This window comes from uncultured Bacteroides sp. (genome assembly GCF_902491285.1).
GTDB lineage: Bacteria > Bacteroidota > Bacteroidia > Bacteroidales > Bacteroidaceae > Bacteroides.
This window is the reverse complement of sequence record NZ_CABUHK010000048.1, coordinates 1-45,211: the sequence shown is the minus strand read 5'-3', so window position 1 is coordinate 45,211 and position 45,211 is coordinate 1. Positions and strand designations below refer to the sequence as shown.

Genomic DNA, 45,211 nt, shown 5'->3' with positions numbered 1-45,211 from the left:
CGAAAGACAGCAGATTTACAGTCTGCCCCATTTGGCCACTCTGGTATTTGCCCTTGAATTCATTAAATAAAAGAACCAAAATCAAACAATATGACAAGAATCGATGTTCTATCTTTGTTCTTCTTCTTTTGAGCCTCTTGTCGGATTCGAACCAACGACCCCGAGATTACAAATCACGTGCTCTGGCCAACTGAGCTAAAGAGGCATTCTTGCTTAAAAAATGCAACCGTCACGTTCCAATGCGAGCGAAACGGCTGCAAATTTAGTCATTTATTTCTTTTCCGCAAAATATTTGCGCTTTTTTTATTTGTTACGTTGTTTTTCCTTGTATTTAACCAACTGTTTGCCTAATGCTTCCACATCCAAATCAATTGCTTCTTCAAATGTATCACACACCTTGCTTGCATAAAACTCTCCATTTGGAATAAGAATCTTAATACCCGCTTCTTTATTTTCAGCAACTTCCGGTTTAACTACCTTTAATGACACCTCTACTTTCTTTATATCTTCGTAATATTTTTCCAACTTAGACACTTTCTTTTGAATAAATGCCTGCAATTGCTCTGACGCATCAAAGTGAATTGATTGAATTCTAATATCCATACTTACCTCCTTGTTTTTAAGCTCTTGGATGAGCTTGTTTATACACTTTTTTAAGTTCTTCAAATGTAGCGTGCATATAGACCTCGGTAGTTGTTATACTCTCATGTCCCAAAAGTTCTTTTACCGCACCCAACTCCGCTTCATTATTCAGCATTGTGGTAGCAAAAGTATGCCTCAACACGTGAGGGCTCTTTTTTTTCAGCGTCGCCACCTTTGACAGGTTCCGTTTCACTAAATTATAGACTAGATTCTTATAAAGCCGTTCACCGTTTTCTCTTACAAAAAAAGCATCCGACCTCACCGGAATCGTTTCGTTTCTTATGTCGATATACCCGAGCATCAAATCCCGCAGTTCTTCACCAAACGGTATCAATCGCTGCTTGTTTCTTTTCCCGGTCACTTTCAGAAGAGAAGCCGAAAAATCCACATCCTTATCATCCAGACCTATCAATTCCGAAAGTCTCATGCCGGTAGCATAAAACACCTCGATAATCAACCGATCCCGACAGCCTTTAAACCCTTCGCCAAAATCCGTATCATCCAACAACCGATCCATTTCGCTTTCTTTCAAAAACACAGGCAACGGCTTTTTGTTCTTAGGTCCTTTTATTCTACATAAAGGATCCACAGTCGTTTCACCCTGTTTTAAAAGATACTTATAAAACGTCCGGAGCGAACTTAGCTTACGATTTACAGAAGTGGAGGTATATCCTCTATCCATTAATGAAACAATCCATTCACGAATCAGTTCAGCCTCTACCTCTAGCGGATCAAATTTTCCATACTCTTCTTGAGCGAACTCCCGTAGTTGCTTTATATCTTCACCGTACGCAAGAACGGTTTTTTCCGAGTAATTCCGCTCGTACCGGAGATAATCAAGAAAAGCTTCTATCAACATAATATCGCTACATCTAAAATCGTGCAACGAATGTATGAAAAGAATTCAATAATTCAAAGGAAATTACGAATTATTAATCTTCTACTTGCTGAAGTTGTTGTACGTAAACTGCACGTTCTTTCTTAAGTCTTTTAGTTACAGACGGTTTATCAAACTGTTGTCTGCTTCTCAACTCTTTTACAATGCCAGTCTTTTCAAATTTTCTTTTGAACTTCTTCAGCGCTTTTTCAATGTTTTCGCCTTCTTTTACAGGTACTACAATCATTTTGTTATTATTAATATGTTATTGGTTAAAAATTTCCGCAGTCAAATTGCGCCGCAAAATTACACATACTTTCTTTATTCACAAAACTTTCGGCAAATATTTCTCAAAAACTATTCATAAACAAGCCATTAAACGTAGAAAGTTAGTACCTTTGAGTCACTTATGTACCTAAAATAATATAATAAAGTATGAAACAGAGCATAAAAGAGAGATTGCACGCGCTGCGCATGACATTCAACCCCAACTATATCAAGGCGTTTATCATCCCCAGCACCGATCCGCACCTGAGCGAATATGTAGCCCCCCACTGGATGTCCCGCGAATGGATTTCTGGATTTACCGGTTCTGCAGGAACCGTCACCGTATTAATGGATAAAGCCGGACTATGGACAGACTCCCGTTATTTTCTACAAGCTGAGAAAGAGCTGGAAGGCAGTGGCATTACCTTATATAAAGAGATGTTGCCGGAAACCCCAAGCATCACAGAATTTCTCTGCCAGAACTTAAAACCCGACGAATCTGTCAGCATAGACGGGAAAATGTTCTCCGTACAACAAGTAGAGCAGATGAAAGGAGAACTTGCAGCACATCAGTTACGGCTCGATATATTTGGCGATCCATTACAAAGTATATGGAAAGACCGTCCTTCCATTCCCGATTCCCCGGCTTTCATCTACGATATTAACTATGCAGGAAAAAGTTGTAAAGAAAAGATTTCCACTATCCGTGCAGAGTTGAAGAAAAAAGGAGTTTATGCTTTATTCTTATCCGCTTTGGACGAAATAGCATGGACACTCAATCTGCGGGGAAGTGACGTACATTGCAATCCGGTTGTAATCAGCTATTTACTAATCACTCAGGATGAAGTGACTTATTTTATTTCGCCCCAAAAAGTCACGCGAGAGGTGGAGTCTTACTTAAAAGAACAGCACGTAAACCTGCACGATTATGACAAAGTAGAAAGCTTTCTAAACAGTTTTACCGGCAAGAACATCCTCATCGACCCCAAGAAAACAAATTTCGCAATTTATTCCGCCATCAATCCTAAGTGTTTGATTGTTCGTGGAGAGTCTCCTGTGGCATTATTAAAAGCGATTCGTAATGAACAAGAAATAGCCGGTATCCATGCTGCCATGCAACGGGACGGCGTGGCACTCGTGAAGTTCCTCAAATGGTTGGAAGAAACAGTCCCTTCCGGTAAAGAAACGGAATTAAGTGTAGACAAAAAACTACATGAGTTCAGAGCTGCCCAACCTCTTTATATGGGGGAAAGTTTCGACACTATCGCAGGATACAGAGAGCACGGAGCAATCGTACATTATTCGGCAACACCAGAAAGTGATGTAACACTCCAGCCAAAAGGATTTCTACTATTAGATTCGGGAGCCCAATATTTGGACGGTACCACCGACATCACCCGAACTATTGCGTTAGGAGAGCTTACCGAGGAAGAGAAAACAGATTATACCTTAATATTAAAGGGGCATATTGCGCTAGCGATGGCAAAGTTCCCCGCCGGCACTCGAGGCGCTCAACTCGATGTATTGGCCCGTATGCCAATTTGGAATCACGGAATGAACTTCCTTCATGGCACAGGGCATGGAGTCGGTCATTTCCTCAGCGTACACGAAGGCCCGCAAAGTATCCGCATGAACGAAAACCCCGTTGTATTACAACCGGGCATGGTTACTTCTAACGAACCGGGAGTTTATAAAGCCGGAAGTCACGGAATACGCACAGAAAACCTGACGCTAGTTTGTAAAGATAAAGAAGGTATGTTCGGAGATTATCTCAAGTTTGAAACAATTACCCTATGCCCAATCTGTAAGAAAGGGATAATCAAGGAGATGCTGACAAATGAAGAAATCGGATGGCTGAACAGTTACCATCAGACTGTCTACGAGAAACTATCTCCGAATCTTTGCGAAGAAGAAAAAGTCTGGCTACAAGAGGCGACTGCTTCCATTTAAACAGACCTTGCCTGACACCCGGATGTCAGCATACCCGACACCCGGATCTCAGGCTATCCAAGACCCGGGTCTCAGACGTCCTGACACCCGGGTGTCAGGCAACATTCAATTGTATTAAATAAAAAACTTTATTAGAAACAAATAGTTTATGGCTTTAATCAAATCAGTACGGGGATTCACTCCCGAAATCGGAGAGAACTGCTTCCTCGCAGATAATGCAACTATCATAGGAGATGTAAAAATAGGAAATGATTGCAGTATCTGGTTTAATACCGTATTGCGTGGTGACGTCAACTCCATACGAATAGGAAACGGAGTAAACATACAGGACGGGAGCGTGCTACATACATTATATCAGAAATCAATTATCGAAATCGGTGACCATGTTTCCGTGGGACATAACGTTACCATTCACGGAGCAACTATCAAAGATTATGCTTTGGTTGGAATGGGGTCGACCATACTAGACCATGCTGTAGTTGGCGAAGGGGCAATTGTTGCCGCCGGTTCCTTGGTCCTAAGTAACACAGTAATCGAGCCTGGAAGTATTTGGGGCGGAGTACCTGCCAAATTTATAAAGAAAGTAGATCCTGAGCAAGCCAAAGAGCTGAATCAAAAGATTGCACACAATTATCTGATGTATTCGCAGTGGTATAAATAGAGGAGTAATTTTCCTGGGAATTATCCAAGACATGAACCGGCAGATGCAGCCCCGCCGGAAAACAATCACCCAAGAACCCAATATCTGCAAAGCACCTGAAGTAGCGGAAGAGGAGTTGCGAGATTCCCTCATTGCCCGCCACAAAGGGAAAGTACAATTTATCGATTTTTGGGCTACCTGGTGCGGCGGTTGTCGAAAGATGATTAAAGAATATGAACCAGTCAAAAAGGAACAGGGTGAAGAGGTAACGTTCGTCTACCTTACCGGCCCCAGTTCAATAGAAAAGACTTGGAAGATACTCATGACATTTCCGGCGAACACTACTGGCAAAACGAAAAACAATGGGGCTATCTCTAGAAACATTTTCAAATGTCAGGATTACCGATGTATCCGGTGATAGACAAGCAGGGAAAGATAGTAAAACGGTTCATTCACGTGACACGAAAAGAACTGGAAGAAATATTAAAGCACGAAATCAATAGATAGCAGGATAACAGCAAGATATGACAAAAAACTCCATGAGGTTTGTGTGTCAAATCACTATTAACTCTCGACACAACCTCATGGAGATAAATTCGATTACCAATGCCTCATGAAAGGCGGTCTATATTTAGAAATTTATCATATGCATAATCTTCTCCGTCGCTCCGGCATTGCTAGTCACATAATAACCGGCATTCGTTCCGGTTTCACGCAAGAACACTTCATCCGTACGGAAACGGTCCAATAAACTTTTCAGTTCATCGTAATCCTTAATGGAGTAAGCGCCTTTTGCTTCGAGCAACTGTACAGCTTCCATAAATTTCTGATACTTCGGTCCGAAAATTACAGGGATACCATATACGGCAGCTTCCAACGTGTTGTGGATGCCTACCCCAAAGCCACCACCGATATAAGCAGTCTCCCCATACCGATAAATAGAAGAAAGCAGTCCGAAGCAGTCTATAATCAAGCAGTCAGCTTTCAGTACATTCTTCTCATCGGCACGGGTATAGCGTACATACGGACGTTTCAGCTTGCTGATTATTTCCACCAGATGATTCTCATCTATCACATGCGGGGCAATAATCAACTTCATTTCCGGATGATTGTTGAAGTATTCGAGGAACAAGTCTTCATCCGGTCCCCAAGAGCTTCCGGCAACAAAAGTAAAGGCATTGTCACCTTTGAACTTTTCCACCAGCGGAAGGTCTTTAGCCTCTTCACGAATCTGCAATACCCGGTCGAAACGGGTATCTCCCACTACCGTCACACGATTGATACCAATCTTCGACAAATACCGTTTTGAAGCCTCGCTCTGCACAAACAAATGATCGAAATCTTTCAGGACACTGCGATAAGTGCCACCGTACCACTTAAAGAATATCTGTTCGCGACGGAAGATAGACGATACACTATACACCGGAATACGGCGTTTGTGAAGTTCATCCAAATAGTTCTTCCAAAATTCATACTTGATAAAGAACGCCATACAAGGATTCGCAATATCAAGGAACTTTTTCACATTCCTCGGTTTGTCAAACGGCAGATAGCAAACGATGTCCGCTCCCCGGTAGTGCTTACGCACTTCATAACCCGAAGGAGAAAAGAATGTCAGCAATATCTTATAGTCAGGATACTTCGCCCGAATCATTTCAATCAAAGGACGCCCCTGCTCAAATTCACCCAATGAGGCAGCATGGAACCAGATATACCGCTCCCCTTTCTCCACCTGTTGGCGCAGAAGTTCATACACCACCCAATGCCCCTTCATCATCTTCCGGGGCTTGCGGCTAAACGGAGCAGCCAAATGGACGATAAAGTCATAAATGACTATTGCCAGGTTGTAAAGCATAGCACTATGTCGATTACTTCAGAACCTCTACCGCCCGTTTCATACGAGCTATCGTCTCCTCTTTACCCAATACCCATGAAATATCGAACATATGCGGGCCTTTTCCTTCACCTACTAAAGTCAGACGGAAAGCGTTCATGATATTACCTGTATGATAGCCTTTTTCAGCAATCCAGTCCATCACGACTTTTTCCTGTCCTTCGATACTGAAGTCCTCGATACCGGCAATTACATCCGCCAATTCAGTCATGCACTTCGCAGAGTCTTCTTTCCAGCGTTTCTTCACTGTCTTTTCATCATATGCGGCAGGAGCCACAAAGAAGAAGCTACATACATCCCACAATTCTTTAACGAAACTAACACGGTCTTTCATCATACCGACTACAGTCACCACCTTTTCAAAAGGAACTTCCACACCGTGCTCCTTCAATACAGGCAGGAACAGTTCAGCTATTTCCTCGTTCGGTTTCTGCTGGATATATTGATGGTTGAACCATATACCTTTCTTATAGTCGAATTTAGCACCCGACTTGCTGCAACGGCGCAGGTCGAACAACTTTATCAGCTCGTCCATCGACATCACTTCCTGGTCGTTACCCGGATTCCATCCCAGCAAAGCAAGGAAATTGATTACCGCTTCGGGCAGATAGCCGGATTCACGATAACCTGAAGAAACTTCACCTGATTTCGGGTCGTGCCATTCCAATGGGAATACCGGGAATCCCAGCCGGTCACCGTCACGCTTGCTCAGTTTTCCATTACCTTCCGGTTTCAACAACAGAGGCAGGTGGGCAAACTCAGGCATCGTATCCTCCCAGCCGAAAGCACGATACAACAGTACATGCAAAGGTGCGGAAGGCAACCACTCTTCACCACGAATCACGTGAGACACTTCCATCAAATGGTCGTCTACGATATTAGCCAAATGGTAAGTAGGCAGTTCATCAGCCGATTTATATAGTACCTTATCATCAAGGATAGATGAATTGATAATCACCTCACCACGAATCAGGTCGTTCACATGCACATCCTCGTTCGGTTCAATTTTGAAACGGACCACATATTGTTTTCCTTCAGCAATCAGCGCGTCCACTTCTTCCTTCGGCATAGTCAGTGAATTGCGCATCATGCCACGGGTAGATGCGTCATATTGGAAGTTAGCAATTTCCGCACGCTTAGCATCCAGTTCCTCCGGAGTATCAAAAGCGATGTATGCCTTTCCATTTTCCAGCAAAACCTGCACATATTTCTTGTAGATTTCGCGGCGTTCGGACTGACGGTACGGGCCATGCTCACCACCGAAGCTCACTCCCTCATCAAAGTGGATACCCAACCACTTGAAAGATTCGAGTATATACTCTTCCGCTCCCGGAACGAACCGGTTAGAGTCAGTATCCTCAATACGAAATATCAGGTCTCCGTCATGTTGACGTGCAAATAGATAATTATACAAAGCTGTACGCACACCACCGATGTGCAATGCTCCAGTAGGACTCGGAGCAAAACGAACTCTTACTTTTCTTTCTGCCATAATTTGGGTTAGTATAGGTAAATCGTGGCAAAATTAAACCTTTTTTTCCACACTATTGTTTTTTTTTGTACTTTTCGCAAAAATTTAGGTGGATATGGAACATTTGAATAAGAAAAAGAGTTTTTCACGGAGAGATTTACTATATAAATCACTGCTGTTTGTGAGCACTGTGGCATTGATTGTCTATTTCCTGCCGCGTGACGGCAAGTTCAACTACCAGTTTGACATGAACAAGCCCTGGAAATACGGACAACTGATAGCTACTTTCGACTTTCCTATTTATAAGGACGACGCGGTGGTGAAGAAAGAGCAGGACAGTCTGATGTCTCTTTTCCAGCCTTATTATGAGCTTGACAAGAAAATTGAAAAGGATGCAATAGCCAAACTGAAAGAGAACTACCACACGAACCTGAAAGGAATTCTTCCTTCCATAGATTACCTGCGCTACATTGAACGCACTCTAAAAGAAATCTACCAGGCAGGCATTGTATCTACGGAGAATATCCAGCAGTTGCAGAAAGACAGTACTTCGTCTATCATGGTTATTGACGACAAACTTGCCAATTCGCACCCGACAGACGATATTTACACCGTGAAAAAAGCATATGAATACCTGCTTTCAGCAGATTCCATCCACTTCAACCGGGAGATTCTCAGACAATGTTCGCTGAATGAGTACATTACTCCCAACCTCACCTTTGACGAGCAGAGAACCCAGACAGCCAAAGAAGAGATGCTAAACAGCTATTCCTGGGCAAAAGGACTGGTAGTCAGCGGACAAAAGATTATCGACCGGGGGGAAATCATCAGTCCTGAAACTTACAACATACTGGAATCGCTGCGCAAAGAGTCCATCAAGCGCAATGAATCTATGGGACAGAGCCGCCTGATTATTGGCGGACAGATTCTGTTCGTCGGTATGCTGATGCTCTGCTTCATGCTTTATCTTGACCTGTTCAGGAAAGATTATTACCAGCGAAAAGGGAGTTTGTCATTACTATTCACATTGATTGTATTTTATAGCATTGTCACGGCCTTTATGGTGACGCATAATATATTTAACGTGTATATCATCCCTTATGCGATGCTACCTATTATTATACGCGTGTTCCTTGATTCAAGGACAGCGTTTCTTACACATGTCATTACGATATTGATCTGCTCCATATCACTGCGCTTTCCACATGAGTTTATTCTTACCCAACTGGCAGCCGGCATGGTAGCGATATTCAGTTTAAGGGAACTTTCGCAGAGATCACAGCTTTTCCGCACGGCATTGCTGATCATACTGACTTATGCCGCTGTTTATTTTGCTTTCGAGCTAATGACGGAGAACGGACTTTCGAATGACCTTTCGAAATTGAATATACGGATGTACACCTATTTCTTTATTAATGGAATCTTATTGCTATTCGCTTATCCGTTACTATTCTTACTTGAGAAGACGTTCGGATTTACCTCCAATGTGACTTTGGTAGAACTTTCAAATATAAATAATGATTTGTTGAGACAGATGTCCGAGACTGTGCCCGGAACGTTCCAACACTCCATGCAGGTGGCCAATCTGGCAGCAGAAGCAGCTATCCGCATTGGGGCAAAAAGCCAGTTGGTGCGTACAGGAGCTTTATATCACGACATAGGGAAGATGGAGAATCCGGCTTTCTTTACAGAGAATCAGTCGGGGGGAATCAATCCGCACAAGAACCTGGGTTACGAACAAAGCGCACAGGTTGTCATCAATCATGTCACGGACGGGTTAAAGTTGGCCGACAAGCATAATCTGCCCAAAGCCGTCAAGGACTTTATCAGTACCCATCACGGACGGGGAAAGACCAAATATTTCTATATTTCATGGAAGAATGAGCATCCGGACGAAGAGCCCAATGAAGAGTTGTTTACCTATCCCGGCCCTAATCCGTCCACCAAAGAGCAGGCCATCCTGATGATGGCGGATGCAGTGGAAGCCGCCTCGCGCAGTCTGCCGGAATATACAGAAGAAAGTATCAGCAACCTGGTCGACAAGATTATCGACTCCCAGGTTACTGAAGGTTATTTCAAAGAATGTCCCATCACTTTCAAGGACATTGCAACAGTGAAAGCTGTATTCAAGGAGAAATTAAAGATTGCTTATCATACCCGGATCAGCTATCCTGAGTTAAAGAAGTAAGCAAGCCGGCACAGGCATCTTCAAGTACATCAAGCACATATTCAAATCCCTCGGCTCCCCCATAGTAGGGGTCGGGGACATGATCAGCAGGAATATGAAAACAATATTCCGTCATACGATGAATCTTCTTCCACTCTTCGGGAGAAGGAGCTTTGTCTTTCAAGTCATCTATATTCCGGTCGTCCATACCGATGATTAAATCAAAATTATAAAAATCTTCCGTACGGACAGGGCGCGAACGATGCACCAGTTCATAACCACGCCGTGCTGCGTGAGCACGCATCCGGCTATCCGGCAGTTCACCCTGATGGTAAGACAGGATTCCGGCGGAATCTATTACAAATTCTTTTTCCAGCCCCGCTTCTTTTATCAAGTGAAGCATTACACCCTCTGCCGTAGAGCTACGGCAGATATTTCCTAAACAAACAAATAATATTTTCTTCATATTAAAACCTGTTTTATTTACGGTTAGACGATTTACAATACACAATTGAAGTTAGTATTACGCAATAGCCATTAGCCATGCACACATATTTTTCAGATTATAAAAGAATATCAACCGTAAATCGTCCAATCGTAAATAAGCTTCTCATTCTTAGAATGAGTTCAATATCTGATTCGCCCGGTTCACGGTGACTGCTGCCGGAATCTCCGGCATATCTCCCAGATTGAACGGAGCAAGCATTTTCTCTATCTTCTTTAATCCGGCTTTATTTCCTTTCTTCTCAAATTCCTGACGGAGAATATTTATTTTCTCATGCGCCTGTACTCCTTCTATCAAACGCTCGAAACGGATACAGCTACGTGCTCCGGGATAAACCAAATATGTATCTCCGGCCGCCCACGTACGGAAACGTGAATCGAGCAGCGGTTCCAACGGCCAACTGTTGTATGCCCAACGCAGATAACCGTCCAGATGTTTCTTTGAAGAATAGAAACTCATCCAGGCAGCTTCGGCTGGATCAGAGAAAGTAAACGTATTAGGATGCGCTTCCGTGCAACAAGTATAATAGGTAGTGCGCTTGTTTTCGGCTTTACGGCGGATACGTACATCTTCGGGGTAGTTCTGACCGATTACAATGCAATAATCATATAAATCCGGTTCAATCTCCGCATGATAATTTCCTGCCAACGAAACCTTAAAATCCGGGTCAGCCTTGCGAATCACTTTCAATGTTTTCTGCATCACGTCCATCGGACGTTCATCCATTGCAATAGTGCAAATATCGAACCAGCCTTTTTCTTTCAGATGTTTGGAGAAAGAAGTAAGCATTGCCACCCACATTTCCTCATAAGCCTGTTCGCCCGGTGCTGTTTTCACCGACTTCAGGGAGTTCGTAGCCTGGTCGTAATATTGGAAAGACAATTCCCAAGGCACCATTGAGTAACAGTTAATCTGCTTGTCAATGCCTACACTCATCATAAACTCTACCCAACGGTCGAAGATGGTATAGTCAAAAGCCCATGTACCGTCGGCACGCTTCATCCAGGTCACCATTGTATCGAAGTAATCTTCCGTCTGACCGTTCCAGGGCTTATGCATCAAAGTAGCCGTGATAATCTTCTGTCCGGCATTTGCCAGCATTTTCATCAAAGGACGCATAGCTTCGAGATGTTCCCGGCTCCACAGAGGAACCTGATAATAACGGGCTACGGCATACGGACTCTGCCACAAATCCAAGTGGAAAGCCCATTCCGAGGGCTGGGGAAGTTCTCGGGAAGAAACATTTATTTCAAGATTCAGGCGTTGTAACAAATTCGAGCCGTCATTGACCAATAACTCACCTTTATAAGTTCCGGGAGCAGCAGATTGTGGAATCCAACATTGTACCCAGATAGGTTGAACGGTACGGGCAGGCAATGCCATTGACTTTAGATTCGAGTCAATCGGATCGGCTACCAGCAACGAATCGTAATCCACAGATTTGCGGTGACCGCATGCCCCTCTCCCATCTTTGTTCAGTTCATCTGTCATCACATAACGTACAAAGCCGACAGTCAACGCCTCTTTCGAAAGAGTATTTCCTTTTTTATCCTTAAAATCGGAGAAGCTGAAGTTCAGGTCTTTCAGTTCCGTTCCTGTCCATACAACAGCTTGCGCATTCACACGTTCACCGCGCCATCCTTTCAGGGAAATACTCTTTTGAGTCCTCAACGAGGGAAGTTGATGCTTCGCATAACGAGTATCTGTTGTACCCCAAGAGACTTGCGTCGTTGTGACTGCCGCCCATTCTTTCTCGGAAGGTACTGTAGGATCAGGCAATTCCTGATAAGTTCCCAAAGGAAATTTCGGTTGTCCTGTCGGGGTTCCACACTGAGTAACTCCTTGCTGGGCAAACAGAGAACTCATACTAAATAGACTGGCTAAAGAAATAATAGTAAGTCGTTTCATGGTTAGTTAATTAAATTAATATAAGGTTATTAATAAGGGGGAATAAATTCTTTCATCACATAGGGTCTACATCATAATAGATAATCAAAGATTTATAATGTTCGTCCTCAATCATCTCACGCTGGATGCGCAACAATAGTTCCCGCGCACGTCCCATCGGCGCATTCTGTTCAATCTTCACCACTATCTTCTTAATAAACAGCGTTTGGATACGGGCAACCGGCGGTTTATCCGGACCCAGCACACGGCTGCCGAATACGGCTCGCAGCTTGTTTGCCATCACTGCTGCCATCTGGTCGAGCAAGGCTTCATTATGATTTTTAAGGTAGACATATACCAGACGGTAATAAGGCGGGTAATGAAACATCTGACGTTCCGCCAGTTGTCCGCCCACCATGTCCTCATAATCATTAGCGATGACCTGATGAATAATCGGATGCTCGATACTTTTGGTTTGCAGTACTACTCGTCCCCGCTTGTTCTTACGTCCGGCACGTCCCGCTACCTGCGCCATCAGTTGGAAAGCGCGTTCATAAGAACGGAAATCGGGATAATTCAGCATGGTATCCGCATTCAGTATTCCAACGACGCTTACATGGTCGAAGTCCAGTCCTTTGGATACCATTTGCGTTCCGATAAGTATGTCGGTCTTTCCTTGTTCGAAGTCCGCGATAATCTTCTCGTAGGCGGAACGGGTACGGGTAGTATCCAAGTCCATCCGCGCCACGGCAGCTTCCGGGAAAAGGACTTTAATATCATCTTCAATCTTTTCCGTACCAAAACCGCGGTTTACCAGTTCCGTCCCTTCACAGGCGGGACAAGCCTTCGGAAGCTGGTAGGTATAGCCGCAATAATGGCAGGTCAGTTGATTGATTCCTTTATGATAGGTAAGACTTACATCACAGTTCTTACACTTCGGCACCCAACCGCAGGTACGACATTCTATCATCGGAGCAAAACCACGGCGGTTCTGAAAAAGAATCACTTGTTCCTTCTGTTCCAGAGCTTCTTTCATATATTGTATCAGAAGTGGTGAGAACTGGCCGACCATCCGCTTCTTTCGATGCAATTCTTTTATATCGACCGGAATAATCTCCGGCAGTTGTATCTCTTTATATCGTTCTTTCAGTTGTACAAAACCGTATTTTCCATCCATCGCATTCTGCCATGACTCGATGGACGGTGTAGCTGTTCCCAACAATGTTTTGGCTCCATACATGGCTGCCAACACAATCGCCGCACTACGGGCGTGGTAACGGGGTGCCGGGTCTTGTTGTTTATAAGTATTTTCGTGCTCTTCGTCCACAATCACCAATCCCAGATTCCGGAAAGGCAGAAATACGGATGAACGGACACCTAAAATAATATCGTATCCATTCTCCCCGAGTTGTTTCCGCCATATCTCAACCCGTTCGGCATCGGGAAATTTGGAATGGTAAATACCCAGACGTGAACCGAAGACACGCTGCAAGCGTTCCGTTATCTGAGTAGTCAGCGCAATCTCCGGCAATAAGTATAATACTTGTTTGCCTTGACGGATAGCTTGTTCTATCAGATGAATATATACTTCCGTCTTGCCGCTGGACGTTACTCCATGAAGCAGGCAGACATTTTTCTCCCGGAAAGATTGTACTATCTCATCATATGCCTGCTGTTGAAACTCATTCAAAGCATTCACTTCGACAACCTCTTTCTCCTGTTTATCCAACCGACCGATTTCATGATAATAAATCTCGAAAATCTTCTTGTCCACCAAACCGTTCAATACGGCAGGAGCCACATTAGCCCGTTGCAGCAACTCTTTCTTGGAGATTTCTTTCGGAGCACCGTCTCCCAAAATGCCCGAACACTCTACATATTTCATGAGAAGCGCCAGTTGCTTCGGAGCACGAGAGAGTATATCAAACAAAATATGAAGCCGCTTCTCGTCGGCTGTTCCGGCAAGGCGTACCCGTGCTTCTGTCTTGGGTTTGTAAGTGCGTCGCAACTCTTCCTTTACGAAAATCGCTTCTTTATCGAGCAAGGATTTTATGGCCGTGAGGATATTCTTGACACCGCTATCCTTCTCCAGTTTGGTGACGCATTGCTGCGAATCGACAGCCAGCAAATCCAAAATGCGCTGTTCACGTTCCGGCAATGGCGCGTCCGCTACGAAGTCGGGATTATATTCTACAATCGTTTCACTTTCAAGTTTCAGTCCCGAAGGCAATGCCGCTTTATATACATCGCCTTGCGTACAGAGGTAGTAATCGGCTATCCATTCCCAGAATTTGAACTGATTCGGCAATAAAATAGGAGAAGCATCCAGTAATGTCGATATGTCTTTCACTTCATATTCCGTTGGAGCACAATAATGAACGTTACGGACGATAGCTGTATAAAACTTCTTTCGCCCGAAAGGAACCACCACGCGGCAGCCTATCTTCACTTCTTCCGCATACTCGTCCGGCAAAGAGTAAGTAAAGCTCTTCGGGAGCGGAAGTGGTAATATGACATCTACATATCTTTTCATTGCAGGCACAAAGATATAAAAAAAGAGGCTTCCGACAGTCGAAAGCCTCCAGTTCTACTATGTTAAAGTAAATGTTTCGTCAAAAGATATAGGCAACGGATACTTGCCAGGTCTTAGTTTTGTAAGAACCGTCTATTCCTTCAAGTTTGGCAGTGTCACCCAACGGGATGTTATAATTGGCACCAACCTGCAAATGATTGAGCAATTTCACACCTGCGCCGACGTTAATGCCGACTTCAGCTTTCTTCTTGTCGGTTTTTACGCCTTCAATCGTTTTATTTCCCGCAAAATCGAAATAAAAATCAGGTCCGGCAGCAATATAAAGTCCCAACAGACTTCCCAACCCGATGTTATACTTCAAGTTTACCGGAATATCAAGACCGTTTTGCTTAACAGTATATTCATCATTTCCTTCAGATACCTTTATACCTCTTTGGGCAAAAAGCAGAGAAGCATCCACCCCCAATCCTATGATTGGAATATTAAACTCAGCCATCGGTCCGATAAAGAAACCGGTAAAGTTATCCTTCTTAAAATTTTCGCTCACATTAGAGAAACTTGCTTTTGACAAGTTCAAACCTCCCTTTACACCAAAATGTATTTGAGCCTGAGCAGGCATTGCCATACCGATACATACAGCAATCATTAAAGCACCAAAAATCTTTTTCATAAATTTACGTGTTTATAATTCGGGACAAAGATATATAATTAGAATAAATAAACACAAATTATCGGTTTTTTGTTCGCTCAAAGTAGCTGTTGTTCACCCAATCCTGCCCCCGCACCCTTATAATGAGCTGAAAGCATATGATTATGATAAAGAAGTTTTCTGACTACTCTCTCATATAAAAAAATGAAAATCCTCTTTCAACCTATCACCCTCCTCTCCAATTCCCTTATTCATCGCACTTTCAGAGCGGTGATAGGTTGTTTGCAACCTATCACCACATCTATCACCTATCACCGCCTTATTTAAAGTAAGTCTACGGTAAACGAAATCAGCAACTAAGGGCAATTTCTGTTTCATGTAGTGAAACCAAGTGTTTCATACCGAGAAACATTTAGTTTCAAGCCTTTGAAACTAGAGTTTCAAGCGTTGGGAACTAAAGTTTCAAGCGTTAGAAACCAAAGTGTCTAGCCGTAGAAACTAAAGTTTCCTGCAATGGAACTAAAGTTTCAACCGAGGAAACTGGAGTTTCAAAGTAGGAAACAAGTAATTAGACCGTATGTTTTTCCGGTTTAGCTAACGGCATACAATTAGCCGCCTAACTATAAACGAACGAGAAAATAAGGTTGCAGATACTTTATTTTAATCAATTATGTCTTCCAATTGCTCCCAATCAATCAAGTGCCATGACTGCAATACCCGCCTCAACTCATTTCTTACTTCCATCAAAGCGAAACCTAACAGATTCTCGCCTTTCCATAAGAATGGATTATGTACCTGAGGGTCAGTTTCCTGCATACCAATCCCCCATATAGTATCGTATGGACTGGCTTCTACCAGAACTTTATCGCCAGTACCCAGTAAAAAGTCAAGCTGGTCTTGGTTTTGGATAAACTTAGCATAATTTCCATTGAGAACGATTGAATATTTGTATTTATCCCATACACTCTGCTCGAATCCCTCTACCTTTCGTCCCAATGCCTTTATCATTTTGGGGTCTATTTCATCTAATATCAGTTTTCTTGTATCCCCATCTTCAAAAAGACGTGCTTTTTCAGCCATCATATACTGCTCCATACAGCAATATTCATTAATATCTATCCGAAAAGACGTCTGCCACCATTGGCTCAAACAGGATTTACTGATTTCCGCCTTCTTATGATGTCCCCAAAAGAAGAGATAATCAAACTCTTTCCCATTCGCAACTTCCGCCCTGAGTTGCTCCAATGAAAACTCGGGAACTCCGTCCGGTTGCCGAAAGTAGATACCTTCCAGAGAATAAATATCTTTCTCATCAAACGTATCTTCATAATATCCCCGCCATGAGTAAGGGGCAGGAAACATCTCACGATACTTCGATTGTTCTTCCTGAGACAACCCAGCAAACCAATCATTAAATAACCATCTGTAATCCTCACCATATCCCATTCGCCACCCTATACTATACTGAGATATTTCAGGATATACCAGCCACAATGGCGGTAGCGGATTGTCTATTGTAAAATGGTCTGTCTTCATATATTCATAGTTGTTGTATTAAACAATTCTCCTATTTGCAGTTATTCAAATAGTACGATAATCTATATCGGCATAAAAGTACCGCTTTTCTTTTCTAAAAGTGACTATTATGAGAATAAATCATTCAACGCCTCGCTCATGCTGGGATGAGTAAAGATGAAGTCGCGCAGGAAAGTATAATCCTGCCCTGTCTTCATGGCAATGGCAACCGTATTGATAACTTCGCTGGAATCGGGTGCAAAAAGCATACAGCCTAATATTTTTCCCGTGTTCTTATCAATGACAGCTTTCAGCAGACCGTCTGTTTCTCCTAATGTTTTCGCTCTCGGTATAGCCATAACGGGCAGCTTCTTCACAATAATATCCAAATTCTGCTTGCGGGCTTCCTCTTCATTCAGTCCGATACGCGCCAATGGCGGGTCGATAAATACAGAATAGCTGACGGGATTACGGTCACTTGTCTTCCGTTCCTTATCTCCGAATAAGTCTTCACGGACAATCCGGTAATCATCCAATGAGATATAAGTGAACTGCAAACCACCTTTCACATCACCTACGGCACGTATATTGGGACTGGTTGTTTTCAGATATTCATCAACAATGATAGCACCACGCGCATCCACTTCTACTCCGGCTGCTTGCAGATTAAGACCTGCCGTGTTAGGTCTGCGACCTGTTGCCAGCAATACCGCTTCGGCTTCAAGCTCGAACGCCCCGTTAGTCTGCGCATCCGTGAAGGCAACGATTGCCTTGTCTTCAGTATGCTTCACCGACTGTACCTTTGCGTTCATCCGGAAAACAATACCTTTCTTCTCCAATGTTTCTTTTACGCTTGCCGCAATATCACGGTCTTCACGGGCAATCAGTTCGGGATAGCTTTCGAGCACAGTCACTTGCGAGCCGAACGAAGCATACATGGACACAAATTCCAACCCGATATAACCGCCGCCGACAATGACCAGGCGGCGGGGAAGGTCTGTCAATTCCATGATTGAAGTACTGGTATAGACAAAAGGATTGCCCGCCACTCCATCAATAGGTGGAATGACCGTTTCCGCTCCTGTATTGATAATGATTTGTTTGGATGTCAGCAGGATTTCGTCCGTAGCTGTGCGGACTGCGACCGTATCGAAAGAAACAAACGAGCCTGTACCTGTATAAACAGTCACATTGGGATTGTCCGCCAAGTTATGGTAATTCTTGTTTCTCAATGCACCGGTTACAGTTTCTTTCACGGCAATCGCCTGCCGGTAAAAATCACTTTTCTCCTCAAAGGCGGTCTCTTTCCTACCCCAAGCTATTTTAGCCTGATGTACTAACGTCTTTGTCGGGATACATCCTATATTAATACATGTGCCACCATACATTTTGTCGGAACGTTCGATAACAGCTACCTTCTGTCCGCGTTTTGCAAACTCTGCCGCAAGGGTCTTCCCGCCTTTGCCGAAACCAATGATTATAACATCAAATGCATTCATATTCCTATCTTTTTATAAGTTTAAAATCAGCTTATTCAGTTTGTTTCATTTCATATTGCAAAGGTCGCTTCTTTCGAGGTAACGGACAATAACGATTTTGCCGGATAAGTTAGCAATTATTCCCACAACATCATAACATTAAAGCTATTAATAAAAAAAAGATTTTCTATCTTTGCATCAGCACTCAAAAAAACGTACTACTATGTTCTTTCTGCAAAAATCACTTTGTTTTATCATCTGCCTGCTCTGGTTCAGCTTAGGATTTGCCGGAATCAACAATCCGTTAATCATCAACTTCGGCAAAACACAATATGGCGCAGCCAACAAAAACTGGTCTATCAGTGAAGACGAGCATGGAATACTCTATTTTGGCAATGACATCGGACTGCTCGAATTTGACGGTATCGAATGGAAATTGAACAAGCTCCCCAAAGCAGAAGTGGTGCGTTCTGTATATGCTGTTTCAAACAACGAGGTCTATACCGGCGGCTACGAAGAGTTCGGCAAATGGAGCCGGCAGCCCGACGGGGAACTGACTTATACTTCACTCAGCAAAGAACTGCCGGCGGACAGTTGGCAGAATGATGACATATGGAGAATCCTGCCGCAAGGAGAATCCATCTATTTTCAATCATTCAGCGGTATCTTCCGCCACCATCTGCCGACAGGAAAAACGGAGAAAATAACGAAACAGAAGAATTTTCATTTCCTGATGCGCGTCGGTAACGAGTTGTGGGTGCAGGAAACACACAAGGGTCTGCTCCGCCTGAAAGACGGTCGTTTCACCCTTATCCCACACAGCGAACTATTCCTGGGCAAAGAAGTGAAAGCCGTGCTTCCCTATGCGGAAAACCAATGGATGGTAGTCACTTCGAACAGCGGCTTATTCATATATGATGGAGATACGTTCAGATTACTGAGTGACGCACCGGAATGGATTAATTCAAACATCAATTGCGCTATTCAAAAGGAGAACGGCTACTACCTGCTCGGCACGATTCTCAACGGAGTATATATGATAGACAAACAAGGGAAGATTATCAAACATATCAACTCTGATGCCTACATGCAAAACAATACGATCCTGTTTCTTCACGAAGACAAGTATCATAACACCTGGCTGGCGCTCGACAACGGGATTACCTGTATCCAGATACTTCCCGAACTCAGTTGCTACACCGATCCCACGGGCAAGACCGGCGCTGTATATGCGGCCGCACTTTTTGCCGGCAAGCTATTCATCGGCACCAACCAAGGACTCTTCTATATCAATCAAAGCGATCTGAACAATATCAACGCATTGCCCGGCGACTTGCAAACGATAGAGAACATTAAAGAGCAAATCTGGGATTTGAAGATTATAGACGGAAAGTTATATTGCGGTTCCAACAGCGGGTTAAAAGTGATTGACGAGCAACTGAAAGTGACTACTCCCATCAATGCACAAGGGGGAGTGTTTACCATTCTTGCCAAAGAACATTATCTCCTGTTAGGCACATACGCATCCCTGAAAATCGTAGATACACGTACACAGCGAATCATTCTTGACAACATTCGCCAGCCTATCGTCAATATCCAGATAGACCATCTCGACAATGTATGGTTGGAGCACATGAACAAAGGAGTTTACCGCTGCCAGCTTTCCGAGGACATGACGAAAATAAAAACCTCGGAATACTACGGCGAAGACCGGGAACTGCCCTACAAGCTCCACCTTTTCAAAATCGGCGGAAGAGTTGTCATGCTGGGCGGAAATTCCTTTTACACCTACAATGACATAGGCGGCAAAGTAGAACTGTACGAACCGTTGAAACACTGCCTGAGCAACCTGACGGAAATAAAAAATGTATCCGACATAGATAAAAACCATTTTTATGTAATGGGGGATAATGTAATCTACCGCATTGCCCATGACGGTTCGCAAAACCATATAGAAGATAAAATAGACATCAACTATAACGGCATGTCCATGGTCAATCATTTCGAGCGGATTATCGCCCTCACGGATTCAACCAGCCTCATCTGTCTGGACAACGGCTTTCTGCTCTGCCCCAACAATCAGCAGCAAAGCGCCATTTCGCTGTCCACCCCCTATATTAAATCCTTTTCCGCCTTGTCCAAAACGGGAGAAGCGTTTCATAAGGAAAGTGAACATGAAGCAATCAAGATTCCATTTACCAATAATACGATAGAAATCAGATTCGCAACGGATGACGTACTGGCGCACAATGTATCTTTCCAATATAAACTGGAAGGAATCAGCGAATGGTCGGAACCGGAAAGAATCAACAAAGTGACCTATGAACGTCTTCCCAAAGGAACTTATACCTTTTTATTACGTTCGATAGATAATTTGGGGAACTGCTCTCCTACACTGGAATATACTTTCACTGTTCTTTCTCCCTGGTACCAGACAATTTGGGCAATCCTGGGCTATTTTATCATCACATTACTCGTGTTGCGGATAGTCTGGATACTCATCCTGCGCCGTTACCGGAACCGGCATCTGATAAAAATCCGCCTTCGCGAAGCGAAAAGATTAAGCCGGATGAACCAGCAACTGCAAAACCAAATCAAAGAGAAGGATGCCGAACTGCTTTCGCAAACTTCTTTCGTCATCCAGCGCAACGAGCTTATCACGCAGATGAAAGACGAAATAGAAGAGTTCTATCGCACACATAACAACAAAGCGCTCGCACCGCTCTTCCATAAAATCAATATGCTTTTCAACAACAACCTCGACACCGAGGAAGACTGGAAAATGTTTCTTATCAAGTTTGAAGAAAAACATACCGGATTTTTCAAACATTTAAAAACACTTTATCCGCAACTGACCGCCAATGATTTGAAATTATGTGCCTGCCTGAAGTTGAATCTGGATTCAAAAGCTATCGCAGCCCTAATGAATATTTCTGTACGTGCAGTGGAAAACAGCCGTTACCGGTTGAGAAAGAAAATCAATATCCCGCCTAATGAGAATCTCAACGATTTCTTCTTGAAGTTATAGATTCGTTATCTCACTCATTTAATGTATATTACAACTGAATGAGAGGTAATAATGAGGTCGCTTAAATGTTAAAAAACAAAGCGATGTATCCGTAGTGAGCCTGTTTTTAGCAAGTATAAATCCAGACTTTCTACATTTGCCATTGTCAAAAACGGACGAATCGGGAAGCGTACGAGCCCAACAAAGTTTTGACAGGATTTTAATGTTAAACTAAAACTAATAATAGAATGAAAGACCAACTTACCCATTCATTTTGTAAGGACATCTCTCTATTAAAGAAAGGACTTCTATTAGGATTTTTCTTATTGGCAGTCACCACTCTATCCGCACAGATACGGGAGATAAAAGGTATCGTCACATCAGAAACAAGCGAACCATTGCCCGGAGTGGCCGTGCAAATAGATGCTTCCGGCACCGGAACCGTCACCAACATAGACGGTCAGTATAGCATCTCTGCCCGGAAAGGCGATAAAATTACTTTCTCCTTTATCGGAATGACGTCACAAACTATCGTAGTAGACAATCGTACTACCATCAATGTCGTCATGAAAGAAGAAGCTTTTGCACTGGAAGAAGCTGTCGTTATCGGTTATGGTAGCGCGAAGAAAAGAGACTTGACCGGCTCTATCGAAACAGTCAAAGCGGCTGATATAGCCACCAAGCCTGCCAGCAATCCGTTGGCTTCCATCCAGGGAAAAATTGCGGGTGTTCAAATCGTCAATACCGGCAGGGCGGGTCAAGACCCGGAAATCAGAATCCGCGGAACAAACTCTATCAACGGATATACTCCCTTATATGTGGTTGACGGACTTTTCACGGATAACATCAACTACCTGAATCCTGCGGACATCGAATCTATGGAGATTCTGAAAGACCCGTCTTCACTGGCTATCTTCGGTGTACGGGGTGCCAACGGCGTAATTATCATCACGACCAAGCGCGCCAAGGAAGGACAGACTACCGTCAGCATCAACGCTTCAGTAGGTTTCAAACATATCGGTGACCGCGTGGAACTTACCAACGCCGCCCAATTCAAGGAACTATACAACGAACAACGTAATAACCAGGGATTAGACCCATTCGACTATACCAACTGGGCAGCCGACACCGACTGGCAGGACGAAATCTTCCAGACAGGCTTCCTTACCAACAACAATATCAGCATCACCGGTTCTACGGATAAAAGCAAGTTCTACATGGGACTTGGCTACACCATGGAAGAAGGCTCTATCAAGAGCGAGAAGCTGAACAAACTGACTATCAACCTGCACAGTGAATACGAAATGACTAAGTTCCTGCGTTTCGGCTTCCAGATTAACGGTGTACGTATGCTTCCGCCGGACGCCAAAGGCGTGAGTGCAGCCATCAAGGCAGCCCCCATCGCAGCAGTATCCCATGAAGAGACCGGACTTCTGCAACTCTTGCCGGACTTCCAGCAAGCGCAGGTATCGAACCCGATGATTGACGTGAAGTACAGAGGACAGCACAACAAAGCCATCAACTACCGCCTGGCAGGAAATATCTACGGGGAAGTGGACTTACTGAAAAACCTGACTTTCCGTGCCACATTCGCTATGGATTACAGTTCTGACCAGTCACGTCTCTACTCTCCTATCATCTACTTGTACAATGTAGATAAGGGGGAAAAGGAAAATGTAGGCGAACGCGAAGGCATCACACAGAAAAAATCGACAAACATGGCTGCACAGTCCGACTATGTGCTGACTTATACCGGAAAATTCGGCGGACACGGCATTACACTGACAGGTGGTATGACAACCAACTACAACGAATATTCCTCACTGGATGCCGGCAGAAGCCAGAAACTGGGCGACGGCATCAGCATTGGCGAGAATGACGACAAATGGTGGATTACCACTATCGGCGACCAGTCCACTGCGACAAACGGCGGTTCACAGTACAAGCGCTTCACCATGTCTTACCTGATTAGAGCACTGTACAACTACCAAAGCCGCTACCTGTTCAATGCTTCTTATCGCCGTGACGGTTCATCCGTATTCAAGCGTACCGGAAATACATGGGATAATTTCTACTCTTTCGGCGCCGGATGGGTAATCTCGGAAGAGAATTTTATGAAACACCAGTCTGTCATCGACTATCTGAAACTGAAAGGTTCATGGGGGGTATTAGGCAGCCAGAATACAGGCGGCTACAACTATCCGGCTTATCCTACAATCGTCAACTCCGGCTCTGCCGTATTCGGTGACAATATCGTCGAAGGAAAAGGACTCGCTTACCTGGCGTCGCAGACACTAGGCTGGGAACGCAACTATTCCTGGGAAGCCGGTTTCGAAATGAATCTTCTGAAACAACGCCTGCGCCTGTCTCCCGTTTATTATAACAAAACGACCAAGGATTTGCTGACTTCCGTTCCCGGCATTTCAGGCTCTACTCCCGGACTGGAAAATATCGGGGAAATCCAAAACAGAGGATGGGAACTGACCGCTTCCTGGAATGACCGCATCGGCGAGGACTGGAGTTATGGGGTCAGCGCCAACCTGACCACGATAGATAATAAGGTAAAATCACTGGTAAACAAGGATTATGCCATCGTATCCGGCCCGTCAAGAGTATCCCAGGGGTATCCTATCGGCTACTTCTACGGCTATCAGGTGGAAGGCGTATATCAGAATAAGACAGATATTCAGAGCTCTCCTAAAAACACATTGAGTACCGTAGCACCGGGCGACTTGAAGTTCAAGGACGTAGACGGCAACGGTGAAATTAATGACAAAGACCGTACCATGATTGGTAATCCTACCCCCGATTTCACCTATGGGCTGACTATCAGTGCCGGATACAAAGGATTCGATTTCAGCATGGATATGATGGGAGTATATGGAAATGAGATTTACCGCAACTGGGAGTCGGACGAGTTTTCTCAAAACAACTATTCGCTCCGCCGCATGAACCGCTGGAACGGTGAGGGTACTTCCAACTGGGAACCTATCCTTGACCCGTCGAGAAGCATCAACCGCCAGAATTCAAGTTACTTCATCGAAGACGGCAGTTTTTTCCGTATCCGTAATATCGAACTGGGATATACGTTTAATCCGGGCTTATTGAAAAAGATTTATCTGAAATCGCTCAGGTTATATGCCAACGTACAGAACTTGAAAACATGGTCCAAATGCAGCGGATATACTCCCGAAATCGGTGGCAGCGCTACTTCCTTCGGAGTAGACAACGGCACTTATCCGATGCCGACCATTTATACCTTCGGTTTGAATCTTACTTTCTAACTCCATTTCTAAAGTTATATGACTATGAATAAAAAAAGAATTCTATATATAATAGCTGCCTGCACTTTGTCATTCGCCCAAATGGGATGCAGCGATTTACTGGACCAGGCTCCGCAAGGGGAACTTATCGACACCGACCTCGCCGGCGGTACGTACGAGAGCGAAATATTCGGAATGTACGCTGCTATGCGCGACTATGCCCTGACATCGGGAACAACCGCGCTTGCTATCCACAGCTTCCGTTCGGAAGACGCGGAGAAAGGCAGCACATCGACAGACGGAGCAGGGGCCGCCAAAATGTATGACGAGTTCAATTACGACGCAAGCGACGGGATGATACAAGGCTACTGGAGCGCCAACTACAGTCTTATCCACAAAGTGAATACACTGCTCGAATCAATGAAAGCAGGCAATCTGACGGATGGCAACCTCGTCAATAAGGCGGAAGCCCTTTTCTTCCGGGCTTATTGTTACTTCAATCTGGTGCGTGCATTCGGCGAAGTTCCTTTGATTGACTTCAAAATAAACCAGTCGTCGGATGCCAATATCCCCAAGTCATCCGTCAACGATATATACGCACTGATTGACCGGGATTTGACAGAAGCGGAAAAGTATCTGCCCCGCACGTGGGAAAGCAAATACATCGGTCGCCTCACTTGGGGAGCCGCCCGTTCCCTGCACGCCCGGACGTATATGATGCGTAACGACTGGTCTAACCTCTGGACTGCCGCAACAGATGTCATCAACTCCGGAATATACAATCTGAATACGCCTTTCAACGAGATATTCCGCGAATCTGGTGAGAATTGCAGTGAGTCTATTTTCGAACTGCAATGTACCGCCACTTCTTCTTTGCCCGAAAGCGAAGATATAGGAAGTAAATTCGCATTGGTGCAGGGCGTCAGAGGTTCCGGCGAATGGAATATGGGATGGGGCTGGAATACACCAACCGAGACATTGGCGAATGCCTTTGAAGCCGGTGATCCCCGCAGAGATGAAACGCTTCTGTATTTCATAAAGGTAGGAGAATCTCCTTCTTTAATCCCTGCCAATCAACCTTACAATGAAAAGCCGGTTGCCACAAATGATGTGATTGCCAAGTATTTCAATAAAAAGGCTTATACGAATCCTACTTATCGCGCTAAATATACTAAGTTCGGTTTCTGGTTCAATATCCGCCTTATCCGCTATGCCGATGTAGTATTGATGGCAGCAGAAGCAGCTATCGAACAGAACAACACGAAGGCTGCCAAAGATTATCTGGAGATGGTACGCAGCCGTGCCAGAGGCAAGAATACCAATATCCTGCCCAAAGTCACGACAGACGACCAGGTGAAACTGCGGAACGCTATCCGTCAGGAACGGAGAGCGGAGCTCGCTATGGAATTCGACCGTTTCTACGACCTGGTGCGCTGGGGAATTGCAGAAGATGTATTAGGCAGCTTAGGTTATCAAAAGAAGCATGCATTATTGCCGCTCCCGCAAGAAGAAATAGACAAGTCTAACGGCGTATTGAAACAAAATCCAGATTACCTATAATATATAAAACGACTATTGATATGAAAAAACATATATATTCATCCATCGCTTTGTTTCTCCTGGCATTTATGGTTCAGTCCTGTTTCCAGGATATGGACCACCCGGGATTCGATTATCCGGAAGAACTGCCTGAAAAACCTTATAACCCGATGAAGCTGGGATTGGCTTTCGAAGATAATTTAGAGAATAACAGTATCTATAACTTCGGCATTACTTCCGGCGGTACTCCCCGCTTTGCGGAAGGTATTAACGGCAAGGCGTACCAGGGAGCAGCAGATACCTATATGGTAGTTGAAACCCCGGAAGCAATGAAAGACAGTATTGAGAATTTAGGTAGTTTCACTGTCGCTTTCTGGATGAAAGCTACCAAATGCAATAAAGCGACCGGTATCTTCGGAATATCCAACACCAAACAGTTCTGGGGTAATCTGGACATCTATCTTGAAAGTTATTCAGACAACGAAACGCAGGCATTCTTCAAAGTCCATTTACGCAACGGTAATGCTGAACGGACTGAAGAGTGCAGAATAGATGACGTATTTATCAATGACTGGGTGCATCTTTCCTTCAAGTATGATGAAACGACTTCCAAGCTGACTGTTTATAAGAATGCGGAAGAGATTCTTTCGAAGACTCTCTCGACAGGTCAAGCGCAAAATATGATTTCCGGGAAACTTAAATTCAGCGATGTGGGGAAACTGGTTATCGGAACATTGCAGTTTCAAACAGTACCTAGTTTGACGGAAGGCGCTACTGCCCAAGATTGGGGCGCACACTACCTCGGCGCACTCGACCAGTTCCACTTTTACAACAAAGCTCTCAAAAGGAGCGAGATACGAAATCTATATGTAACTAAAGACTAAGTATGCCATGAAAAAATATTTATCATTCACTCATATTCTATTTATTATCATCGCATTACTAACCTCTTGCAGTGACGATAATGAAACAATAACCACCGACTTCCGGTTAACAACTATCAGTATCGGTGAACAACAGAACTTATCGGCTTTTACGAATGTTGACCCGGAAGCTTCCATCGTACTTCAATTCTCGGATGCAGTAGATGAGTCGACCGTCGCAAAGAATATCCGTTTCATCGAATTGGACGGTGAAGATGAGTTTGAACTAAAAGTCAATTACCAGATGGATGCTGACAATAAGAAACTGACCGTCACTCCGGTAAATGTACTCAGTAACTATTCGAGTTATAAGTTTGTAGTGTATCCGGGAATAAAATCAGCAGCCGGCGAACCCATCTTTACAGGAAAAGTGTATAGTATAAAAACAGGAATGGAAGATTCCGACAAGTTTGACCGTATTGATGACGAAGAGTTGCTGACGCTGGTTCAGAGACAAACATTCAGTTATTTCTGGGATTTCGGGCATCCTGATTGCGGTATGGCGCGTGAAAGAAGCACTTCAACAAATACGGTAGCAACCGGCGGAACAGGTTTCGGAGTGATGTCAATCATCGTGGCGGCAGAAAGAAACTTTATCAGCAAGGAAGCGGCATTGGAACGTATTCAGAAAATTGTAGACTTCCTGGGCAGATGCGAGAGTTATCATGGAGCTTATTCACACTGGATATATGGAGATAGCGGTTTCATACAACCGTTTAGTGATATTGACGACGGAGTGGACTTACTAGAGACATCTCTGCTTTTTCAGGGACTATTGACCGCCAGGGCTTATTTTAAGAACGGCAATGAGGCAGAACAAAAGCTCTGTGCAGACATTACCAAATTATGGGAAGCCATAGACTGGAACTGGTTCCGCAAAGAAAGTTCGGAAAATGTATTGTACTGGCATTGGAGCCGCAATCATGGTTGGGAAATGGGCTTGAAAATCAGCGGTTGGAACGAAGGTCTGATAGCCTATGTGCTCGCAGCTTCTTCACCTACAAACGCTGTTGATAAAGTTGTCTACGACGAAGGATGGGCAAACAACGGTGGAATGAAAAACGGAAAAGTCTATTATGACTATGTCCTGCCGCTGGGTACGGACAACGGCGGCCCTCTCTTCCTTTCACAATATTCTTTCTTGGGGATTAACCCGAAAGGCCTGTCGGACGCATATGCCAATTATGAGGAACAAACCCGGAACCACGCATTAATCAACTACAATTATTGTGTTAACAATCCGAGAGACTACGCAGGTTATGGCGAGAACTGCTGGGGATTGACCGCCAGTGACGGCGATAACGGATACAGTGCCCATTCTCCGAACAATGACAATGGTGTAATCGCCCCTACCGCCGCCTTGACTTCCTTCCCTTTCACACCGGAAGAATCAATGAAAGCCCTGCATTTCTTCTATTATAAACTGGGAGATAAGATTTGGGGGAAATATGGTTTCGTTGACGCATTCAATCTGGGCAAGCAATGGTTCGACAAAGAATTTATCGCTATCAACCAAGGCCCGATTATCTGTATGATTGAAAACTACCGGAGCGGACTGTTATGGAACCTCTTCATGTCCGACCCGGATATTCAGAACGGAATGAAGAAGTTAGGATTCAACAGCCCGGACTTAAAATAAACAATTCAATAGGTAAAAAACAGATATGAACAGAATCCTCACTATTCTAGTATGCTTGACCGCTACTTGCTGCATCCACGCACAGGGCGGAAAGAATGAAAAGATGGACCGATTTATCGACCAACTCATAAGCAAAATGACATTGGAAGAGAAAATCGGGCAACTGAATCTTCCCAGTGCCGGAGACATCACTACCGGTCAGGCAACCAGCAGCAACATCGCCGACAAAATCCGTAAGGGACAAGTCGGCGGCTTGTTCAACATCAAAGGAGTGACTAAAATACGCGACGTACAACGTATTGCCGTAGAAGAAAGCCGCTTAAAGATTCCATTACTATTCGGTATGGACGTGATTCACGGATATGAGACAGCATTCCCCATTCCTTTGGGATTGGCAGCTACCTGGAATATGGAAGCTATCGAGCAGTCGGCACGCATAGCCGCCATTGAAGCAAGTGCGGACGGCATCTGCTGGACGTTCAGCCCGATGGTGGACATCAGCCAGGATGCCCGTTGGGGACGTGTCTCCGAAGGAAATGGAGAAGACCCTTTCCTGGGCGGTGAAATCGCCAAAGCAATGGTACGGGGATATCAGGGAGACAACTCCTACACCTCAAATAACCATATCATGGCTTGTGTGAAACATTATGCCCTTTATGGAGCCGGTTTTGCCGGAAGAGATTACAACACGGTAGATATGAGCCGTATCCGTATGTTCAACGAATATATGTATCCATATAAGGCAGCGATAGAAGCCGGTGTAGGAAGTGTCATGGCATCTTTCAACGAAGTGGACGGCGTTCCTGCTACTGCCAACAAGTGGCTGATGACGGACATACTACGCAAGCAATGGAAATTTGACGGTTTTGTTGTGACGGACTATACCGGTATCAGCGAAATGGTGCCGCATGGTATCGGTGACTTGCCGACAGTATCGGCACGTGCCCTCAAAGCGGGAATTGACATGGACATGGTAAGCGAAGGATTCCTGACTACGCTAGCCCAGTCACTGAAAGAGAATAAAGTCAATGTGGAAGAGATAGACCAAGCCTGCCGCCGGATACTGGAAGCTAAATATAAACTCGGTCTTTTTGATAACCCGTATAAGTTTTGTGACCCCGACCGTCCGGCTAAAGAGATTTACACCCGTGAAAGCAGAGAGATTGCCCGTAAGATTGCCGCTGAAAGTTTTGTGTTGCTGAAGAACCAGCAGGAAGTACTTCCCTTAAAGAAATCCGGGAAAATCGCCGTTATCGGTCCGCTTGCCAATACCCGTTCCAATATGCCGGGCACCTGGAGCGTAGCCGTGGATTTGAACAAACCGATGACTCTGGTGGAAGGAATCCGGGAAGTAGCCGGAAAAGACACACGCGTATTCTATGCAAAAGGCAGTAATCTGACAGCCGATCCTGAGTTGGAAAAAAGAGCTACGATGTTCGGCAGAGAATTGGGCAGAGACAACCGTACGGATAAGGAATTGCTGAATGAGGCATTGAAAGTGGCACGCCAATCAGATGTTATTGTGGCGGCTTTGGGCGAATCTTCCGAGATGAGCGGTGAATCGAGCAGCCGTACCGACCTCAACATACCTGATGTCCAGAAAGAACTATTGGCAGAACTGGCAAAGACAGGCAAGCCGGTGGTACTCGTCGTTTTCACCGGACGCCCGTTAACGCTGACTTGGGAAGAGAAGCATATTCCGGCTATTCTGAATGTATGGTTTGGTGGCACGGAAGCGGCTCCGGCTATTGCAGACGTGTTATTCGGAGATGTAAACCCAAGTGGCAAGCTGACTATGAGCTTTCCGCAAAATGTAGGACAGTCTCCTTTATTCTACAACCATAAGAATACAGGACGCCCCCTGGAAGAAGGAAAATGGTTTGAGAAATTCCGTAGCAACTATCTTGACGTAAGCAATGACCCTCTCTATCCTTTCGGCTTCGGACTCAGCTACACGCAGTTCGAATACAGTAACCTGCAACTGAGCCATTCACAGCTTCGGACAGATGGAGAATTGACAGCCACCGTTACACTCACAAACACAGGGAAACGAGACGGACAGGAAACCGTACAACTATATATCCGTGATGTAGTGGGAAGTGTCACGCGACCGGTGAAGGAACTGAAAGGTTTCCAAAAAGTATTCCTGAAAGCCGGAGAATCAAAGAATATTTCTTTCAAAATCACACCGGAGCTTTTGAAGTTCTACAACTACGACCTCGATTATGTTTATGAGCCGGGAGAATTCCATGTCATGATTGGCGGCAACAGCCGGGATACGAAAATGGCAACATTCACATTGCAGGAAGAGGAGAAAATCTCGGAAGAAGCATTGCTGGATAGCGTACAAAGACGCACTTTCGATTATTTCTGGAACGGAGCGGAGCCGATGAGCGGAATGGCAAGAGAACGGTTGAATGTGGATGGCAACTATCCGCTGAACGACCGGCATATTATTACTTCAGGCGGCAGCGGCTTCGGCATTATGGCTATTATTGCCGGAATAGAACGGAACTACGTCACCCGTGCAGAAGGATTTGCACGAATGGAAAAAATTGTCTCTTTCTTAGAACGGGCCGACAAGTTTCATGGAGCTTTCCCGCATTGGTGGGATGGAGAGACAGGAAAAATAAAACCGTTCGGTCCTAAAGACGACGGTGGGGATTTGGTAGAGACAGCTTTCCTCGTACAAGGTTTGCTCGCTGCACACCAATACTACGTAAATGGCAACAAAGAAGAACGGGAACTTGCCGCACGCATGGATAAGCTGTGGAGAAACGTGGACTGGAACTGGTACCGGAATAAGGAGAATGTACTTTTCTGGCATTGGAGCCCGGAGCATCAGTGGGATATGAATTTCCGTGTACGTGGATTCAATGAATGTTTGATTATGTATATTTTGGCTGCCGCTTCACCTACACACGGAGTTCCGGCAAAGGTTTACCACGAAGGCTGGGCGGAAAACGGCGCAATCGTTAAGCCGCATACTGCTGAGAACCTGCCGATGAACCTAAGATACCAGACCGGCAGCATCGGGCCTCTCTTCTGGGCTCATTATTCTTTCCTGGGACTTGACCCGAACGGACTGAAAGACCAATATGCCAACTACTTCGATGAAATGAAGAACTACACGCTGGCTAATCGCGCTTATTGCATCCGCAATCCCAAGAATTATAAAGGATATGGTGAAAATTGTTGGGGACTGACCGCCAGTTACTCCGTTAAGGGGTATGCTGCACATGCTCCCAACGAAAAAGAAGACCACGGAGTCATCAGCCCGACCGCCGCTCTTTCTTCCATCGTTTATACGCCGGAAGAATCAATGGACGTAATGAAATACCTGTATCAAAAGAAAAACAAGACATGGGGGGAGTACGGTTTCTACGATGCCTTCAGTGAAACGGAAAACTGGTATCCGCAGCAATATCTTGCCATCGACCAAGGACCTGTTGCCGTGATGATTGAGAACTACCGTTCACAGCTGCTTTGGAAACTGTTCATGCAGCATCCTGATGTTCGAAAAGGACTTCGCAAACTGGGATTCTCCAGTCCGCATCTTGATAAAAAGAAATAATTAAAATCGCCGGAGCAGCTATTTATCCACTCCGGCGATTTCTCTATTGATTCTATTTCCACTTACTATAACATCAATCAATTATTCGGATGAATGTCCAACTTCACCGGTTTTATCATATTCTCCGGTTTCAAGATAGTATCCAAATCTTCTTTGGAAAGGATATTATGTTCCAATACAAGTTCATAAACTCCCTTTCCCGTCTCTAACGCTTCTTTGGCAATCTTCGTAGAGTTCTTATATCCGATTACCGGATTCAAGGCTGTCACTACTCCGATGCTGTCGTGTACGTCCCGACGGCATTTTTCTTCATTCGCCGTGATACCGTCCACACACAGAGTACGCAGAGTATCGAAGCCATTCATGAACAAATCCGCAGATTCGAAACAGCATTGTGCCATCACCGGCTCCATTGCATTCAGTTCCATTTGGGCAGCTTCGCCGCTCATGGCTACACAAAGGTCATTTCCTATCACCTTATAGGCTATCTGATTCATGACTTCGGGAATCACCGGATTGACTTTTCCGGGCATGATGGAAGAACCCGGCTGCATAGCCGGCAAGTTAATCTCTCCCAATCCGCAACGGGGACCGGAAGCCAATAACCGTAAATCATTGCATATCTTATTCATCTTGACAGCCACACGTCTCATGGCAGCCGAATAGCCTACCATGCAGGAAGTATCCGAAGTGGCTCCTACCAGGTCGTCCGCCAGTTTTATATCCAGTCCGGTGATTTTACGCAAAGCGGCAATACACTTTTCGGCATATCCGGGCTCGGCGGTGATGCCGGTTCCGATGGCAGTTGCCCCCATATTGACCGTCAGAAAATCCTGTGCGGCAAAGTCGAGGTTCTTCACTTCATGTTCCAGGATGCTTGCAAATCCGTTGAATGTCTGTCCGAGGGTCATCGGCACAGCGTCTTCCAACTGAGTACGTCCCATCTTAATCACATGCGCAAACTCTTTTCCTTTCTTGCGGAAAGATGCTATCAACTCGGTGAAATGTTTCACCAGTTTCAGGTGGGTATAATATAAGCCTATGTGAATAGCGGTAGGATAAGCATCATTGGTGGATTGCGAACGGTTCACGTGGTCGTTGGGAGAACAATACTGGTATTCGCCGCGCTGGTGTCCCAGCAGTTCCAACGCACGGTTGGCAATCACTTCATTGGCGTTCATGTTCGTCGTGGTTCCGGCTCCGCCCTGAATCATGTCGACAGGAAATTGTTCGTGATGTTTCCCTTCGAGAATTTCCTTACAAGCTTTCAAAATAGCGTCTGTTTGTTCTTCGGTCAGCAAATCCAGTTCACGGTTGGCAACGGCAGCCCCCATTTTCGTGATAGCCAACGCCTGAATAAATAAAGGATACTCATTCAAATGAAACTTGCTGATGCGAAAGTTTTCAATACCACGGAGTGTCTGCACTCCATACAATGCACTTTCGGGCACTTCACGACTTCCTATCAAGTCGCTTTCTGTACGAGTTTTCTTCGATAAATTCTGTTCCATATCGGTTGTTTTATAACAATAACATTTTAGTTAGTACTTATATAACCAACCAGCGAGCTTATTGTTTTTATAAATATGCAAAAACTATTCAATAAGTTTTTTGTTGTTAATAGAAGAAAAAGAAAATACAAAGAACGGAAACACTTATCTTTGTGTTTAAACTTAAAATAAGTAACAACCTATGATATTACAATTAGCATTTGTTCTGACTGCCATTATTATTGGCGCACGCCTGGGCGGTATTGGTCTTGGCGTTATGGGAGGCGTTGGATTGGCGATACTCACGTTCGTTTTTGGTTTACAACCCACCGCTCCGCCTATCGATGTCATGCTGATGATTGCCGCCGTCATTTCGGCAGCCGCTTGTATGCAAGCCGCCGGGGGGCTCGACTACATGGTAAAGTTGGCAGAACATTTGCTACGAAAAAATCCGTCACACGTCACTCTGTTAAGTCCGCTGGTGACTTATCTGTTTACTTTCGTGGCAGGAACCGGACATGTGGCCTACTCCGTATTGCCCGTGATAGCGGAAGTTGCCACCGAAACCAAAATCCGCCCGGAACGTCCGCTCGGCATTGCGGTTATCGCTTCTCAACAGGCCATCACGGCAAGTCCTATCTCCGCCGCCACCGTTGCTTTGCTCGGACTGCTGGCGGGATTTGATATTACTCTCTTCGATATTCTTAAAATTACAATTCCCGCTACGATTGTCGGTGTTTTAGTAGGCGCTTTATTCTCAATGAAAGTGGGGAAAGACCTTGTAGACGACCCCGAATATCAGAAACGGTTGAAAGAAGGTCTTTTCAACGACAAGAAAGTAGAGATTAAAGATGTCAAGAACAAACGTTCAGCGATGATTTCCGTCATCATTTTTATATTGGCGACTGCATTTATCGTACTCTTCGGCTCTTTTGAAGGTATGCGCCCGTCTTTCCTTATTGACGGTGAAATTGTTACATTGGGAATGTCATCTATCATCGAAATTGTCATGTTATCAGCCGCAGCCATCATCTTGTTAGTGACAAAGACAGATGGAATCAAGGCAACGCAAGGTTCCGTATTCCCTGCCGGGATGCAAGCGGTTATCGCTATCTTCGGTATTGCCTGGATGGGTGATACGTTTCTTCAAGGGAATATGGCACAACTAACTTTCTCTATTGAAGGCATTGTCCGCGAGATGCCGTGGCTTTTCGGGATTGCGCTGTTCGTGATGTCTATCCTGCTTTACAGTCAGGCAGCCACCGTGCGGGCACTCGTACCACTAGGTATCGCGCTGGGCATCTCTCCGTATATGCTTATTGCCCTGTTCCCCGCCGTTAACGGATATTTCTTTATCCCGAACTACCCCACCGTGGTGGCCGCCATCAATTTCGACCGGACAGGGACAACAAAAATTGGCAGATATGTGTTGAATCATTCGTTCATGATGCCGGGACTGGTATCGACAGCCGTCGCGATTGCGTTGGGACTGCTTTTTATACAAATATTCTAATATATATTATTAACCTAAACTTCATTCAGTTATGAAACAATTCAAAAAAATTGGTCTGGTAGTAACCGCCCTGCTACTTACCGTAACGATGGCTTTTGCCGCAAAACCGAATATTCATATTCTTGCCACCGGTGGAACTATTGCTGGTACGGGAAGTTCCGCCACCGGAACCAGTTACACGGCAGGACAAGTTGCCATCGGCGCATTGCTCGATGCTGTTCCTGAGATTAAAGACATCGCTAACGTGACAGGCGAACAGATTGTAAGAATCGGTTCGCAGGACATGAACGATGAAGTATGGCTGACACTTGCCAAGAAAATCAATGAGCTGTTGAAACGCCCGGATATTGACGGCATCGTCATCACTCACGGAACGGATACGATGGAAGAAACCGCTTATTTTCTGAACCTGACCGTTAAAAGCGACAAACCGGTAGTACTGGTAGGCGCTATGCGTCCTTCCACTGCGTTAAGTGCTGACGGTCCGTTGAATCTTTATAATGCCGTCGTTACTGCCGCCGCCAAAGAATCCAAAGACAAAGGCGTATTGGTAGCCATGAACGGGCTTATCCTGGGAGCAGAAAGCACGGTAAAGATGAATACCGTCGACGTTGAGACTTTCCAGGCTCCTAACTCCGGCGCACTGGGTTATGTGCTGAACGGAAAAGTATTCTACAATCAAGTGACGCTCAAAAAACATACAACTCAGTCTGTATTCGATGTAACGCATCTTACTTCACTGCCTAAAGTCGGTATCGTATATAGCTATTCCAACATCGAAGCGGATATGATGACTCCCCTGCTCAACAACGGATACAAAGGAATCATCCATGCAGGAGTCGGCAACGGAAATATCCACAAGAACATCTTCCCGTCATTAATAGACGCCCGAAGAAAGGGAATCCTCGTTGTCCGCTCTTCCCGTGTACCGACCGGGCCTACCACCCTCGATGCAGAAGTAGACGATGCCAAGTATCAATTCGTCGCTTCACAGGAACTGAATCCACAAAAATCCCGTGTTTTGCTAATGCTCGCATTAACCAAAACCACCGACTGGCGCCAAATTCAGCAATACTTTAACGAATACTAAAAACCGGACCGACTTATGAAAAAATTAATACTTATGCTGCTCTTGGCGGGCAGCATACAGGGAGTATATGCTCAAGAAACAAAGAAAAAAGATAAATTCTCACCCAACACTCCCTTATTTGAAGAACTGACGGACGTAAAAAAGAAGACGGATAAGTTCAATCTTTATCTGAATATGCAAGGTAGCTTCGATGCTCACTTCCAGGATGGATTCCAGGAAGGTGATTTCAATATGCACCAGCTCCGCATCGAAGCGAAAGGGAATATCAACAACTGGCTCTCTTACCGTTACCGCCAACGCCTCAACCGATCGAACGACGCAAACGGCATGATTGACAATCTCCCGACTTCCATCGACTACGCTGGCATCGGCATCAAGCTGAACGACCAGTTCAATCTTTTCGCCGGAAAGCAATGTACGGCATATGGTGGTTTCGAGTTCGACCTGAACCCGATTGATGTCTACCAATACTGTGACATGATTGAGTACATGAGTAACTTCATGACCGGATTGAATGTCGGCTATAATGTCACGCCCGACCAGCAACTTAACCTGCAAGTACTGAACAGCCGCAACGGTTCTTTCGACAGCACCTACGGAATCACAGAAGATGCAGAAGGAAATGTCCCCGATTTGAAGTCCGGCAAAATGCCTTTGGTTTATACACTGAACTGGAACGGTAATTTTAATAATGTATTCAAGACCCGCTGGTCAGCTTCCGTCATGAACGAAGCCAAGAGCCATAATATGTATTATTATGCTTTGGGAAACGAACTGAACTTGGGAAAATGGAATGCTTTTGTAGATTTCATGTATTCGAAAGAAGATATCGACCGTAAAGGTATCATTACCAATATCGTAGGTCGCCCGGGCGGACATAATGCTTTTGACGCAGGTTATCTTTCTGTAGTAGCCAAATGCAACTATCGTTTTTTGCCGAAATGGAACGCCTTTGTGAAAGGTATGTATGAGACGGCTTCCGTCACCAAGGCGTCCGAAGGAGTAGAAAAAGGAAATTACCGCACTTCCTGGGGTTACCTGGCAGGGGTCGAGTTTTATCCGATGGAAACCAACCTGCACTTCTTCGTCACCTACGTAGGACGTTCGTACGATTTCACTTCCCGCGCCAAAGTATTGGGACAGGAGAATTACAGTACCAACCGTATTTCAGTAGGATTCATCTGGCAGATGCCTGTGTTCTAGAAAACAGACAGTAAGACATAAAAATACCCGGTAGCTCTTGTACAGCTACCGGGTATTTTTATATGTTCGTTCTCAATAAGAATTAATACTCTTCCTCATTAAAGAAAAAATCTTCCTTACTAGGATAATCCGGCCAAATATCTTCGATACTTTCATAGATTTCGCCCTCATCTTCCATCTCCTGGAGATTCTCAATAACTTCAAGAGGAGCACCCGAACGCATGGCATAATCAATCAATTCGTCCTTGGTTGCCGGCCAGGGAGCATCTTCAAGTTTTGATGCTAGTTCCAATGTCCAATACATAATCTTGAGTATTTAAAGTGAATACTAATCTGTCTTATTTTCTATATTTTCGGCAAAAGTATAATAAAATCTATCATTTCCAACTATTATCCCAAAATATTTCGTTGTTTTGTTCATCAAAATTAATCTTTCGGGATAAAACAAACAAATAATCTGATAATCTGTTGACAAAAGCTAACACTTTTGGGGAAATTGTACAAGTTTCGGATAGAGTCAGAATACGTCTTTCCGCTCTCCGACAAACAGTACGGCAAATATGACAAACAGATGCTCCCCGACTTCCGCCCGGAATAATAAATGCACAAAGTTCCGGCAGTTGCTCATCCAGTTTATCAATCTCATGTTCAATGCTTTCCACATCTTCTGAAGTAATGATACTGGCAGGTTTCAATTGCGTTTTCTCCTGATCGGTGGCAAGATGAGAACCGATAGCAAACAATTTATGCTGAATACCCAAGATAAAACCACGGTCTGCTTCATCCAACAGATAAGTATGTAGCCACCCCAAATGAGAGTTCAATTCGTCCACTGTCCCGTAGGCTTCCAAACGGATATGTGTTTTCGGTACACGGCTACCGCCAACCAGGCTGGTAGTCCCTTTATCACCGGTTTTTGTATATACAAGGCTCTTTTTCATAATGTTCTTTTTTTAGTCATCTATATAAGATAAACGTACAAAGGTTCTCAGAAGTTGACGATATAATGCTGTTTTATTTTTGTTTTATCAAAAAAGAGCAGGCCGAGGTCGTATAAGTCAAAAGTAATCCCTACGCGCTCATCCTCCTGCAGTCGCCGCCAAAGCGCTTTCATCTCTTTCGAATAGCAGATGCCATGTACGACAAATACACTTTTCAAAGTAGTCCGCCGCGCACAGATATTAAATACCTCTTCCAATAATTCCGGATTCCGATAATCATCCAAATAGAGGAAATCGAGCGGAACGTCTGCATCCAAAAACAATTCTGACAAGTCGGAAGCAAAAAGATACTCAGCAGAAGGTTTAGCCGATTGAAGGTAAAGTGAAGCCACCGAAGGACAACCAACTTCGACAATAGTGGCAGGTTGCACCTTATTCACCAGCCGGAACAAAAAACGATTTACCTTTTGTGTACCTTTACTGTACCCACGCTCTCTTACCAGCTTTTTCTGTTCCTTTTTCAAAGAATCGTAAGCATAGTAAGGCATTTTTTCATATATCACATCTGTTATCAGACTGAAAGCAAAAGGTGAATGTACGCCATATCCGCAACGATAACGGAAACGGGAAAGCCAGATAAAAGGTCTTTTTATACAGAGTAGAAAATTCATAAAACCATCATTCGTTTTTTATTCGTAACGCAAAGATATGTTTTTTTATTTCACAGAAGCAAACCGGGAAAGAAATGTTATAATATCCGGTAATTAAAGAAAGTGGATTTCATTAGAAAAGGGTTGGCTCCGTAAGGAGCCAACCCTCATTACTCATCTATTCCAAGTTACTACTGTAGTCTGAATACCACAGGTACAGTATATTTCACTCGTACTTTCTTGCCATTCTGTACTCCGGGAGTCCATTTCGGCATAGAGCTTATCACACGGATAGCTTCTTTGTCCAAATAGGCATCTACCCCTCGTACCACTGTCGGATTAGCAATTGAACCATCTTTGTTTACAACAAACTGGACAATTACCCGTCCTGCTGAACCCATTTCCTGTGAAATCGTCGGATACTTGATATTACTACCCAAATACTTCATCAATGCGGTCATACCTCCAGGAAACTCCGGCATGGTTTCTACATGTTCATGTATTTCAATCTCATCCACCACTTCTGTTTCCACGACAGGCGGAACCCAAATGACTTCGTAAGGTTGCCCCTGATCTTCAGAAACTGTTGTAACTGCATCCGTTACCTCTTGTTCGTTAGTTACTATTTCGATCAATTCTGACGGTTTAACTTCCGGAGGTGGAGGCGGTTCCAGTTTCTCATCAGGGAACGTAATTGGAACAAGCTCCTCTACAAAGATGGGGTCGTTAGCTAACGAATTTGCTGCTAATCTCACATCATGCTGTGTCCATTCGAACGAAACAAACATGAAAGCAAGCGCAACAATCACACCCATCAGCAACCAAGAACCACGTTGGTTCTCTATTGCAGCCTTTTTTGACTTTTTGGCTTCCATAAAAAATGTGTTTAAGTAATTAATAATAGAAAATATATAGTATATATACTACTTTTCATCTTTCCTCTTAAGCATTACTTAAAGTGCTCTCTAGCTGCAATAAATATAGTATTTTTATGGATAACTTGTCACATTAGTTCTTGTTTATTTTATTCTTTTTCCTTCTTTTGGATAAAATTTATGAATAAAAACGACTACTTACGCACCGAAAATTTATAGATACAATGACTATCATACTTCTCTCCGGGTCTTAACACTGCCGAAGGCCATTCGGGTTTGTTCGGTGTATCCGGATACTTTTGCGTTTCCAGACAAACAGCCGAACGGAAGTTATAAACAATACCTTTCTTGCCTTTTAAAGATCCGTCCAGGAAATTGCCGCAATAAACCTGAATTCCGGGGTCATTCGTGTAGACATCCAGCACAATACCTGTGACCGGAGATTCCAAAGAGGCACATACCTGATTGATTGATGTCTATGGCATTATCATCTGTCAGCGTCATAGTTACGGTACAATTCAAGTCGCCAGGGAAATACTCTTCGCCATTCTTTGACAAATAGGTCAGTGCGAGTTCTTGGGCGTTCTTTTGTACTCCCTTGAATACACACGGTACTGATATCACGCATCACACCATCCTTGTCCAGAACCATAACGGATACAATCCGTCCTCCAAAGTTGGTAACACATACTCTCATATTATTCTTGTTTTTCAATACAAATAGGTTTGTTCTTCCTCCGTCCACATCTGCCAGGAAGTCACTTCGTTTCAAACCGGAATCCGTTAATCCGTTTTTTGTTTTTGTAGTGCATGCAACCATCAAGATTGCACACACCAAAAGAATTAATTTTATTTCAGAGGCTAGCAAAACCCGAAGGGAAACAGCAAGTGGGTTTATCCGGCTGTTCCCCTTATTCTTACTACTTCCAATATACACACTAATAAAAAGGGGCTTCAGCTTTCAGCCACCTTAAAAAAGCCCCCTTTTCATCGACACTTTTGGCTGAAAGCACACCTGAAAGCAAAAATGGATATGAGTGCTGCCTCTTTTTTCAGAGCTTGTTTTTACTTACAATAGAGCCTCTATTTTCCGGAAACACAGGCTTCGTTTCATTAAAACACAGGCTCTATTTTACTAAAATGCAGGCTCTGTTTTACTCAGCCTACGTGCTAATGATGCTCAGCCCACACTACGCACTCTTTAACCCACGTGTCAGATTTGTTTTCAACTACTGATTCTCATAAGTATAACATAAACTTTTGATTCATAAGTTCCACCAGTTTCACCTTACATCTAAAACATCGATGAATAAGGAGATAGCGGGTGAAAGCATAGGGAAAAACAAGGTGAAGCCTTCCATTTTCGATTTCACCTGTTGAATTTATTTATTTGCTGGACATATAGATCCACCGTGCTGAATATATAGATACAATACGGTGAGTATATAGATGTAATCTGTTGAATATATAGATATACCAATTCAAGTATTAACAGATGAGTTCCAAGGTGTTAATACTTGACAACTAAGATGTTAATATCTGACAGCAGATTTGTTATAAGCATATTTTCATTAGCTATAATCATATCCGGATTAGCTATAATGATATTGGTTTTAGCTCAAGGGATATTTTGAAAAAAACAAGGTGAAACCGATAATGTCTGGTTTCACCTAAATTCACCCCTTGCTTTCACCCGCTATCACCTTATTCATCGGTATTTCGAGAATCAGGTGAAATTGATAAACAGCAATTATATTATAGTTGCATTTATGATACTTTATTTGGTTCTCTTCTTTCTATCTGCATTTTCCTTTTTACGCATATCCTGATACTTCTTATATTGTTCATCAGTCAGGATGCTTTTTATTTTAGCTTCCCCCTCTGTTCTCTTTTTTTGCATCTCTTCGCGTGAAGGCCTTTCACCTGAGTTACTCTTTGCAGGTCTCATTTCTTCCATTGCAGCTTTAAAATCCTTAGCCTGCTTTTCATTCAGTCCTAAGTCAGTGATCATTTGCTCCATACGCTTCTCTCTATCAACTTTCCCTTTTTGACGGTTCTGAGCCATACATACAGTTGAGCCAATCAAGAACACAACAACCAAACTTAAAATTTGCTTTCTCATAATTCTAACATATTATTAAATGAATAATGTATGTTAGACCTCACAAATGACTGAAAGTTAATTCCGGTTCAAAGAAAAGAGCACTGTTTTCACATTATTTATCTAACGAAGAATAAATCTAAAACATAAATAAGTATGTTTTATCTCCCTCCTATCCACCTGCCCTGCTTCCATTTCATGCCCGAAGACATCAAGTTGGTTACGGAATTATTTCGTTATTCTGTTTTTTCGACGACCATATTCCATCCTTTTTGAAGGTTCAAGTTGTAGATTGTGCGATTTCCCCACCAATCTTCGCCTTCCCAATACCAATGAGTTACGAGAGGTAGAAAAGAAAACCTTAGTCTGTATCTGATAGATAAGCCCCGCACCCCAGCAGAACGCCAACAGAACAAAGAAACATTGGAGCTTGCCACAAAGATACGCGCAGAGCGTGAACAGGAGTTTAAAGAAATGCTTCGGAAAGATGCTCTCTCTCCCAAAGAAATCCAAAAGTTGGCAGCTTGCCATTATGACAACGAGAACCCAAATGTCAGACGTGCTTTTATCTTCTGCTTATACTGCGGTCTGCGATTCTGTGATGTAAAAGATCTTACCTATAAGAATGTGGATTACGCTAATCGGTTATTGAAGTTTGAACAAAGCAAGACAAAGGGACATTCTGCCAGTAGTGGTGTGGTTATTCCTCTGAATGACGGTCTATTGTCTATCATTGGTGAAGCCACGGCAGATAAAAACTGTTTAATATTCGATTTGCCTACTTACGAAAGCTGTTGTAAGTCAGTAAAGCGTTGGGTAAAGAGAGCCGGAATAGACAAACATATAAGCTGGCATTGCGCCCGACATTCGTTTGCCGTGAACATTCTGAATAATGGGGCAAATATCAAAACCGTAGCCAGCCTTTTAGGTCATAGCGGATTAAAGCATACGGAGAAGTACACCCGTGCGGTGGATAAATTGAAAGAGGAAGCAATAAACAGCTTGCCCGAACTAAAGTTTTAATCATAAAAGACTTATCTTTGTAACTATGAACTTTGAAGCATTAGTAAAACATATCAGCACGATACAGAACACGTTGCAGGCACAAGCCGCACACGCTGTAAACCTTGCCCTTACTTCCCGTAACTGGCTTATGGGTTGCTATATTGTGGAATTTGAGCAGAACGGAGAAGACCGTGCCGCCTACGGTGAACAACTGTTAAAGAAGCTGGAACAACGACTGAAAACAAAAGGTCTGAATGAACGTAGATTCCGTGAATTTAGGCGGTTGTACCTTGTTTATCCACAATTAAAAGAACCTGTTACACAATACATTGCATCACAAATTCAAATTCGGCAGTCATTGACCGCCGAATTTACTGAACCAATTCGGCGGTTAGTGACCGCCGAATCTGAAAATGGCGTTTGGAAACTATCAACAGAATACCCACAAACTGAAACATGGATGATTCCGGCTGATAGATTATTCAACAGATTATCTTCCACCCATTTAAACACTATATCGGGAATTGAGAACCCGGTAAAACGTGCTTTCTATGAAATGGAAACTATTCGTAGCTGCTGGTCTGTAAAGGAGTTGGAGCGACAAATCGCATCTTTATATTACGAACGTAGCGGACTATCCAAAAACAAAGAAGCCCTCTCCGCTTTAGTCCAGCAACAAGCAACCTTATTACAACCTAAAGATGTTATCAATACCCCTGTTACTTTGGAGTTCTTAGGGTTGAATGAACGTGCATTAGTGACGGAAAACGATTTGGAACAATCCATTCTTGACAACTTGCAACGCTTCCTATTGGAAATGGGACATGGCTTCTGCTTTGAAGCCCGACAAAAACGCATCTTGATTGATGAAGATTATTTCTTTGCCGACCTTGTGTTCTATCATCGCATTTTGAAATGTCATGTTATTGTGGAGTTGAAGATAGACAAGTTCCGCCATGAGTATGCTTCGCAACTAAATATGTATCTGAACTATTTTAAAGCAGAAGTGATGCAGCCGGATGATAACCCACCTATCGGTATTTTGCTGTGTACCGAAAAAGGAGATACATTGGTAAAGTATGCCACTGCCGGGTTAGACCCAAATATCTTTGTACAGAAGTATAGGATAGAGCTTCCAACAGAAGAAGAAATAAAAGAGTTCATTTCTTCCTCAAACTATGAGAGTTACAAACTTTAAAATTGGCGAAAAGAAAAAAGATTGTTTCTTCTTTCGCCAGCATATACTTTCAGTCAATAGAAATAAGTTTAGTTCGTTTTGGATATATATACAAAAGCATAAACTAAACTCACAATAAAATGGATTTATAAAAAGGGAGGAAGATGTTTTGATAAAGTTAGGAATCTATTTTTCCTTTTTAAGAGAACAACTCACGAAGTTATTCTATATTTCAATTGTAATTAGTTTATAGTATGGAAGATTTTAACTCACAATACGCCAACCATTCGAAATTAGAACAGCTAAAGCAGTTCATTTTGGAACATGGTACTTATATCGAACTCAAAAAGGGCGAACGATTCACTATTCAAGGCAAAGTGAATCATCAGGGAGCTTATATTGAACACGGCTTATTGAGATATACTCGTGTGGATGAAAAAGGAAACATACACATAGTAGGATATACTTTCTCCGGAGAATTTGCAGGAAGTTTATGCACACTTATAGAACCCAATCAACCGTCATTAGTAACAATTGAAGCCGTTTACGATACAAAGATTTGTTATATGTCCTATTCAAAAGTGGAGGAATTCTTTGCTGCAAATGTAGAAACCATGCAACTAAAATGTACGCTTGTTGAACAATCTAGGCTCAGTTGTAATTCTTGGGGGATTAAGTTTTGTTAATTCCGTTCATGCATATACCTTTGCTAGCCTAAAAAGGAAGAAGCTCATATCCACTACTCC

General features: G+C 43.8%; 32 protein-coding genes, 1 tRNA gene and 3 pseudogenes. 17 read left to right on the top strand and 19 right to left on the bottom strand.

The genetic code is table 11. The features are described from left to right. Nucleotides 1-131: 131 nt before the first annotated feature. The 4 genes from RDN93_RS13250 to rpsU form a co-directional block, all read right to left on the bottom strand. Nucleotides 132-205, bottom strand: a tRNA-Thr gene (locus RDN93_RS13250). A gap of 98 nt (nucleotides 206-303) precedes the next feature. Beyond that, the gene (gene hpf, locus RDN93_RS13245; protein ID WP_217931251.1) at nucleotides 304-603 is read right to left on the bottom strand and encodes a ribosome hibernation-promoting factor, HPF/YfiA family; all 300 of its coding nucleotides are present in this window, start codon (nucleotides 601-603) and stop codon (nucleotides 304-306) included. Nucleotides 604-619: 16 nt separating this feature from the next. After that, nucleotides 620-1,501 carry a tyrosine recombinase XerC gene (locus tag RDN93_RS13240; RefSeq protein ID WP_308745964.1) on the bottom strand — a complete coding sequence of 294 codons (882 nt, stop codon included), beginning with the start codon at nucleotides 1,499-1,501 and terminating at the stop codon, nucleotides 620-622. A gap of 73 nt (nucleotides 1,502-1,574) precedes the next feature. After that, nucleotides 1,575-1,766, bottom strand: coding sequence for a 30S ribosomal protein S21 (gene rpsU, locus RDN93_RS13235; protein WP_002558090.1), 192 nt, complete (start codon nucleotides 1,764-1,766; stop codon nucleotides 1,575-1,577). A gap of 188 nt (nucleotides 1,767-1,954) precedes the next feature. Between rpsU and RDN93_RS13230 the strand changes: the two genes are divergently transcribed. The 3 genes from RDN93_RS13230 to RDN93_RS13220 all read left to right on the top strand — a co-directional run bounded on the left by RDN93_RS13230 (nucleotide 1,955) and on the right by RDN93_RS13220 (nucleotide 4,794). Further along, nucleotides 1,955-3,736 carry an aminopeptidase P family protein gene (locus RDN93_RS13230; protein ID WP_308745963.1) on the top strand — a complete coding sequence of 594 codons (1,782 nt, stop codon included), beginning with the start codon at nucleotides 1,955-1,957 and terminating at the stop codon, nucleotides 3,734-3,736. A gap of 148 nt (nucleotides 3,737-3,884) precedes the next feature. Next, nucleotides 3,885-4,397, top strand: coding sequence for a gamma carbonic anhydrase family protein (locus tag RDN93_RS13225; RefSeq protein ID WP_308745962.1), 513 nt, complete (start codon nucleotides 3,885-3,887; stop codon nucleotides 4,395-4,397). 31 nt (nucleotides 4,398-4,428) lie between these two features. Continuing rightward, nucleotides 4,429-4,794, top strand: coding sequence for a thioredoxin family protein (locus RDN93_RS13220; protein WP_308745961.1), 366 nt, complete (start codon nucleotides 4,429-4,431; stop codon nucleotides 4,792-4,794). 213 nt (nucleotides 4,795-5,007) lie between these two features. Here RDN93_RS13220 and RDN93_RS13215 read toward each other — a convergent pair whose 3' ends face one another. Next, nucleotides 5,008-6,231: a glycosyltransferase N-terminal domain-containing protein gene (locus RDN93_RS13215; RefSeq protein WP_308745960.1), complete on the bottom strand. Its 1,224-nt coding sequence runs from the start codon at nucleotides 6,229-6,231 to the stop codon at nucleotides 5,008-5,010. A gap of 13 nt (nucleotides 6,232-6,244) precedes the next feature. Beyond that, complete coding sequence (gene gltX / locus RDN93_RS13210; RefSeq protein WP_308745959.1) at nucleotides 6,245-7,762, bottom strand: glutamate--tRNA ligase; 1,518 nt, start codon at nucleotides 7,760-7,762, stop codon at nucleotides 6,245-6,247. Between the two features lie 94 nt (nucleotides 7,763-7,856). On the opposite strand from gltX, the gene RDN93_RS13205 reads away from it, so the two are divergent. Continuing rightward, on the top strand, nucleotides 7,857-9,929 hold the full coding sequence (locus tag RDN93_RS13205; protein WP_308745958.1) for an HDIG domain-containing metalloprotein: 2,073 nt from the start codon (nucleotides 7,857-7,859) through the stop codon (nucleotides 9,927-9,929). Here RDN93_RS13205 and RDN93_RS13200 read toward each other — a convergent pair. From RDN93_RS13200 to RDN93_RS13175, 6 genes are all read right to left on the bottom strand, one after another. After that, a complete protein-coding gene (locus RDN93_RS13200; protein ID WP_308745957.1) occupies nucleotides 9,904-10,374 on the bottom strand; it encodes a low molecular weight protein-tyrosine-phosphatase in 471 nt (156 codons plus the stop codon). The genes RDN93_RS13205 and RDN93_RS13200 overlap by 26 nt on opposite strands. Before the next feature lie 150 nt (nucleotides 10,375-10,524). After that, nucleotides 10,525-12,321 carry a glycoside hydrolase domain-containing protein gene (locus RDN93_RS13195; protein ID WP_308745956.1) on the bottom strand — a complete coding sequence of 599 codons (1,797 nt, stop codon included), beginning with the start codon at nucleotides 12,319-12,321 and terminating at the stop codon, nucleotides 10,525-10,527. Between the two features lie 55 nt (nucleotides 12,322-12,376). Continuing rightward, entirely contained in the window at nucleotides 12,377-14,833 is a 2,457-nt protein-coding gene (gene priA, locus RDN93_RS13190) for a primosomal protein N' (protein WP_308745955.1), read from the bottom strand. A gap of 79 nt (nucleotides 14,834-14,912) precedes the next feature. Beyond that, on the bottom strand, nucleotides 14,913-15,503 hold the full coding sequence (locus tag RDN93_RS13185; RefSeq protein WP_308745954.1) for a porin family protein: 591 nt from the start codon (nucleotides 15,501-15,503) through the stop codon (nucleotides 14,913-14,915). Between the two features lie 639 nt (nucleotides 15,504-16,142). Next, the gene (locus tag RDN93_RS13180) at nucleotides 16,143-17,018 is read right to left on the bottom strand and encodes an NADAR family protein (protein WP_308745953.1); all 876 of its coding nucleotides are present in this window, start codon (nucleotides 17,016-17,018) and stop codon (nucleotides 16,143-16,145) included. Between the two features lie 107 nt (nucleotides 17,019-17,125). Continuing rightward, complete coding sequence (locus RDN93_RS13175) at nucleotides 17,126-18,496, bottom strand: FAD-dependent oxidoreductase (RefSeq protein ID WP_308745952.1); 1,371 nt, start codon at nucleotides 18,494-18,496, stop codon at nucleotides 17,126-17,128. 202 nt (nucleotides 18,497-18,698) lie between these two features. Between RDN93_RS13175 and RDN93_RS13170 the strand changes: the two genes are divergently transcribed. The 7 genes and pseudogenes from RDN93_RS13170 (at nucleotide 18,699) to RDN93_RS13140 (ending at nucleotide 32,420) form a co-directional block, all read left to right on the top strand. Then, nucleotides 18,699-21,503 carry a triple tyrosine motif-containing protein gene (locus RDN93_RS13170; RefSeq protein WP_308745951.1) on the top strand — a complete coding sequence of 935 codons (2,805 nt, stop codon included), beginning with the start codon at nucleotides 18,699-18,701 and terminating at the stop codon, nucleotides 21,501-21,503. Nucleotides 21,504-21,730: 227 nt separating this feature from the next. Continuing rightward, nucleotides 21,731-24,766: a TonB-dependent receptor gene (locus RDN93_RS13165; protein WP_308745950.1), complete on the top strand. Its 3,036-nt coding sequence runs from the start codon at nucleotides 21,731-21,733 to the stop codon at nucleotides 24,764-24,766. An 18-nt stretch (nucleotides 24,767-24,784) separates the two neighbouring features. Further along, nucleotides 24,785-26,305, top strand: a complete 1,521-nt coding sequence (locus tag RDN93_RS13160; protein ID WP_308745949.1) for a RagB/SusD family nutrient uptake outer membrane protein — start codon at nucleotides 24,785-24,787, stop codon at nucleotides 26,303-26,305. Nucleotides 26,306-26,325: 20 nt separating this feature from the next. Then, the gene (locus RDN93_RS13155) at nucleotides 26,326-27,168 is read left to right on the top strand and encodes a LamG-like jellyroll fold domain-containing protein (protein WP_308745948.1); all 843 of its coding nucleotides are present in this window, start codon (nucleotides 26,326-26,328) and stop codon (nucleotides 27,166-27,168) included. Nucleotides 27,169-27,175: 7 nt separating this feature from the next. Further along, a complete protein-coding gene (locus RDN93_RS13150) occupies nucleotides 27,176-28,846 on the top strand; it encodes a glucoamylase family protein (protein WP_308745947.1) in 1,671 nt (556 codons plus the stop codon). A gap of 25 nt (nucleotides 28,847-28,871) precedes the next feature. Beyond that, nucleotides 28,872-31,157, top strand: a pseudogene (gene bglX, locus RDN93_RS13145) (beta-glucosidase BglX); the annotation flags it as partial. After that, nucleotides 31,131-32,420: a glucoamylase family protein gene (locus RDN93_RS13140; RefSeq protein ID WP_308745965.1), complete on the top strand. Its 1,290-nt coding sequence runs from the start codon at nucleotides 31,131-31,133 to the stop codon at nucleotides 32,418-32,420. The pseudogene bglX and the gene RDN93_RS13140, both read left to right, overlap by 27 nt. 77 nt (nucleotides 32,421-32,497) lie before the next feature. Here the strand turns inward: RDN93_RS13140 and RDN93_RS13135 are convergent, their stop codons facing one another. Beyond that, complete coding sequence (locus tag RDN93_RS13135; RefSeq protein ID WP_308745946.1) at nucleotides 32,498-33,931, bottom strand: aspartate ammonia-lyase; 1,434 nt, start codon at nucleotides 33,929-33,931, stop codon at nucleotides 32,498-32,500. 181 nt (nucleotides 33,932-34,112) lie between these two features. On the opposite strand from RDN93_RS13135, the gene RDN93_RS13130 reads away from it, so the two are divergent. The 3 genes from RDN93_RS13130 to RDN93_RS13120 are packed head-to-tail and all read left to right on the top strand — an operon-like array spanning nucleotide 34,113 to nucleotide 37,716. After that, nucleotides 34,113-35,423 carry an anaerobic C4-dicarboxylate transporter gene (locus RDN93_RS13130; RefSeq protein WP_308745945.1) on the top strand — a complete coding sequence of 437 codons (1,311 nt, stop codon included), beginning with the start codon at nucleotides 34,113-34,115 and terminating at the stop codon, nucleotides 35,421-35,423. 31 nt (nucleotides 35,424-35,454) lie between these two features. Next, a complete protein-coding gene (ansB, locus tag RDN93_RS13125; RefSeq protein ID WP_308745944.1) occupies nucleotides 35,455-36,513 on the top strand; it encodes an L-asparaginase 2 in 1,059 nt (352 codons plus the stop codon). A 15-nt stretch (nucleotides 36,514-36,528) separates the two neighbouring features. Further along, nucleotides 36,529-37,716, top strand: coding sequence for a porin (locus RDN93_RS13120; RefSeq protein ID WP_308745943.1), 1,188 nt, complete (start codon nucleotides 36,529-36,531; stop codon nucleotides 37,714-37,716). An 82-nt stretch (nucleotides 37,717-37,798) separates the two neighbouring features. On the opposite strand, the gene RDN93_RS13115 is transcribed toward RDN93_RS13120, so the two are convergent. From RDN93_RS13115 to RDN93_RS13090, 6 genes and pseudogenes are all read right to left on the bottom strand, one after another. Beyond that, entirely contained in the window at nucleotides 37,799-38,020 is a 222-nt protein-coding gene (locus RDN93_RS13115; protein ID WP_002558131.1) for a DUF2795 domain-containing protein, read from the bottom strand. 73 nt (nucleotides 38,021-38,093) lie between these two features. Next, nucleotides 38,094-38,657, bottom strand: a complete 564-nt coding sequence (locus tag RDN93_RS13110) for a cob(I)yrinic acid a,c-diamide adenosyltransferase (protein ID WP_308745942.1) — start codon at nucleotides 38,655-38,657, stop codon at nucleotides 38,094-38,096. A 47-nt stretch (nucleotides 38,658-38,704) separates the two neighbouring features. After that, nucleotides 38,705-39,328 (bottom strand): hypothetical protein, encoded by a 624-nt coding sequence (locus tag RDN93_RS13105; RefSeq protein ID WP_308745941.1) that lies wholly within the window; start codon nucleotides 39,326-39,328, stop codon nucleotides 38,705-38,707. A gap of 170 nt (nucleotides 39,329-39,498) precedes the next feature. Then, on the bottom strand, nucleotides 39,499-40,182 hold the full coding sequence (locus RDN93_RS13100; protein WP_308745940.1) for an energy transducer TonB: 684 nt from the start codon (nucleotides 40,180-40,182) through the stop codon (nucleotides 39,499-39,501). 194 nt (nucleotides 40,183-40,376) lie between these two features. Beyond that, nucleotides 40,377-41,002 (bottom strand): annotated as a pseudogene (locus RDN93_RS13095) (hypothetical protein). 957 nt (nucleotides 41,003-41,959) lie between these two features. Next, nucleotides 41,960-42,304, bottom strand: a complete 345-nt coding sequence (locus RDN93_RS13090) for a hypothetical protein (RefSeq protein WP_308745939.1) — start codon at nucleotides 42,302-42,304, stop codon at nucleotides 41,960-41,962. A gap of 345 nt (nucleotides 42,305-42,649) precedes the next feature. On the opposite strand from RDN93_RS13090, the gene RDN93_RS13085 reads away from it, so the two are divergent. The 3 genes and pseudogenes from RDN93_RS13085 to RDN93_RS13075 form a co-directional block, all read left to right on the top strand. Further along, nucleotides 42,650-43,306, top strand: coding sequence for a site-specific integrase (locus RDN93_RS13085; protein ID WP_374047415.1), 657 nt, complete (start codon nucleotides 42,650-42,652; stop codon nucleotides 43,304-43,306). Nucleotides 43,307-43,331: 25 nt separating this feature from the next. Then, complete coding sequence (locus RDN93_RS13080) at nucleotides 43,332-44,486, top strand: PDDEXK nuclease domain-containing protein (RefSeq protein WP_308745938.1); 1,155 nt, start codon at nucleotides 43,332-43,334, stop codon at nucleotides 44,484-44,486. A gap of 233 nt (nucleotides 44,487-44,719) precedes the next feature. Next, a pseudogene (locus RDN93_RS13075) lies at nucleotides 44,720-45,118 on the top strand (Crp/Fnr family transcriptional regulator); the annotation flags it as partial. Nucleotides 45,119-45,211 lie beyond the last annotated feature (93 nt).

Bases quoted from the DNA above. Each gene is read 5' to 3' on its own strand.
- RDN93_RS13215 (WP_308745960.1), bottom strand. From the start codon at position 6,231: ATGCTTTACAACCTGGCAATAGTCATTTATGACTTTATCGTCCATTTG.
- RDN93_RS13105 (WP_308745941.1), bottom strand. From the start codon at position 39,328: ATGAATTTTCTACTCTGTATAAAAAGACCTTTTATCTGGCTTTCCCGT.
- RDN93_RS13240 (WP_308745964.1), bottom strand. From the start codon at position 1,501: ATGTTGATAGAAGCTTTTCTTGATTATCTCCGGTACGAGCGGAATTAC.
- RDN93_RS13100 (WP_308745940.1), bottom strand. From the start codon at position 40,182: ATGGAAGCCAAAAAGTCAAAAAAGGCTGCAATAGAGAACCAACGTGGT.
- RDN93_RS13135 (WP_308745946.1), bottom strand. From the start codon at position 33,931: ATGGAACAGAATTTATCGAAGAAAACTCGTACAGAAAGCGACTTGATA.
- RDN93_RS13130 (WP_308745945.1), top strand. From the start codon at position 34,113: ATGATATTACAATTAGCATTTGTTCTGACTGCCATTATTATTGGCGCA.
- RDN93_RS13185 (WP_308745954.1), bottom strand. From the start codon at position 15,503: ATGAAAAAGATTTTTGGTGCTTTAATGATTGCTGTATGTATCGGTATG.
- RDN93_RS13150 (WP_308745947.1), top strand. From the start codon at position 27,176: ATGAAAAAATATTTATCATTCACTCATATTCTATTTATTATCATCGCA.
- RDN93_RS13080 (WP_308745938.1), top strand. From the start codon at position 43,332: ATGAACTTTGAAGCATTAGTAAAACATATCAGCACGATACAGAACACG.
- RDN93_RS13115 (WP_002558131.1), bottom strand. From the start codon at position 38,020: ATGTATTGGACATTGGAACTAGCATCAAAACTTGAAGATGCTCCCTGG.
- RDN93_RS13230 (WP_308745963.1), top strand. From the start codon at position 1,955: ATGAAACAGAGCATAAAAGAGAGATTGCACGCGCTGCGCATGACATTC.
- RDN93_RS13225 (WP_308745962.1), top strand. From the start codon at position 3,885: ATGGCTTTAATCAAATCAGTACGGGGATTCACTCCCGAAATCGGAGAG.
- RDN93_RS13140 (WP_308745965.1), top strand. From the start codon at position 31,131: ATGGCAACATTCACATTGCAGGAAGAGGAGAAAATCTCGGAAGAAGCA.
- RDN93_RS13205 (WP_308745958.1), top strand. From the start codon at position 7,857: ATGGAACATTTGAATAAGAAAAAGAGTTTTTCACGGAGAGATTTACTA.
- RDN93_RS13200 (WP_308745957.1), bottom strand. From the start codon at position 10,374: ATGAAGAAAATATTATTTGTTTGTTTAGGAAATATCTGCCGTAGCTCT.
- priA (WP_308745955.1), bottom strand. From the start codon at position 14,833: ATGAAAAGATATGTAGATGTCATATTACCACTTCCGCTCCCGAAGAGC.
- RDN93_RS13160 (WP_308745949.1), top strand. From the start codon at position 24,785: ATGACTATGAATAAAAAAAGAATTCTATATATAATAGCTGCCTGCACT.
- RDN93_RS13170 (WP_308745951.1), top strand. From the start codon at position 18,699: ATGTTCTTTCTGCAAAAATCACTTTGTTTTATCATCTGCCTGCTCTGG.
- rpsU (WP_002558090.1), bottom strand. From the start codon at position 1,766: ATGATTGTAGTACCTGTAAAAGAAGGCGAAAACATTGAAAAAGCGCTG.
- gltX (WP_308745959.1), bottom strand. From the start codon at position 7,762: ATGGCAGAAAGAAAAGTAAGAGTTCGTTTTGCTCCGAGTCCTACTGGA.
- RDN93_RS13195 (WP_308745956.1), bottom strand. From the start codon at position 12,321: ATGAAACGACTTACTATTATTTCTTTAGCCAGTCTATTTAGTATGAGT.
- RDN93_RS13175 (WP_308745952.1), bottom strand. From the start codon at position 18,496: ATGAATGCATTTGATGTTATAATCATTGGTTTCGGCAAAGGCGGGAAG.
- RDN93_RS13110 (WP_308745942.1), bottom strand. From the start codon at position 38,657: ATGAAAAAGAGCCTTGTATATACAAAAACCGGTGATAAAGGGACTACC.
- RDN93_RS13165 (WP_308745950.1), top strand. From the start codon at position 21,731: ATGAAAGACCAACTTACCCATTCATTTTGTAAGGACATCTCTCTATTA.
- hpf (WP_217931251.1), bottom strand. From the start codon at position 603: ATGGATATTAGAATTCAATCAATTCACTTTGATGCGTCAGAGCAATTG.
- ansB (WP_308745944.1), top strand. From the start codon at position 35,455: ATGAAACAATTCAAAAAAATTGGTCTGGTAGTAACCGCCCTGCTACTT.
- RDN93_RS13180 (WP_308745953.1), bottom strand. From the start codon at position 17,018: ATGAAGACAGACCATTTTACAATAGACAATCCGCTACCGCCATTGTGG.
- RDN93_RS13120 (WP_308745943.1), top strand. From the start codon at position 36,529: ATGAAAAAATTAATACTTATGCTGCTCTTGGCGGGCAGCATACAGGGA.
- RDN93_RS13090 (WP_308745939.1), bottom strand. From the start codon at position 42,304: ATGAGAAAGCAAATTTTAAGTTTGGTTGTTGTGTTCTTGATTGGCTCA.
- RDN93_RS13220 (WP_308745961.1), top strand. From the start codon at position 4,429: ATGAACCGGCAGATGCAGCCCCGCCGGAAAACAATCACCCAAGAACCC.
- RDN93_RS13155 (WP_308745948.1), top strand. From the start codon at position 26,326: ATGAAAAAACATATATATTCATCCATCGCTTTGTTTCTCCTGGCATTT.